Here is a 57671-nt window from a genome sequence, read left to right on the forward strand (position 1 = left end):
TGGCGTTATTTCTATCCGGCTCATCTTGCTATCATTGCAATAATCCGCTGGCTATAGTTTTTGTGATGCAAAGATAGCGTATAAAGGGGAACGTTATGATGACGGGCTAGCCATTTTTGACTCATCTTTATGCAAAAAAGCCACTTATCGCCGTAACGCGATAAAGTGGCTTTTGCTTTATTAATTTCTATTGATATCGTTATCCAACATATCGTTTAATCTGCAACCGTGGTTGTACCATAATTCGGACGAATTGCTGCTGGGAAATAACCGATCTGAACCGCATAGCCCAGCATGGTATGAATGAATCGCTCATCGGTCTTGGCGCAGAAGATTCCTGCTGGTTCGACATAAGCCGTTGTTACCGGCGATGCATACGCATATGCTGAATCCTTCGCTCCGTCACCTTCCAACTGAGCGATCGCAAGTTGCAGAGCTTCTGGCTCTTTGGCAATGGTTGTATCAAACAGCCAGTGGTGATAGTCTTCAAACGGCATCGTTTCGACATCGTAACCTGCACGTTTCACGGCTTCTACTAAGGCATCATACCGGATCGGCTCCGGATTACAGATGTGGAACACACGTCCAGCCGTATCCTGACGTAAGGCCAGATGCACGATTGCTTCGCTGGCATAATTGATCGGGGTAAAGTCCATCAGCCAGTCCGCGGCAGGCGCTTTGCCCAGCAATAACATTGCTTTGATCATGCGGTAGATCGCATTGCTATCGATATTGGTCTGAAAACGACCCGTACGAGAATCACATGTCAGGTTGCCTGCACGGTAGATACTGACTGGCACGCCTTCTTCTGCGGCGGTCATGAGTACTTTCTCCGCTTCGAGCTTACTGTCGGAGTAAACGTTGTCCACATGTAAATCTTCCGGGAAACGGTCATATTGCAATGTCGATTCCCATTGTCCACTGAGGGCCAGATCTTCGGGTATGCCCATCGTTGATATGTGATGGAACGAAGCCCCTTTTTTGTTACGTATCAGGTCTAACAGAGCAACTGTGCCTTCGACATTGGTTTTAGCGAACTGCGCCGCCTCCCCGAAATGACGAACATCAGCCGCGCAGTGAATGATACGGTCAATCCTTGACTCAAGCAACGATTGTTGCTCAGCGTCAAGACCCAGGTTCTTTTCCTCCAAATTCCCCTCAACAATCACAACACGATCTTCAAGCTGGTCAGCAAGTTGTTTGCCGAAATAACCTTGCATCACTTTGCTTAAACGTGCCATTGCTGTCGTGCCATCGCTTGGGCGACGAACAAGCGCGTAGATCCGTGCCGAAGACGTCACAATTAACTGTTGCAGTACATGTGAGCCCAGATAACCGGTCGCACCCGTCAATAGCACATGCTCAGGCTGAAGAATGTTCGGATATCCAAGCTGTGTAGACAGTTCCACCGGATGTTCGGAAAGTTGCGTGATGATGCCATTTGCAGTGGTTGTCCGTTTCGCTGGTTCACGTTGCTCCGTTAAAAGTATGGCTCGGCGAGCAAGAGCACGAATTGTTTTTTCTGCAAAGAAATCAGCGATTTTCAGCTGCGGATAATGTGGTTTCAGAAGAACCAGTACATGGATGACTCGCAGGGAGTCGCCACCAATACTGAAGAAACTGTCTTCGACACCAAACTCTTCGTGTTGTAAAATCTCCTTCCAAGCATGGAAGAGTATAGATTCCGTTTCTGTCTCGGGCATCACGCGGTCTGGCTGATCGGTATGACGTTCAGCATGTGGCATGGACACCATGGCCTTACGGTTGATTTTCCCTGTTGGGGCAATAGGCATCTCATCCAGCTGGCAAATCCATTTGGGTACGAAGTACGATGGAAGTTTCTCTGAAAGTGTTGCTTTGATATCCGTTACGGAAAGGGTGCTTCCATCTTTGGACGTAAAGTAACCCACGAGCATGTTTTGGCCGTCCGCTTCCTTCTTTGCAATAACGGCAACATCCTGGATCTGTTCCAGTCTGGCCAGATGATCTTCGATTTCACCGATTTCGATTCGGTGACCCCGAATTTTCAGCTGAGAGTCACTGCGTCCCACATATTCCAGTAATCCGGTATCCAGCATTTTGGCAATATCCCCGGACTTGTAGATTTTCTCACCAATCGCAAACGGATTATCAATAAAGGATTGCTCTGTGCGCTCCGGCAGGTTCAAGTACCCTTTGGCAAGTGCAGGAGTTGCGATATACACTTCGCCTGGTACGCCTACAGGGCATAGCTGGTGTTCTTCGTTGACAATGTATACTTTGTAATTATGAATAGGTCTGCCAATCGGAATATTAACAACGTGTCCCGGGACCTGTTCACTAATCCGGTGTGTCGTGGTGGCCACGGTGCATTCTGTTGGCCCATATACATTAACGATGTCAATCTGATTGCCAAATTTGCGTTGGAAAGCCCGAACCTGCTCCCCGTAGAGAGCTTCTCCAGCTACGGTGATGATACGCACTTTTTCCAGTTTATGAAAGCCTTCATCTGACAGATAAGAGGCCAGTTGATTAAAGAAAATCGTTGGCAATATCGTAATAATGGTCGTCCCTGTTCTTTGGATTGCACTTGCAAACTCTTCAATAGATACTCGTTCTTCCGCCGACAACAGATAAAGCTCGGCTCCATAGAACAGAGCACCGATCGTATCCCATACGGATGCATCGAAGCTGTATGTGGCAAACTGCGTTAATACATCGCCAGGTTGAATGTCGCAGTCACGCTGTACAACACTGCCCAGATTGGTGACACCCCGGTGAGCGATCAGTGCGCCTTTCGGTCTGCCAGTAGAGCCTGAAGTATAGATGACGTAAGCGAGATCATCAGGTTTGATATCCAAGTTCGGATTGCTGGCAGCAAATCCTGCAAGTCGTCCGTCCACGGAAAGAATGTGACGTACCGTAGAAATGCCGGAAAACAATGCTTTAGCTTGATCGAACGAGGCTTCTGTTGTCAGTACAAACGGAGAAGCCGTATCTTCGACAATGTAACTGTTCCGTTCTTGCGGATGTTCGGGATCAATCGGCACGTAGGCACCGCCTGCTTTAAGAACACCGAGCAACGAGATAATCGTATCCAGGCTGCGATCCATAAAAATACTTACAAATTCACCTTGCTTTAATCCGTTGGATATTAACACGCGAGCAACCTGATTCGCGCGTTCATTTAATTCCCGGTACGTATAACTCGCTGAAAGTGAGGTAATCGCCGGAGAATTCGGGTATGCCGCAGCGACGGCTTCAAACCAGCCATGGATGGTCGGATGCGCTGGCTCAAGTACCGCGGTGTCATTCATTTCCCGATAGAGCAATCGGTCTGAAGCAGTCAGTATGTCTACTGCACCGATTGCTTTGTGATCATCACGCAAGAGAGCGAGAAGTAATGTTTGAAAATACTCCGCATATCGCAATATCGTTGATTCTTGTAACAACGAACGGTCATAAAACAGATCGAGAATCATCTCGTTCTGATCATAACGCACGTTCCAATTCATCACCTGAGGTGCCTGAGGCAACTGGACACTGTTTAGCATAAACAGTGTCTCAGGATATCCTCCGGTTTGTTGTGTATAAGGAATCTGAAGTTGCCGTGTAATCTGTTCGAATAATTCACTGAAAGTTGTCTTGCCCTGAAGCTCTAATGAAAGATAAGAAGCTGCCTGATCCGGAGCAAGTACTCCAATCGCGAGCTCCTCTTCAGCAGACAATCGGAATAACAAGGCTGCATAAGCTGAAAGGAATGCAGGGTACACCATCTGTTCCCCAAACTTCTGATTAAGTTCACGACTCAATGACGCTTTCAATGTAATATGAGTAGACTCATAAGAGAATGTTTGCTGGCGACGTCCATAATCCAACGGAATCTGAAGAACAGGCAAGCCAGATTCCACGGAGTGGGAGAAAGATTGGTTTTCAATCACTTCAGGTATCCTCCTTGGTTGAAACCGAGTGTTAGTTATTTTTTTATTGCTGTTTGCTTACATTGAAATGAGAAATCAATTCCTGTAGTTCTTCAGACATATCGTTGAGTCGAGTAGAGGAGTCTACCAACGTAATCAGAGAAGCCTTTTGCTCGTCTACAGATACAGAGATCTTTTCACTGCTATCAGCTGTCTTGCTTACACTTGCAGACAAGTCATCCGCTGTTGCGGTCATCTCTTCTGTGCCTGCTGAAATTTCCTGGGTTGCACTTGAAACTTCCTGGATTTGGTGGGATACCTTTTTCGCTGCTTCCAGGATTTCATCAAATAATTGACCGGTTTGATCCGCTACGGAGAGACCTGTATCTACTTCAGAAGTACCTTGTTCCATGGCTTGTACAGCTTGTTTAATACCGGCCTGAATCTCTTGAATCAATACGCCAACCTGACTGGTTGCCTGTTCGGACTGTTCGGCGAGCTTACGTACTTCGCCAGCAACTACCGCAAAACCTCTTCCTTCTTCACCTACACGAGCCGCCTCAATGGATGCATTAAGAGCAAGCAAATTAGTTTGGCTTGAGATCCCCGAGATTATGTTCAGAATATCACCGATTTCCTGTGAACGGCTCTCCAGCACTTCGATCGCTGAAGCTGTATTTTTCACAGATTGCGTAATCAGGTTCATTTGCTCGGATACCTGACGAACTACAGTATTACCTTGTTGTGAACGACGCTCCATCTCATAGGCTTCGTCCGCAACACTTGCGGAACTACTCGCAATGGTCTGGATTACGGTAGCCATCTCGGACATTGCGCGTGCACTATCACGGGTAGCCTGTTCTTGTGAACGGATGTTTGTACTAATATGAGTAACGTTATTGTTAATGGAGTCTGCATTTTCACTGTTGCGCTCAGAGACTTCATAGAGTTCCTTCGCAGACTGGTTTACTTCCTGGGAGGTCATTTGCACTTTAACGATCGTGTCGTTGATACGGCGTACCATGACATTGAATTTTTCGTTTACAAGTCCCAGATCGTCTTTTCCTGTCGGGATGTTGACATCCAGATTACCTCTGCTGACTTCATCGATGCCTTTGATCAGATGACGAATCGGAGAGAGGGTATTTTTCACGACAAGATATTGAATAATGAGGAACAGAAGCAAGAACGCTACCAGAATAATAACTCCATTTAATAACAAGGAATTCAGACCTTTTGGAACTGCGCTGGCATCCGCATCCACAGCGAAGTATGCAAAAATTTTGCCGTTGCTGTCTTTGATCGGATAAGCAATGGTCGTCCAGGTTCCGAAGTCATCGGAATAAAAGGTGGTGAACGTTGGACGATCGGTATTTAGCATCTCTTTCAGAGCATTGGCTACAACGACAGGTTGTTCGTACATATCGCCAATATTTACATTGTCGCTCTGAAAAGCCTCTCTCAGGTTTGTTGGCATCGCAACAAGGGAAGTTAACCGTTTGTTGTCGCCGCCAAGCTCCACACCGAAGATATAGGCTTGTGCAATGTTAGGATAATATTTTTGCATTTCGTCGAAATAAGCTCTTAGTTTCGTCTGAGCAGTACCTTCGTAGCTGCGCTCTGTAATTGCAGTTTGTACATCTGCCGCATTGATATCTTGAGCCCACTTTTTCGTAATCTGCGCTACTTGTCCATGCAGTTGATCAACCAGAATCGTTCTTTGGAAGTAATAACTGCTTGCAATCAGAGCCACGCCAATAATGATGATGTTGGTAAATGAGAGCAATAGGTTCTTAGAGAAAAACGACATGTTTTTCCAACTCAATGATTTCACTAAACTCCACTCCTGATCTTCTGTAAATTAAAAATCTGTAAGATGCGCTTTTGGAGCAAAAAGTTACTTCATTCTGTCATCTCCTTCTGAAGGGAAAGTGCGACAATGGTCTTGGTTTTCTTAGTCACTATGCAAGACTTATGTACCTTTTGAAACCAGTGTGTCTAATTATTAAAACACATCTATATCTATTATGTCGTGTAAAATGTCGTTAATTTGAATAGTTTTGTTAAAACTTTTTTAATATTTTACGTATTTATGGACATATCTTTCTTTTTATAGGTAATTAGTACTGTTTATTTTTAAAAATTGCCATTTTTTAGTTTCATTCTGTATTCTATAACATAGCGGGAAAAATTACACCATTTATCATCAGAAAGCCGATCTTAATCTGTTCAGGAAGCTTGGATATACATCGGATGAGGTTTTATCTATAATAACTACATAATGGTTTATACAAATTAATGAGCAGGCGGGGGTTAAATAATGAATCTGAAGCAGATTGCAGCAGAACATGCGGCAGCGTTCGTTGAAGATGGAATGAAAGTTGGTTTGGGCACAGGCTCAACCGCATATTATGCGATATGTCGAATTGGGGAGCGGGTTCGGGAAGGTCTGAACATTCAGGCAGTAGCTACCTCAGAGGCTTCAGACAAGCTGGCACGAGAATGGGGTATTCCGATTATTCCTTTTGACCAGATTGGACGACTAGATCTGACGATTGACGGGGCGGATGAAGTGGATCCGGATTTTAACCTGATCAAAGGCGGTGGCGGAGCTCTATTGCGTGAAAAAATAGTGGCAGCAAATAGCGATAAGCTGATCATTGTTGCTGACGGTAGCAAGGCTGTACAAAAACTGGGGAAATTCCCTTTACCGGTCGAGGTTGTACCCTTTGCATCGGAATGGACTTTTCAGGCGCTTGAGAACATGGGATGTCAGCCGGAGTGGCGGATGGATGGGCAAAAACAATACCTTACGGATAACGGAAATCTGATTGCAGACTGCCATCTGGGGGCCATTGCCGATGCTTCCGAACTTAACGTACAACTGAATATGTTACCAGGTGTCGTGGATAATGGACTATTTGTGAAGATGGCGGACGTTGTGATCATTGCCAAAGAAGACGGCACTATCGACGAACTTCACCGTCCGTAACGAATTTGACGGAAAGTTGGTGTCATGATCTAGAATGAGAGAATTTCCCCTTAGAGATGATGAGCTTGTTCTTCGAATCGTGGAGCAAGATGACCTTACTGAACTTTATGAGCTGATTTATAAGGATGACAATCCCGAATGGAAAAAGTGGGATGCACCTTATTATCCGCTGGAGCATGAGCCATACGAGCGTTTTGTGCAGCATACACTTGCACGGTTGGAAGCAGATCAAAAAGCAGGGCGGCCAGCATCCCTTCGAATCATTGAGGCAGACGGAGAAATCGTTGGAATGATCAGTTATTATATTGAAGATCCGTTATCGATGTGGCTTGAGATGGGAATTATCATCTACAAATCTTCTCGATGGGGGAGGGGGATCGGTACACGTTCACTTTATATGTGGTCAGGTCATTTATTTGAAAATCTGCCCATCGTGAGGGTTGGACTGACTACGTGGTCTGGTAATGAGCGAATGATGCAGGCTGCAACAAAGATCGGACTGCAAATCGAGGGGCGGATGCGGAAGTGCCGGCTCGTTCTTGGAGAGTATTATGATTCAATTCGGATGGGCATGCTCCGCGAGGAGTGGGAGCAGAAGTTATCCGGTGAAACGGACGGAAATGTATATAACTGATGGAGGATTATAGAAATGCTGAAAACGGAGGATAACCGGGAGTTGTCATTGCAATTGTTTGTGGTTCTTATTCGCGCATACAATTCAGTGACATCACGTTCCAATCGGGACATCCAAAGCCATGGACTCAATTCCACAGAATTCGGAGTACTTGACTTGTTATATCATAAAGGACCACAGGCTTTGCAAAAGATCGGTGAAAAAGTATTGATGTCTAGTGGCAATATTACGTATGTTGTTGACAAGTTACAAAACAAGAATTTGCTTTTTCGGCGTCCCTCCAAGGAGGATCGCCGGGTTATATATGCGGAATTGACGGAAGAAGGGAAACAGTTATTCACGCAAATATTTCCACAGCATCATCAAGTCATTATTGACATTCTGGAGGGGCTTGAACCATCCGAAAAAGTTGAGGCGATACGCCTACTTAAGAAACTAGGGCTTGCTGCAGAAGGCAAAACGGACCTGCGTATATAACGTGGATCCGTTTTTTTTGTGTCTTCAACATACCTCGGATACTGGCTATATGGCTTGCGTATAGCTACATAATATAGGAAGATTGTTTTATATCATCGAAATGATATAGAACTCTTCATGTATACTAGATTAGTAGAGTTTCCTAAACGGAATGATATACATGATATAGATTTATGCGGCACAGGATGCAGGGCAAAGGAGGAATGCGTCGATGAGTCATCGGGAGGCCGGAGAACGTTTACTTCAAGATGCAGAAATCTTGGCTGAGAAAATAACCGAAATGCAGTATCGGTTGCAGCCCGACTTAATGGAACGTTTCGGTCCAATTGGAAAAATAAGAACCAAGCAGGACTCACAGTACAGTCTGAGCTATCTGGCAGAAAGTGTGCTTGTGAAAAGTCCCGGTTTGTTCACTCACTATATATCGTGGTTAAAAGTTCTGCTTGCCGGCTATCAGGTATCTGCGGAAGATCTGGAAATGAATCTTCAGTTGATTAAAGAGGCGTTAAATGAAGAAATCGAACAACCTCACCGTGAGTTTCTGTTGGAATATCTGGAGATGGGGATCGATGTAATGAAGCATATGGATACCCAGGCCAGCTTTATTCATGCATCCATGCCCTACGGGCTCGAAGCAAAGACGTATTTGCAACATTTGCTAGATAATAATCGCAAGGAAGCTTTCGAAATTGTAGAGTCAGAACTGAATGATGGTGCAACGATCCGCGATATGTATCGCTACATTTTTCAGCCTGTTCAATACGAGATCGGCCGGTTGTGGCAACGGGGACAGATTAGTGTTGGTCAGGAACACTTTTGCACAGCAGCAACACAATCCTTTATTTCTCGTTTGTACTCCAGATGGCTGATTGGACCGAATAAGGGAAAAAAACTGGTTGCAGCCTGTGTGGGGAGTGAACAGCACGAGATTGGGTTACGCATGCTTACAGATGTATTCGAAATGGAAGGCTGGGATACGTATTATCTTGGAGCCAATGTTCCAAATGGAAGCATTGTGGAAGCGATCAAGCGACATGAGAGTGATGTAATAGCGATTTCGGTGACGATGACTTATCATCTTCATCTGGCTAAAGAGTTGATTGAACGTATTCGTAACCATGCAGAAACGGCTCATGTCAAAGTGATGGTTGGCGGTTATCCGTTTAATATAGACAAAGAATTATGGCGAACAGTCGGTGCTGATGGTTATGCACCTGGAGCAGAAGAGGCTGTTGCTATCGCTGAGCGTCTGCTTAATCATCCGGTGTCGCTTGACAATGTAAGTACGGCAAGTGAATAGGAAAGGGATGAAGGGATGCCGAGTGACAATGAAGAGATACAGAGACTGCGTAAAACGATTGAGCAGTTATCTGACCAACTGATTCGAAGCAAGGAGCAAGAGGAACGCACTCTTTCAGCATTTTCTGATATGAATAATGAGCTTGTGACGCTTCAGCGGCAACTTTCCAAGAACAATGCGGGTCTTGAGTCAGCACGTCAGAAGGCTGTAGCATCTGACGAATCCAAAAGTGCTTTTATGGCGGTCATCAGCCACGACTTTCGGACACCGTTAAACGGAATATTGGGGATGGCTGAGTTGTTAACGTTATCGCCTTTATCGGAGGAGCAGAAGGATTCAGTCATTGTTATCCAGGAGGCAGCCAAGCTTTTGCTTAAATTAATTCAGGATCTTCTGGATTTTTCCAAGCTTGAAGCAGGTCAATTGCGTCTTGAACAAGGAGAGGTAAAGCTCCAAGAGATTATGGATTACATCTTGCGTCTGCTTAAGCCCCAGATTGATAAGAAAAGAAATCGCATGATCATGGATTGTGACCCAGAAGTCGCCGCCGTGCTTGAAGGAGATTCTACCCGAATTACACAAATACTGATTAACCTGATTCAGAACGCAAACAAATTCACTACCGATGGATCTGTTAAGGTGGAAGTTAAGCTTGTAAGGCAGCAGGCACGCACTCAGCTTGTACGCTTCGAGGTGCATGATACGGGAATTGGTATTTCAGAAGAAGATCAAATAAGTTTGTTCGAACCCTATATGCAGACAGAGCAGGGACGTTCGAAAGAGTATGAGGGTACAGGTCTTGGTTTATCGATCTGCAAGTCACTTGTTCAATTAATGAACGGAGAGATCGGAATCAGGAGTAAGGAAGGGGGAGGTTCCACTTTCTGGTTTGAGCTTGAACTTGGGCTGCACATGGTGGAAAGCAAAGAGAGTGCCCAGTTAACGGTAGATGACGAAACTTCGAACCTTACAAATGATGCCAAAAACAATGTTGGTGATGCAACGAAGAACAGCTCTAAGGATGCACCTGAGCAAGATGCTCGCACCTTGCCCATTCTACTGGCTGATGATAATGTTATTAACCGTCAGCTTGTTCAACTGCAACTCAAAAAGCTGGGTTTTACTAAACTCGAATGTGTATCCAGTGGGGAAGAAGCTGTGAATGCGTTTCGCAATAAAACATATAGTCTGATTTTGATGGATAGTATGATGCCCGTTATGGACGGGATTGAAGCAACACGCCAGATTCGTGCAATAGAGCAGGATGAGATGCGTCCATCGACGCCGATTATTGCAATGACAGGCAATGTAATGCAAAGTGAGAAGGACAAGTGTTATGAGGCTGGAATGAATGACTTTATCGGTAAGCCATTTACCTTAGAGGTGCTCGATACGACCATTCGGAAGTGGCACTCGGCATCGAAACCTGTACAGATTCTGAATATGGACGTTGTCCGTGAGATTGCTGAATTAAATACGGATGGGAGCCAAACGTTGCTCAGTATGTTGCTGGATATGTACCGGGCGGAAACGCCAGGTAAAATTGAGGACTTGCGCAGACATGTTGTTTCAGCCGATCATAAGGCGGCGGCCGAGACTGCCCACGACTTGAAATCAGGAAGTCTAAGCCTCGGAATTAGTTATCTCTCAACGTTGTTCAGCCAGATTGAGAAATACGCGAAACAGGAACTAACCCATCAAGCAGAACCACTGCTTGATAAGCTACTTCCCGCGTACCAGGCTGCTTGCGGAGCGCTGCAGCAGGCTAATAAAAGTTGAAGCATGCTAGGTTATGACGGCATTATAATTGATTTAAATATGGAGTCGCTTTAACTCATAGACTGAAATGGAGGATTTTTTACATGATATTTTACGGGCTGGCGGCTCTCATCATCATCATCATCATAGCTCTGCTGTGGGTTGGAGGACTTTATTTCTTCAAGACAGCGATTCGGCGTACGCCGAAAACATTTTTGGCGGATAACCCCAATCTTAAGACGGAAGTGGAAGATGAACTGATCAGTACGGTTGCTGATTTACAATGGCTTGATGCTCAGGATACCAAGACCGTTACCATCCAGTCTCAAGATGGATTGAGACTCTCTGGCATCTGGCTTCCTTCAAAGAACAAGTCTGCAAAGACAGTTATTCTGGCTCATGGCTACTCGGGGAAAGGCAGAGAAATGGCGGGCTTCGCCCGATTTTACGCTGAAACCCTGGGTTATCACGTATTAATGCCGGATGATCGCGGACATGGTCAGAGTGAAGGAGAGGTCATCGGATTTGGCTGGTTAGATCGGAAAGATTATGTTCAGTGGATCGGATGGGTGCTGGGACATGTAGGACTAAATACAGATGTTGTTCTGCATGGCATATCGATGGGAGGTGCGACTGTGCTGATGACAGGCGGGGAAGAGCTGCCTGATCAGGTCAGAGCCATTGTATCGGACTGTGCCTATACATCGGTTGAGGAAGAACTGACATTCCAATTGAAACAGTTGTACAAGCTACCGCCTTTTCCGTTCATTCCGGTGACCAGCTTGATTACAAGATGGAAGGCCGGATACTCATTTAAAGAAGCATCTGCACTGAAGCAACTAGCCAAAGTTAACGTACCGGTGCTCTTCATCCATGGTGAGGCGGACCTGTTTGTACCAACGGAAATGGTGTATCGCTTGTACGAAGTGTGTAAGTCAGAGAAGGAACTGCTGACGATTCCTCGTGCAGGTCACGGAACGGCCTTTCAGGTTGATCGCGAGAAATATAAAGCGGTGCTGGGAGCTTTTTTGCAGAAACATATGCCACTTTGAGACCGGTTCACCGATGGAGGGAGATAGATATGCCACGTTTTTCAAGAGAATGCTCGTATTGTCATCAACCTATGGGAGAAGATGAATTCAAATGTAAGTCGTGCGGCAATATGGTAACGACCAAAACGGCCAAGCCAGATCAGCCATATATGTCGGAGTATGAAGAATCGGCATTGGATCGTTATTCTATGGTGCTGCTCGTGATCATGACGATATTTTTTGCGCCCATTGCGATGACCATTGGTGGAATACTGTTGTTTAATGACTATGCCAGTAAACGGGATGCGGGGAAAATACTTGTCACGGCCAGTTTAATTATGATAGTAATTTATATGATTCTTTTCTTCGCTTTTAGGTGAACGTTACTGTAAAGGTCTAAATCCATTGCAGGAGGTAACTGAATGCGGGAAGAACAATTTGAGGCTGCTCGTCAAGCAGAAGCGGGATATCATTCTAACTTTTATAAAAACAATGAATTGTTTGAAGACGGAACATGGATGTCCAGACCCATGCCTATGGTGATGGAGATGTTGGAACGTTTGCTTGTTCATAAACAGGAATTACGTGTACTTGACCTGGGATGTGGTGTGGGCAGACATACGATTCCGATTGCACAACGTCTTGCAGATACAAACAGCGAGGTTATTGGCGTGGATCTGTTGGATGAAGCGGTAGACGGACTTCGCAAGTATGCGAAACAGTATGAGGTGGATCACATCGTTCAGGCCGAAAAAGCAGATGTTGAGCATTACCGGATTCAACCGAAAGCTTTCGACTTTATTGCGGCTTGTTCCTGTCTCGAACACACATCTAGCAAAGAGGCTTTTCTTGAAACAGTGGAACGATTAAAAGAGGGAACCCGGCTCGGAGGTATCCATTGTATTACGATGAGTACCAGTGTGGAAGAAAAAGAAATCCAGACAGGCCGTCAGATTGAGCCATTGATTGAATTGAACCTGCCGACATCCGAAGTCATTGCTTTACTGGAACAGGCCTACGAGGGCTGGAACATTCTGTTTCAGGAGCATGTAACCCAGACGATCCAAGAAGAGAAGTATGATGAACCGACAGAGTTTCGTTGCGAGTTGCTTCGGTTTGCTGTGCAGAAAGACTAAATACTTAATTGGAGGAATTGTTTTGTTGAAAAATTTGAAGCCACGATTGCAGGAGCCGGAAGTCCAGGAGCTGCTCTCTTACGCTGTATTCCCAGACCCGGATCAGGTTAATGAAACGGTACAGCAATATGTGACACAAAGTAACCTGTTTCTGACGGGGTATGAGGATGAAGAACAGCTGGTTGGTCTAATTGGCTATGAACATACGGGAGCGAGCGAAATTACCATTCGCCATATTGCAGTTCTGCCCGAGAACCGTTTCAAAAATTATGGGCGGGGCATGATTTCACAGCTTCTTGCAGAGTACAATCCGGATACTTTGATCGCAGAGACAGATCAGGAAGCGGTGGAGTTTTACCGAAACACGGGATTTGTCGTCTATAGTCTCGGTGAACTGTATCCAGGCGTGGAGAGATTCCGCTGTGTGCTTGAGAAAGAGGACGATGAGCAGGAAGCTTAGCAAGGGATGTGCTTTAAAACGTTTTGCGTATAATCATATACGATTAAATCAGATAGGATATTTGGCTTGGCAAAAGTGCTGAGCCGGATGTCCTGTTTTTTTGTTTAAGGAGTAGGAAAAAAGTATTGCTTCACAACATAGTTTCATTATAGAATAGTTTTACTAATGAATAGTTCGTTATGTGAACTAGTTTTGAAAGGAGAAAAATATATGAACATCCCAGATGCCAAAAGTTTGGTGAATCGTTATCTGGATGCGTCTTTCCTGGTTAACAAGCGGTTTGATACCCAGATACGGGAAAAGGTAGGGCAAACGGTCACAACGGATCAGTTTTGTGCACTGCGCCTCATACATGAAAAACCTGCCTGCACCCCGTCGGATCTTGCGGAGCTCCTGTGTGTGGGCAAGAGCAGCATTACGGCTCTGGTAACCAAGCTGGCTGACCGGAATCTGGTGCATCGTGCAGGGGATGAACGTGATCGTCGTGTTATCTATCTGACTCTGACCGAGGCCGGTCTTCAGATTTACAAGGAGACTGAGCTGGAGATTCAGAAGGTTCTTGAACCTTACTTGAAACATTTTACACCAGAAGCGGTCCAGAACTTTATTGAATCTTTTGAGAAGCTTGCAGCGTTACTAACACAAGAAGAAGGGCTGGAGAAGTAATGAGAGCAATTTTAAAAGGACGCTGGTGGATCATGGGGCTGTGGATTGTCGCCGCGGCTGTATTGATGTTTACCGCGCCAAACATGAGTGAGTTAATTCGGGAAAAAGGGCAATTTTCGGTTCCTGAGGGGTACTCTTCTACAAAAGCAGCTGCAATTCTGGATGAAGCTGCAGCTCAAAGTGGAGAACAGAAAGGTACCTCGATCGCACTGGTATTTTATAATCCGGATGGTCTTGGTACAACAGGCAAACAAGAGGCGGAAAAGGCAGTTAAGTTACTCGAGGCCGATAAAGAAAAACTCGGCATCTTGTCTGTTCTGGACCCCTTCACACAGCCGGAACTGTCAGATAAGATGATCTCGAAGGATGGTACAACCATTCTGACTTCACTTTCGATTGAAATGGGTGACCGCACCGTAAAGGAAATGCGGAATGATCTGAATGGTGCGCTGAAACCAGTGAATGTTGAGCATTATATTACAGGTAAAGGTTTGATTGATGAAGATACGATTGAGAGTTCCCAAGAAGGACTCAAGAAATCGGAATACATTACGGTTGTCTTTATTTTACTTATTCTTTTTCTCGTATTCCGTTCATTCGTAGCTCCATTTGTACCGCTGTTGACGGTGGGCATCAGTTACATCGTATCCCAGCAGATTGTTGCGTTCCTGGTCGATGGGGTTAACTTCCCGCTCTCCACGTTCACACAGATCTTTATGGTTGCAGTCATGTTCGGAATCGGTACAGACTACTGCATTCTATTGATCAGCCGCTTCAAGGAAGAGCTAGCACACCATGAGAATACATGGGATGCCATTATTGCTACATATCGCACCGCAGGTAAAACGGTGTTTTTCTCAGCTCTAGCAGTGCTGGTTGGATTCGTGGCCATCGGTTTTGCACAGTTTTTGTTGTACCGTTCTGCGGTCGCGGTCGCTGTAGGGATTGCCGTGATGATGCTGGCACTCGTGACGATTGTGCCGTTCTTTATGGCTGTGCTGGGCAGAAAGTTATTCTGGCCATCCAAAGGATCGCTCGAACATGCCGAGAGCAAAATCTACGGTGCAGCAGGCAAATTCTCACTTAAACGTCCGTGGGCAGCTCTGCTGATTGTTGCCGCAGTTACGGTGCCTCTTTTGTTGACATATGACGGGAAATTATCATTCAACAGTCTGGATGAGATTGGTGACAAATACGATTCGGTCAAAGCTTTTAATATTATTTCAGATAGCTTCGGGCCAGGAGAATCCCTGCCGGGTCAGATCGTCATTCAAAATGACGAAACGATGGATAATGCCAAATATATGGCTGTGGCAGAGAAGATCAGCCGCGAAGTAGAAAAAGTTCCCGGTGTTGCTGGTGTTCGTAGTATGACACGTCCAACGGGGGATGAGATCAAAGATTTTGAAGTAACCAAACAGGTAGGTACACTATCGGATGGTCTGGGCGAGGGCAAGACAGGTCTGGATAAAATCAGCGATGGTCTTAGCAAAGCTAGTAATGAATTGAGCAAAAATGAACCACAGCTTAAAGAGGCAGCAAACGGAGCAGGTCAGCTAACCAAGGGAACAAGCCAGCTGCAATCCGGTATTACACAGCTAAGCGATGGACTGAAGCGTATTGAAAAAGGCATTCGGGATGGATCATCTGGTGCAGGGGATCTCAAAGCCGGACTTCAACAAGCCAAAACGAGTGCAGACCAGCTTGCCAAAGCGAATGATCAGTTGTTGCAAGCCTACCGTCAGGCAGGAGCAGGTGTTGCTGCGCTGGGCGATGGAACGAAGGAACTGGAGCAGCAATTGACAGGTGTTTCAACAGCTTTGACGAGTCTTACAGCATCCTTCTCTGCTCTAGAGGAGCGATTCCCTGAATTGCAGCAAGATGCCGACTATCAACGCATCAAAGGCACGATTGGTCAAACCGGTTCAGGCACAGCGCAGCTTGCGCAGGGACTTTCCCAAATTCAGACGAATCTGAGTGCAGCGGCGGCTGGAATCAATCAAGCGAATGAAGGTTTTGCTTCCGCAGCGTCCGGACAGAAGGCTTTGGCCGATGGTCTGGGTCAGATTGTAACAGGTATTGGTCAACTGGAAACAGGATTGAAACAGGCTGCCGATGGTCAAGGTAAGGTGATCAAAGAAATCCCTTCTATCCAGAATGGTCTGGGTCAGCTTCAGGGAGGGCAGGAGAAGATCCAGAAGGGCTTCTCGGATCTCAGTGGTCAATTAACACAATTGACAGATGGCTTGAACCAAAGTGTGGATGGAATCAAGAAAGTATCAGGTGGCTTGGATTCTGCTCAGGATTATTTGACACAACTGCAAAATTCACCGGATTCGGATCTCGCAGGCTGGTACGTACCTGAAGAAGCCTTGAATAATAAGGACTTCAAAAAAGTGTTTGATACGTATCTATCGAAAGATCGCAAGACGATGACGCTGGATGTTATTTTTGCTGAGAATCCGTATGGTACAGAAGCGATTGACCGTGTGCCAGATATCGAAGCGGCAGTACATCGTGCAGTTCAGGGCAGTGCGCTTGAAAAAGCCGATGTTGCCGTAGGCGGTGTAACCAGCACGTTTGCCGATTTGCAGTCGATCTCGAACAAAGACTACACACGTACCGTTATGCTGATGCTCGCAGGAACATTTATCATCTTGGTAATCCTGCTTCGTTCCGTCATCATGCCGATTTATCTCATTATTTCACTTCTGCTTGCGTACTTCACATCGATGGCACTTACGGAAGTGGTCTTTGTGAATATCATGGGTTATGCCGGAATCAGTTGGGTTACGCCATTCTTTGGATTCGTTATGCTGATTGCGCTTGGCGTTGATTACAGCATTTTCCTTATGGATCGATTTAACGAAAACAAAGGAATGAGAGTACAGGATGCGATGTTATACGCGATGAAAAACATGGGAACCGTCATCTTGTCCGCTGCGGTCATTCTAAGCGGGACGTTTGCGGCGATGTATCCGTCCGGGGTACTCTCGATGATGCAAATCGCTACCGTTGTGCTTAGCGGTCTGATTCTGTATTCCCTCTTATTCCTGCCATTCTTCGTACCTGTAATGGTGAAGATGTTCGGGCGGGCGAATTGGTGGCCGTTCCGCAACAAGGAACAGTCGGAATCTTCCGAATCGAATCATACCGTTGGTATGTGATTCTCATTGATGTTGATATTTCATATGGAAGGGAAGCTCTGCCGCATCATGTGGTGGGGCTTTCTTTTTTATAATACTCATCATGGACACAAAGATTGGTGTTTGCCTAAGGACACTATCCCGCGCTTTGTCGAATCGATCTTCATAGGATATAGGGAGTTCATGAATGATCAGGGAGATCAGCAGAGAGAGGAGCGGCGGGATGGTATATCGTTATGTAGCTATAGGGGATTCCTTGACGGTAGGTACAGGAGCTTTGCTCGGAACCGGATTTGTTCCAATCTATCGCCGTATGGCGGAAATGAACCTTCGTACATTTGTATCTATGGACAATTTGGGTGTGAACGGACTAACATCGGCAGAACTTCAGCAGATGATTAACGGACATCCTCGGGTGCGTCAAGCGATACGTGAAGCAGATATGATTACGGTTTCCATTGGTGGTAACGATCTGATCCGTACATTTAAAGCTAGCGGAGGTATTCCAAATGCCGGGAAAATGACACAAGTGCTTGGTGAAACACGTCATCATGTATCTCAGGTTATGCGACAAATTCGGCAGTTAAAAGGGGATCAGAAGTACTTTGTTCGTTCCATTGGATTGTACAACCCGTATCCACAATCAACCGAAGCTGCATACTGGGTGCGACAGTACAATTCTTATCTTAATAGTGCAGGTTCAGGTAACTATGCATGTGCTCAGGTGTACGACAAGTTTGAAGGACGTGAGCGAGAATTGCTGTTCTGGGACAGAGTCCATCCAAACGCAAGAGGGTACCGGATTATCGCGGAGCAGTTGAATCGAACGGGCTATGTTCCTTTTGCTTGAAGCATGAAGAAAACTAGACCCGCCTTACAACTTCCGATATGATGAAAGAGTTCATTCAAATTATCGTAACAGGGGAGTTCAAATCGGTGTCTAACAAACAGCAAAATTCTCTTCTTCCATTGGAAAAACAATTAATCTCTGAAGTGTTAGCCTTATACGGCTTCAGATCGGATTGGCAAGGTAAGCGCAGCAATGGAGGTATGAATAATTCTACTTTTGTACTTCACACCCGTGATGCAGACTATGTTATGAGACAATACGAAACACATAATGATCAAGCGAAAATAGCTTTTGAACATGGCGTGCTTATCGCACTGTCCAATACAGATTTTAAACTTCATTCGCCAACACCAGTCATTTCATTATCTAGTAGTAGCGGCAAGACAGCGGATCAAGAATCGAAGGAAAGTAACCATTCTAATGAGGAGAATAGGCAGACTTACCAGCTTGTACAAGATCATATCACGGGAACTTTTAAAGTCGTGGCTCTGTTTCGTTATTTGGAAGGCGTAAATCCGGTATGGGATTCCCCCGAGCAATTGCTTCCTTTGGGACGGGCAGCGGGAAATCTCTCAACAGCTCTTGCCAAGCTCGAATTGGAACTTAAGCCGGTATATCCGCCATATTACCGGATCGACGAGGCTTATCCGCTGTGTACACCAGAACGTTTACTGGGAATGTGTGCTTCGCCGCCGGAAACGCTGAAGGCTTGTGCCGAGGAGTTAGAGCAGTTGCTGGTTGAACTGCCAGGTTTGTTCAAAGCATTGCGTGGAATGGAGCAACTTCCGCATCAAATCGTGCATGGTGATGTGAACGCATCCAATGTGCTGGTAGACCCAGAAGGCAACATGAGTGCGATTCTTGATTTTGAGTTTGCCACCTGGGATCTGCGGGTCATGGAACTGGCTGTTCCGATGTCTGACATGCTGACCATGGACAAGAGCGAAGAATGGATGTGGCAGGCGCAGGCTAATCTGGTGCAGGGCTTTCGAGAAGAGGTTGAACTCACCGCTGACGAACTGAAAGCAATCCCGCAGCTGATTTTGCTGCGAAGTCTGGATGTGGTTATGCATTTTATCAGCCGGATGCTGGAAGGGACGGATAAACCAGAGGTGGCTACAGAGCAAATTGTGAAACTCAAACAGCGAATGGACTGGATGGGGCGGCATGAGAATCAATTACGTCAATTGTTAACGAACTAACATGCGTGGCAAATAAATAAGTGTGCTGGTTCTGCTACGGACAAAAGAGCAGAACCAGCACACTTATCTTTCTTTTATAGGATGCTTGCTGATATACGAAGGTAGTTCAATCTACAAAGCACGTTTGCGGAACCAACTGCGGACAGCCCAGCGCCGTTCCTGACGTTTTTTATATTTGGGCAAGGAACGATACACATTCAGGGATTGATCATATGCTTGTTTGGCATCTTCATTACGCCCTAGCGAACGGTATACCGAGCCAAGCAGATAAAAGGCTTCACTGGAGGAAGAATGGATTTCCTGAAACTGCTGCACATAATGAAGGGCTTTGTCACGATCCGTATCCTTGAAGGCTGTAGCCAGATTCAGATAAGGCTGTCCGTATTTGACTCTGGGGTTAATCTCAAGTGCATGCAAGATATGACGTTCGCCTTCCGAGATTTTGCCGAGATACAGTTCAGTTGTGCCCAAAGCTTCCCAGTACTCAGCAGACTGTTCGTAAGGGCGTTCCAGTTCAAGCAAAAAGGCATGTGCCTCACTGTAACGTTTGCGTTCAATGAGCAATCGGGCCAGTTCCAGCTTGGAAGATACTTCGTTAGGGTTCAGCGCTAGCTGTTGTTTCAACCTGGAAATGTTACGCAACCGTTTAAGGGGTTTGGTGAAGCTTGGAAATACGCCGACAAAACGACGATCCAGGAAATACAGGATGACGAGCAAAATCAGAATGGCGATGAACGGATTGCCAACGATCTGCCAGAGCAGGCCAAAAATAAGAAATTTAATAATCACAGGTTCAACTCCAGTAACAATATAATCGTGTTGCGCAAACCTTGAATATCATACCATATCCTCTCTTGGAATAATATGTGTGTGCATATCTCCGTTTCACATCCTAGCGATGTTGTACCATCGTTCTGCGATATGCGGCCGGTGTCGTGCCCGTCAGTTTCTTGAACTGTCTGTAAAAATGAGGCAAACTATCAAATCCGCAAGCATCTGCGACAGCAGCCATCGTTTCATCCCCATTCAGAAGATGCTCCTTCGCCATAATAACTCTACGAGCGAGTACATAATCCGTTAGCGTCATTCCGGTGTAACGCTTGAATGCCCGGCTAAGATGAGCAGGAGATACGGCAGCTTGTTGTGCAAGTTCAGGTAAAGTCAATCGATTGCGCAGTTTAAGATCAATGTCAGACAGAATGGAGGACAGCCATGACGGTGTAGGTAGTGATGTTGTAGCATGGGCAGGACCGGTAGCTGAATCCAGACGTTCAAGGAAAATAAGCAAGAGCTGCAATCGGAGCAGTGCGGCGTGAGAACTCAGATGATGATCGGAACGGAACTCGGCATGAATATCATCAATGAAGGCAGACACTTGTGTCTGCTCGGCATGGTTTAGATGCCTTTTGTATATTCGCCGTTTGCGACAGCGTTCAAATGGGTGTAGCAAGGAGGAGGACATGCCTCCGGCGGTTGAAGCCAGTAACCCCGGACTGAAGAACAGTGCAGAAGAGGTAACCGGATTACCTGCATCAGGCAATGCACGGTGCACGGTACTGCCTGGAATAAGAAATAAATCTCCCTCCTGCATATCTTCGAGACCTGCATCGATAAAAATACTTCCCTGTCCCCTATAGACATAGATAATTTCATGCCAGTCGTGCAGATGATCCGGTAATTCATTTTGTGGAGATTTCGTATCACTATAGACAAGGCGGAACGGTATGCCCGATTCGGTCTGAATGGTGGTGCGAACTGGTGAATGTTCCATTGGGACTCCTTTGGGAGACAAATGTCTCAGATAAGATGTCAATTCTGATCAAAAAACAGTATATTTAACGCAATATAAGCAATTTAATTTCCTTTTATTGATGATACAATGAATTTAAAGCGTTTACAATAAAAGGATGCCAGCATATGCTGTTCGCATTCTGAGTTCGCAAATAATCGGTGAGGTGAGTGTCCATGTCTGCAAGCACAAAGCGGCCAAGATTGAAGATGCATCTGCTCGGCAATGATAGTCAGCGCAAATGCAAAGAAATGATTGAACGTCCCGTCAAAGTTTTGCAGATCGGGGAAGGTAATTTTTTACGGGGATTCGCAGACTGGATGCTTCATGAGAGTGCTCGGCAAGGCAAGTTTCACGGCTCTGTAGCCGTGACACAGCCTCGGCCTGGGGGCAAGGCCAAGCTGGAGCAGATTCGTGATCAGGATGGATTATATACAATGATTACGCGTGGTCTCTCTGAAGGGAAGCGTGTGGAACGTACGGAAATGGTCTCTGTCTTCTCCCAATTTATTAATCCATACGAGGAGTGGCAGACGTTTCTGGAACTTGCGGAGCTGCCATCGCTGGAATTTGTAATCTCGAATACGACAGAATCCGGCTTGAAATATATCCAATCAGACTATATCCCAGGAGAGCCCGTTCAATCTTTTCCTGGTAAATTGACGGTTTTCTTGCATCAAAGATATGTACGTTTTGCTGGAGATCCATCGAGAGGACTCATTCACCTGCCATGTGAATTGCTTGAGGGCAATGGTGATGTTCTGCGAGAATGCGTGCTCCGTCATAGTGAAGATTTCGGATTCTCGGACAGCTTCCGCTCTTGGATCGAACATCACAATCAATTCCTGAACAATCTGGTAGATCGTATTGTGACGGGTGCGCCAACCCAGGAAGAGGCAGATACACTTACGGAACGCTGGGGTTATGAGGATCAACTGATTAATACGGCAGAGCCTTATCATTTCTGGGCGATTCAAGGCGAGGAGTCGCTGGACAAGCGCCTTCCATTGAAACAAGCAGGGCTCAATGTGCACTGGGTTAAAGATTTGAAGCCATATCAGCTTCGGAAAGTGCGCATCCTGAACGGCTCACACACCCTGATGTCTTCTCTGGGCTTGCTTCGCGGTAAACAACATGTAAGAGAAACCATGGAAGATCCGCAGTTTAGTTCCTGGATTAGGCAAGCGGTGCTTGAAGAGATTGTGCCTGCTTTGGATATGCCTGAGCTGGGATTGGAGCCATATGCGGAAGAAGTCTTTGAACGTTTCTTAAATCCATATATTGATCACAAGTTGCAGGATATTGCACTGAATACGGCCGGTAAATTCAAAGTACGTGTACTGCCAACCCTGCTCGCCTATGAACAGAGTCAAGGAAGCTGGCCTGAGCGGCTAATACAAGGTTTTGCCGGATTCCTCTATTTATATCGCCCATTGCAGACGCAGGAGGGCTACAGAGCGCAGCTTTTGAGCGGAGAAACGATTCCACTAAGAGATGACCCTGATGTACTGGCAGCTTTGGCTACTCATTGGGAAGGTTACGATCACTTGACCAGTGGAACGGCTGAATTGGAGAAAAGAGTTGCTGCGGTTCTCTCCGATGAAGTGATCTGGGGAGAGAATCTGGATGCAAAAGAAGGATTGCGAGCAGCACTCGTACATGAAATCAGTAAACTGGAAGGTGAAGTGAAATGAGTACAACAAGCACAATCAACGACTGGATTGCGATCCAGCCTCAGGACGATGTCATCATAGCACTTCGCGATTATGTGAAGGGAGAGCGTATCGATCTGCCGGATGGTCACTCGTTCACACTGCAAGATGATGTACCTAAAGGGCACAAAATCGCTGTGCATGATCTTGCACAGGGAGCAGATGTGATGAAATATGGTTTTTCCATCGGCATCGCCCAGGAAGCAATTGCACAGGGGAGCTGGATACACAGCCATAACTTGAAGACAGGTCTGCATGGTTTGCTTGAATATGAATATCAGCCAGGACAACCGATGACGATAGACATGCCTCCTGAACATTTACGAACATTCGATGGGTATTTGCGTCCGAACGGGGAAGCGGGAATTCGCAATGAAATCTGGATCGTCAATACCGTTGGATGCATTAACAAGGTGTGTGAAGCTCTTGCACGGATGGGGCAGTCCCAATTTGGCCGTCGGGTGGACGGTGTGTTTCATTTTCCGCATCCTTTCGGCTGTTCCCAGCTGGGGGACGACCTGAAATATACTCAACAGTTGCTGGCCTCACTGGTCGAGCATCCAAACGCTGGTGGTGTGCTGGTCATTGGTTTAGGTTGTGAGAATAACCAGGTGGATCAGTTCCGTGAGTGCATCGCACCGGAGTATCGGGAGAAGGTACGTTTCCTCAAAGCGCAAGAGACCGAGGACGAGTTGGAAGAAGGATTGCGTTTAATGGAAGAGCTGGTTGAGATTGCTGAGCAAGAGAAACGTCAGCCTCTGCCACTGAGCAAACTGAAAATTGGATTGAAATGCGGAGGCTCGGATGGCTTATCCGGCATTACAGCGAATCCGCTCGTAGGCGCTGTTGCGGATCTGCTCGTTGCTGCGGGTGGAACAGCGATTCTGACTGAGGTTCCGGAGATGTTTGGAGCGGAAACCATTCTGATGAACCGTGCGGCAGATGAGCATGTCTTCAACGATTTGGTAGACCTTGTGAATGGTTTCAAGCAATATTTCGTGAATCATGGTCAAAATATCTACGAAAATCCTTCGCCGGGTAACAAAGCAGGCGGAATTACAACACTTGAAGAAAAATCACTCGGATGTACGCAAAAGGGAGGACGCTCCTCGGTTGTCGATGTGCTCCGTTACGGTAAACGGGTGACCAAAACGGGTCTAAACATTGTAGAGGCACCCGGCAATGACCTCGTTTCCGTGACAGCTTTATCTGCGGCAGGAGCGCATATCGTGCTGTTTACGACGGGACGCGGCACACCGTTTGGCGGTCCGGTACCTACGGTCAAAATTGCAACGCAATCGGACCTGGCGAACCGTAAAAAGCACTGGATTGATTTTAATGCCGGTCAGCTGCTTGAAGGACAGACGATGGAACAAGTCAAAGAACAATTATTCAGTCAGATTATTGATATTGCTTCAGGACGTGCGCAGACTCTTAGCGAACAGCATGGTTTCCGGGAGATCGCGATCTTCAAAGACGGAGTTATTCTCTAACCTCATCTACGTGTTGCAAAATAAAACAAGACAACAATCCGGCGAGTTGTAATAAACTGCCGGATTGTTTTTTATTTTCTTTTCGAAGTCTTATGCACGCGTAGCGGTGCAACAATATAGATTATACCGCTACGTTGTGCGTTCTAAAATGTGCACTCCGCGGGCTTCAATGCTAATCTCTCCAGTGTATTCCTTGCCTGTTAACAACTCACGGACCCTTGAATCACCGAGATCATATGACTGCGGGGAAGCATTGTGGTTCATGACAAAAAGATAAGTTAACCCATCTTTCGTACGTGCGCTTACCTCTACACCTTGCGGGGTTTCGAGCAAAGGTTTAATATTTTTTTCGGCCGCAAGCTCTGCGAGTAAACCTTCGAGGAAAATGTTTTCCGGATCAGTGGCGACGTACCAGGCTTGCCCTTGACCAAAGGTATTACATGTAAGTGCAGGCATGCTTTGATAGAAGTCTTCACCGTACTCGGCAATCACTTCTGCACCTTCACTGTGAAGGAGATCGCACAGCATACCGCATTCGTATACGCCTTCAAGTGCGCCCCATGTTTCCTTCAGAACGATGCTATTCTTCTGTTCGGGTAGGAGAGCATCAATCTCTTCGACCCAGATGCCAAGCAGGTTTCGAAGCTCACCGGGGTAACCGCCAGTGGTCACGAGATCATGCTCGTTAACAATTCCGCTAAAGAAGGTGGTCAGGAAGGTACCGCCGGCCGCAACGAACTGCTCCAATTTTGCAGCAAAGCCTGGTTTGACCATATAAAGCACAGGCGCAAGAAGCAGATCGTATGAGCTGATATCGCTGTCTACGCTTATAATGTCCACTTGAATGTTGCGGTGGAAAAATGCCGCGTAGTATTTGTGAATTTGCTCGACATATTTCAGAGCCACCGTTGGCCCGCTTGATTTTTCAATTGCCCACCAGTTATCCCAATCGAATACAATCGCTACCTTGGACTGAACTCTGGCATCAAGCGTGGTGTCGCCGAGGATCTGCAGTTCCTTGCCGAGCTGTGCGACCTCTCTGAACACCCTTGTGTTTTCGTGTCCTGCATGTTCAATGACGGCACCATGGTACTTCTCGCATGCACCGATGGAACGGCGAAGCTGGAAGAACATCACGGTATCCGCGCCGTGTGCGACTGACTGATAACTCCATAGACGCATGACACCAGGGCGTTTCAGTGAGTTATACGGTTGCCAGTTCTGCTGACTGGGTGTCTGTTCCATTAGCATAAATGGCTGACCGTCTTTGAGACCGCGCATGAGATCATGAGCCATGGCGGTATAGCTGATTGGTGTCGCAAGACCGGGATAACTGTCCCAGGACACGATATCCATATATTTAGCCCATTTAAAATAGTCGATCTGTTTGAAAAAGCCCATCAAATTCGTTGTGACGGCAGAATCGGGAATATGCTTTTTAATGGCATTGTACTCCAGCAGATAACATTCGAGCATGCTGTCCGAGTTAAAACGGGAGTAGTCCAGTGAGATGCCTTGGAATGATGAACTGTTGTGACCCCAATGTTCACTCAGATTGCTTGGAAGCACAATCTCGTCCCAATCATAGAACGTATGGCCCCAGAAGTTGGTGTTCCATGCTTTATTGACCTGTTCTATGGTTTTATAACGTTTCTTGAGATATACACGGAATGCTTTTTCGCAGTTTTCACAATAACAATCCCCGCCATATTCATTGGAAATATGCCAGACAAGGACTGCGGGATGATCTTTGTATCGCTCGGCCAGTTTGTCTGCGATGATTTCGGAGTACTTCCGGTAGGTCGGACTGTTCGGGCAGGAGTTATGCCGTCCGCCAAATTTCCGTTTGCGTCCGTCCGCGTCTACCCGCAGGACATCGGGGTAATTTTTGGCCATCCATGCCGGGTGCGCGGCGGTACTTGTGGCAAGGCAGATATAAACCCCATTTTCGTACAAACGATCAATCAATTGATCCAGATATTCAAAATTATACGTCACCTCGTCAGGCTGAATTAGTGCCCAGGAAAAAACGTTAATCGTGGCCATATCAATGCCCGCCAGTTTAAACATGCGGAGGTCTTCCAGGTGGGTCTCATGATCCCATTGTTCAGGATTGTAATCGCCTCCATAAAACATTTTGGGTAATTTGCTGCTGATCAATGTGCTCACCTCTTGTATAAGAATAATTCTATACTATATGATACATATGACTTTTAAAATATAATAAAAGTGATGATGCATATAAGAATATGGAACTGGATTCTATTGTATTTAAGGAGGTTATCATGCTCATCTCACCGGGGCATCAGCGTTTTTTTATGACACCGCGGGATCAGCCGCTCCCACTATATATCGAGAGTATAGGATATAACGGAAATCAGGAAAAAGTCTCCAGAACTGCGGGTTATCCGTATTACCACTGGCTGCAAACGGTCAAGGGAGCAGGAGAGTTCAAGCTGTCAGGGACTTCAGCAATTGTTGGCGAAACCTCGGGTATTTTGCTTCCCCCAAACCTGCCTCATGAATATGCTCGTGTTCAAAACGAGTGGGAGACCATTTATATTACATTTGGTGGTTCGCAGTGTGCCGCCATCGTAGATTCACTTGGGTTGGGTGAGGCCGATATTCGCCAGTGGGAAACAGATAGTCCACTAAACGATTATGGTCAGCATGTGCTGAGTTCGATCGGGAGTGATCAGGATTTATCCGGATTGGAAGCCTCGGCGGACATGTATCGTTTCTTGATTTTGCTGAAAAAACACGGAATGACTGGCAATCGCTCTTCCATCTCCCAAGCTGTAGCAAGGCTTGCTCCGCTGCTTGCCTTTATGGAGGAACATTACGGCGACCCGGACATCGGGTTAGAACAAATGGCATGCATTATCGGAATCTCATCCAGGCATATGAATACGCTGTTTAAACAATCCTTCGGCATAACGGCCTACAGTTACTTCATTTTGCTTCGCATACGTAAAGCCAAAGAAATGCTGACGGGCAGTATGGAACTTACGATCAAGGAGACTGCGGCACGGGCCGGGTTCCGGGATGCCAGTCATTTTGTTGCCACATTTCGCCGGATTGAAGGGGCCACACCTGAACAGTTTCGCAACTTGTACTAATTACGCCAAGGTTGAACAAAAAGATCAGAAGGGTATTGATGCTTCTTCCTGTTGCCGTTATGATGGTATCGAATCCTAGAATCGAAAACGATTAAACGAATCTATTCCATATACATGAGAGAGGATGAGTCCGATCATGAGTTCAATTATTCCTTTGTGGGAGCAGGCGGCCCCATACGCGGCTACAGGCCATGAAGACGAAATGCCACATCTGATTCCTTTTATTCAACCGGGTTCCGAGAGCGCTGTCATTGTATGTCCAGGGGGCGGTTATGGCCATCTCGCTGACCATGAGGGTGCGCCCGTTGCTGAGTTGCTCAATCGAGCTGGCATTAGTGCTTTTGTGCTCAAATATCGAGTAGCACCGCACAGTCATCCGGCGCCTCTGGCGGATGGGCAACGTGCAATCCGTTATGTAAGAGCTCACGCGGAACACTACGGGATCAACCCGTCCAAAATTGCAGTACTTGGCTTTTCGGCAGGTGGCCATCTCACAGCAACATTGGGTACGCAGTACGATGATGGACAACCGGGCCATGAGGATCCGATTGAACAGGTAAGCTCTAGGCCGGACCGTGTCATTCTCTGTTATCCGGTTATCACAATGGAGTCTTATGGACATGAAGGCTCGCGTATCAACTTGCTAGGCGAGGATGCAACCGAAGAACAGGTTCAAGCGTTCAGTGCAGAGCGACAGGTTAGAGCAGATGCTCCTGAAGCATTTATTTGGCATACGAGTGATGACCAGGCTGTACCCGTGGAGAACAGTTTACGGTATGCTTTGGCTTTGGGTGCACATGGGATTCCATATGATCTTCACATCTTTGAAAAAGGTCCACATGGTTTAGGACTGGCGGAGCATGATGCTACGGTTCGAGTGTGGTCTGATCTATGTCTCACTTGGCTTAAAAATCAAGGTTGGTGACGTCGGCAACGGCACAAACTCTATTTTGCCAGTGAACTAACCGATCAATATCCAGCAAAGGAGAACAACGCCATGAAATTGCAAAAGAATGACAGACTTCTTTTTATCGGGGATTCCATTACCGATTGCGGACGAGCACATCCTGTAGGTGAAGGAAGTTCAGGGCTGGGACATGGGTATGTGGCACAGGTGTATGCTTTATTGCGGTCCATTTATCCCGAACTGATGCTGAGATTGCAGAATGTGGGTAATAGTGGGAATACCGTTCGTGACTTGAAGCAACGCTGGCAACAGGATGTACTTGATCTGAAACCGGACTGGCTCACAATTATGATCGGTATTAACGATGTGTGGCGGCAGTTCGATCACCCACTGGCTGACTCACAGGTGTTTCTGGAGGAATACGAGGCAACATTGCGTGAACTGGTCGCATCCGTGCGCCCGAATCTGAAAGGGCTTGTGCTTATGACCCCGTATTATCTGGAAGCGAACCCGGAAGATCCGATGCGGGCGACGATGGACATCTACGGAGAAGCGGTTCGCAGAGTAGCATCGGAATATGACGCGTTGTTTGTAGATACGCAGGCAGCATTTGCGCCACTGTGGGATCATTTTTATACATCGGTTCTCACACATGATCGAGTACACCCGGATGCTACGGGTCACATGGTACTTAGCAAAGCTTTTCTAGATGCGATTGGATTTGAATGGACGAGAAATACGAAATCCTAAGAAGGAGCGATAATATGAGTCATGTAACTGTAGTTGTGGATACACCAGCACAATTGGGAGAAGGACCAAGCTGGGATGCGGAAAATAGTCGTTTGTTATGGGTAGATATTGAAGGGTTTAAAGTACATGCATACCATCCCGAGACAGGTGAGGATCAGGCTTATGATGTGGGTGAACATGTCGGAGCGGTGGTGCCCTATCGTGGGGATGAAGTGATCGTTGCACTCCGAAGCGGCTTCTATACATATCATCTGCTCACGGGTGAGAAGCAAGCGATCGCGGACCCTGAGCAAGACAAATCTACCAATCGGTTCAATGATGGAAAATGTGATGCATACGGACGTTTTTGGGCCGGTACGATGAGCCTGAACAACGAACAAAAGGCTGGATCATTATATTGTCTGGAGGAAGGGAAGCCTGTACGCAATATGGTGCAGCAAGTATCCACCTCCAACGGTCTGGGTTGGAGCCCGAATCGTGAGTTCATGTATTACATCGATACGCCGACACGTTCCGTGGATCGTTTTGATTTTGATCTGGCTTCGGGTACGATCTCCAATCGGACGAGTATCATCTCAGTGCCGGAAGACATGGGATTCCCGGATGGCATGACTGTGGATGCGGAAGGTATGCTGTGGGTTGCCCATTGGGGTGGAGGAAGAGTCACCCGCTGGAACCCGGAGACAGGGGAACTGTTACAGCAGATCGAAGTGCATGCAGATCAGGTGACTTCCTGTTGTTTTGGCGGCCCGGATCTCGAAGATTTATATATTACTACTGCACGTATAGGAATTAAGGAAGAGCGCTTGCAGGAAACGCCGCAAGCAGGTGCATTATTTGTCGTTAAGCCGGGTGTTAAAGGGCAGGAAACACATGTCTACGGACGAAAAGCGTAAGCAAAGTGAGCAGGAAAAATCATAGTGGGTTTAAAGGTGCTGTGTGAACAGCATCTTTTTTTATTTTACCAGAGGATTACAAATTTTTTTTGAAAAGTGGATATTTACACAGAGGGGAAAAACGTTTTCTATCGAATGTTATTATTGAAAGTATTATCCATTTTGTGGTGGCGTTCGAAAAATTTTGTAAGCGCTTAACCGCAAATTGAAGGGAGGTGGATCTCCTCTAAGGGAGAAGGTATGGATTCGTCTGATACGCCATCATCAGCAGGTGAGACAGCGGGGATAGAGCGAATTGCCAAAATGTACAAACGCGAAAAGGAGGAGTAGTTGAGATGAAAAGGTGGATGAGCAAGTTACGAATCCTGAGTTTAAGTGTGGCTATTGTTACGGCTTCACTGGGTGGTCTGGGGATGGCAGGAACTTCAGAGGCTGCGCCGAGTGAGGCCTACGAATGGAAAAGCGTCGTTACTGGCGGAGGCGGAGGTTTTATACCCGGCATTATCTTTAATGAATCTGAAAAGGACTTGATCTATGCGCGCACTGATATAGGTGGAGCTTATCGCTGGAATCCGGTGGATAGTAGCTGGACTCCGCTTACTGACTTTGTAGGCTGGGACGACTGGAACAATAACGGGGTAGATGCGCTCGCCTCCGACCCTGTTGATCCAGATCGGGTGTACATGGCTGTAGGGACGTATACGAACTCATGGGTGAAGGACAACGGATATATCTTCCGTTCCACTGATCGCGGAGATACGTGGGAGAAAACCGAGCTACCCTTCAAGGTAGGGGGAAACATGCCCGGACGTTCCATGGGTGAGCGTCTGGTTGTGGACCCGAATGATAACAGCATATTGTATTTCGGAGCCCGCAGTGGCAACGGATTATGGAAAAGTACAGATTCTGGAGTAACCTGGAGTGAAGTGACCAGTTTTCCGAATCCGGGTAACTATGTTGAGAACCCTGCTAATGAATACACAAGTGACATTATAGGTCTCGCCTGGATTACTTTTGATGAAACAAGCGGCTCTGCGGGACAGGCTTCACAAACCATTTATGTCGGCGTAGCTGATAAAAGTGAAAGCATCTATCGCAGTACCGACGGCGGCTTGACCTGGACTGCTGTTCCCGGACAACCTACGGGTTATCTGCCTCATCATGGGAAAATGGACGTAGATGGAAGTTTGTATATTACCTACAGTAATGGTGCGGGACCCTACGACGGAACGAAAGGGGATGTCTGGAAGCTAAACACAGCAACCGGAGTATGGAAGAACATCAGCCCAGTTCCGAGCAGCAGTTCGGATAACTATTATGGTTATGGCGGGTTGGCTATTGATGCACAGGAGCCTGGAACGATAATGGTCGCAACGCTGAATTCCTGGTGGCCTGATGCTATTCTGTTCCGTAGTAAAGATGGTGGAGATACCTGGACACGAATATGGGACTTTGAAGGGTATCCTGACCGAAAATTCAGATATACGCAGGATATTTCCGCGGCGCCTTGGTTAACCTTCGGTGTGAATCCTGCACCGCCGGAAATTTCGCCTAAGCTGGGCTGGATGATTGCTGCTCTGGAGATTGATCCGTTTGATTCCGACCGATTGATGTATGGAACGGGGGCAACCATATACGGAACCAACAATCTGACGGATTGGGACGAGGATAAGAAAATTAACATTTCCGTTATGGCCAAAGGCATTGAAGAAACCAATGTCATGGATTTGATTAGCCCGCCAAGCGGAGCGAATCTGCTTAGTGCACTCGGTGATGTTGCCGGGTTCCGTCATGATGATCTCACCAAAGCTCCAGCAACGATGTTTACGAATCCGAATTATCCTTCAACAGAGAGTATTGATTTTGCCGAATTGAGCCCAAACACCATGGTACGGGTGGGGAAAGCAGATTACACGGTTGATCCCAATGCGAGATCCATTGGATTATCCAGCGACGGAGGAAAAACGTGGTACAAAGCAAGTGCAGAGCCGTCAGGTACTGCCGGAGGCGGAACTGTTGCCATCTCGGCGACAGGCAACCGTCTGGTCTGGAGCACATCGGATCGCGGGGTATTCCACTCTGTAGGCGGTAATTCCTGGACGGCAAGTACAGGCATACCAGCAGGTGCCAAAGTCATTTCCGACAGAGTTAACCCGAGCAAGTTTTATGGCTTCGCTGCAGGGAAAATTTACGTCAGTGTTAATGGTGGAGCATCGTTCACTGTATCTCCAGCTACTGGGCTTCCTGCCTCAGGTAATTCAGACCTCGACGCTGTGCCAGGTGTGGAAGGAGAACTGTGGTTTGCTGGGGGCAATGAAGAAGAAGGGCCCTACGGCTTGTGGCACTCAACAGATTCTGGAGCGACCTTTACGAAGCTCGCCAATGTAGAAGAAGCGGACAGCATCGGTTTTGGTAAAGCAGCTCCTGGGCAAAGTGTTGTCGCTTTGTATGCCGTTGCACAGATTGATGGGACTCGCGGATTTTTCCGTTCTGATGATGGTGGCACGAACTGGGTGCGAATTAACGATGATCAGCATCAGTACGCCCGTGTGACCACAATTACAGGTGACCCACGTATTTATGGCAGAGTATATCTAGGTACCAACGGACGCGGAATACTCTATGCGGACCCGGTTAATGGCAATGGGGGCACACCTACAGTACCTAATTCGACCATCACCCCGGTAACGGCTCAATTTGATCTGAATGTGGATCATCAGGCCAATATTCCTGTCACGTTAACACTTAATGGCAATACACTGACCTCTATTCGGAACGGAAACGCGATACTTGTAGCCGGAACCGACTATACCGTTGCGGGTAATCAGGTTGTGCTGTCCAAAAATTATTTAGCCACATTGTCTAAAGGTGCAGCTGTGTTAACTTTTCAGTTCAGTGCAGGCAACCCTGCGGTGCTGAACCTGACCGTTAAGGATACAACTGTGGTCATCCCAGGTGGAACAATTCGTATCGAGATGTACAATGGAACAACGGCAGCTACGGGCAGTTCCATCACTCCCAAATTCAGATTGACCAATACCGGTACAACTCCACTCCATCTGTCCGATGTGAAAATTCGATATTACTATACGATTGACGGTAGTCAGCCTCAAAATTTCTTCTGCGATTGGGCTGCTGTGGGAAGTGCCAATGTTACCGGTACGTTCAGTTCCATTAATCCTGCGTTGCCAGGAGCGGATCATGTGTTAGAGGTTGGATTCAAGGCAACTGCGGGAATGTTAAACGCAGGACAGAGCACGGAAATCCAGACTCGCTTTTCCAAAGACAATTGGACCAATTACACTCAAACGGATGATTACTCCTTTGAAGGAACGCATACCTCTTATGCTGACTGGTCCAAAGTAACTGGATATGTTGCGGGTCAACTTGAATGGGGAATAGAGCCGTAACATTCGGTTCATGATTGAATTGAGAAAATAATAATGAACAAGAGGTCTCAAAATGCCTGAGTAGGTCGTGGCGTTTTTGGGACTTCTTGTTTTGTCGAAATATAGTGTAAACTATAAGTAGTTACTATTGCTTAAACATAGGATTTAAGATATAACAATATGTACGATTATTATAATGTTCATGTAACCGCTAACAACAACAACTTCAATAACCAACATATAGAGGGTTAAACGGTATAGATATAGAGTGATAGAAGAGACAGGGGGGTCGCGATCATGAACCGGTTGTGCAAGGTGCTGATTGTTGACGATGAATTTCTGGTTAGACAGGGTATTAAGCACCACATGAACTGGGAAGCAGAAGGATTTAATATTGTAGGGGAAGCATCCAATGGCGAAGAAGGTCTGCAACAGGTGGAGTTGTTAAAACCGGATATCGTCATTACCGACATCGTGATGCCTGTTATGGACGGTGAAACTTTTGTTCGTACACTCAAAGCGGGTTACCCGCATATTGAGGTCATTGTGCTGAGCAGTTTCAGTGAATTCGAATATGTTCGATCTACATTGCAGCATGGAGCGGCAGATTACATATTGAAGCCCAAGCTGGATACGAATGAACTTCTGGAAGTGTTAAGACGTACGGCCGGCAAAATACCGGAGCTTCAATACGAGCCATCCCATGATGGCTGGCGGCTTGGTCAATTAATGGAGAAAATGTTATCCGGATTCACGCTGGACGAAGACAACGAAATGCCTGTTATTCGGGAAAACTTCCCGTTAGGCGCTTTTCGCTTGCTCGCATTTCAGATTACTGAAAGTAGTTTGAAAAATCAGGATCAGATTGAAACTGAGGTTCGAAAACGCTTGCCTGGGATTGAATGTGCTATTTTACCAGCAGAAAGCCGGTTGTCTGTTATGTTGCTGAACATGAAACCTGAGCAAGATGAAGCTACGGTTGAGCAGATCAGGGAATGGGCTAAGGAAGCAGGGGCAGGGCAGAATGCTCCGGTGTGGGTGCTTAGTGAGAGATTTCTTTCTTTTGAAAAGATGGGAGACATCTATCGCGAGCGTTTGCTTAAATTAATGGAGTTTTGCTTCTATTATACGAATCGTGCGATTCTGATTGATGGCGAGCTTCCGCCAATGCATCCTGCAGGGTATCAATTCAACGTCAATATGTTTTTGCAACATGTAAAACGCAATCGGGTGGAGACAGCCAAAGAATATTTGCATGAACATGCCGCGACACTTGGGAGAGACTATATTGCTGATGTATTCGAGATCAAATCATTTCTGGGTAACTTGATCTTCAATGTCACGATTACCCTGGCAGATATGGATGTGCAGTCAGCGGGGCTTGAAGAGAGTAAATATACGTATTTTAAAAATGTGGATGGAGCCTCGACGCTTACCGAAGTGATGCTGGTTCTGGATCAATTCATGACGGAGGTTCAGGAATGTGTTTCCGGTTCAGGAGGCAAACGAAGTGATCCGAATATGACCATGTTGCTGGATTACATGCATGCGCACTATGACCAGCCCTTGGGGCTGTCCGAAGTGGCCAAACATTTTCATTTTAACCCGTCGTATCTATCCAGTTACTTCTCGTCACATAAAAAAGAAGGATTTAATGAATATCTGAACAAGATTCGCATTGAGAAAGCGGAGGAATTGCTACGATCGGATGATGTCACGATATCTGAAATTAGCAGTATGGTGGGGTATTCAGATCACAGTTACTTCTGTAAAGTGTTCAAAAAATTCACAGGACTATCTCCAAGTCGCTATCGGCGTAAATTTTGGGCTTAATATAGAAATGGATGAGATTACTTCATGAAAAAGTGGAAAAATGGCTTGTCGCGTCTCGGATTATTCCCCAAGCTAATTCTGGTTATGGTTGTCAGTATAGTCCTGGTGTCAGTGCTTATATTGTGGACAACAATTCATATGTCAACCAATCTGTTTACTGAAACGTTCAGCATCACGAATTCGAAGGTGCTGAGCCAGATCAAAACGAATTTTGATGCGTTTAACGACTCCATCGCTGCGGTGACGAACAATGTGGCCCAAAGTGGGGCTATTCGAGGGTTTCTATCGGATGGGGATGGGGATTCGGTTACCATGTCCAAATCGTACTACAGTATGCGGGAAACGATGAAGCGGGTTCAGTCCATCATTGAGTTTTATGAAGTGGGTATTACGATTGCGGGGGTAAATGGACGAAGTTTTTCGACCAATCCCTCATACATCCAGAAAACAGCCGACGAATTAAAACAGGATCAGATCACAAAGGCAGCGACCGAGTCACCGAGTCGTCTGATCTTCGATGACTACCAGGCCCAGACCAAAGAGGGCACATTGCGAATGATCTCTGCAACAAAAGCGCTGACGGATCGAACGCGAAGCAAAATCTATGGTACGGTTTATATCACGATGAGGGAAGAGTCATTCCGTCAGTTCTACGCCAATTTTACAAGCCGGGGCAATGATGTCGTCATTATGAATGAAAAAGGGGAGATCGTATCCTCTAACCGGGAAGACTGGATTGGCACGACTCAATCTGAACTGTTATCATATGCCGAAACCATAAATGAAACGGCACCCAAAAACATCAATGCACGAGTCATGGGGCAGGATAGCATCATATTATCTGAATATTTACCATTTTACCGTTTGTATATGGTAAACATCGTGGATAAGGAATCTGCGATGGGACAGCTCATTGATATGAAGACGGTCGCATTGATCTGTGCTGCGATTGTGTTTGCGGCTCTGTTGCTGGTATTCCTGATTACGAGTCAGATGACGAAGTCGCTACGCAGACTGGTCAAACAGATGTCTAACATTACGAAGAGTGATCTGGATAACTATATCCCGATCAGCGGCAGTTATGAGAGCAGGCAGTTAGGTCATGCGTACAATTACATGCTAGATGAATTGCATGATTACGTGGATCAGCTTGTACAGACGCAACGGGAACAACGTAATGCTGAGCTTGCGGCGCTTCAGAGCCAGATTAATCCTCATTTTCTGTATAACACCCTGGCTTCTGTCAAAGTTCTGGTACAGCAGGGCAATAAAGATCGGGCTGCGGAAACGATTAATGCGCTAATTGGTTTGTTGCAAAATACGATTAGCGATGTCAGAGAGACGGTAACAGTAGAGCAAGAGGTCGAGAACCTGAAAAATTATGTCTTCATCAACCATGTGCGTTATGGCGGACGGATCAAAGCGGCCTTTTACGTAGCTCCGGATTGCACACACTATCAGGTTCCCAAGCTGGTGATTCAACCCTTTATCGAAAATGCCTTCTTTCATGGGTTTATTAAAAAAGAAACGGGCACGATTCATGTGATGGTTTCCCGCGCGGGAGAATCATTAGTGTGCGAGATCATGGATAATGGTGATGGTATTGCAGGACTTAATGTAGAAGGAGCACTACCCAATCCGAAAAATAATCGTCAACTGTTCAGTGGCATAGGTATCCGAAACGTGCATGATCGAATTGAGTTGTTGTACGGCTCACCTTATGGTGTGACGATTATGAGCAACGTTGGCGAGGGGACAAGAGTCACTGTAACGTTGCCGTTGATTACGAGTTGAAAAAGATAATAAAAAGTCTCAAAATACAACAACCCTTCATTTCTGATTCCCAGAGATGAGGGGTTTTTCGTATGCAAATTCACGGACTCACTGCATATTTGTAAAATTTTCAGCTCAAAATAGTACAAAATCAAAAGAAAGTACAAAAAACCAAATTAAGTGCAACCGTTTTCTGTAAAGGTTTTCATTGTGGCAATAAGAAGACAAATCTGCACAAAATTTTTACTAACGAATGGAGAAATGGGAATGATAAGATGAATACATCGGAAGCAACCGCTTTCAGAAAACGCAAACAAATTTACAAACAAAGAGGTCGAAGGGGAGTTGAATGTTTTGAAAAAAATGTGGGTATTGATGCTCGTAACCGTATTGCTGTTGTCCGCATGTTCATCCGGCGGTGGAGGTAAAGAAGCTGCTAGCGGTGGTGGCGGCGAGAAAGCAAAAGAAATTACGATCTGGGCTTGGGATAAAGCATTTAACGTTGCTGCTCTGGAGCAAGCTAAAGCCATTTATCAAAAAGAAAACCCGGATCTGAAAATCAACATCATTGAGAATGCTCAAGATGCGATCATTCAAAAGCTGAACACTGGATTGAACTCCGGAACAAGCAGCGGTCTGCCAAACGTAGTTCTGATTGAAGACTATCGTGCACAAAGCTTCTTGAGCGCTTATCCAGATGCGTTCAAAGATTTGTCTTCCACAATCAAAGCATCCGATTTTGCAGAGTATAAAATTGGACCAACTTCTTATGAAGGTAAACAATACGGTATTCCGTTTGACTCCGGCGTAGCTGGTTTGTACTACAGAACAGACTTGCTTGAGGAAGCAGGCTACAAAGCTGCTGACCTGCAAGATATCACGTGGGATGATTACATCAAAATCGGTGAAGCTGTAAAAGCAAAAACAGGTAAAGAGCTTCTGTCTCTTGACCCGAACGACCTGGGTATCATCCGGATGATGATCCAAACTGCAGGTAAATGGTACACAGCTGAAGATGGTAAAACACCTGATCTGAACAACAACCCTGCATTGAAAGAAGCGTTCGAAACATACAAAAAAATGATGGATGCTAACATTGTTAAATTGCATTCCGACTGGAGCCAATTCGTTGCCAATGCCAATAACGGTGCTGTAGCAACAATTCCTACAGGTAACTGGTTCTCACCATCCGTTCGTCAAGAAGCTTCCCAATCCGGTAAATGGGCTGTAGCTCCAATGCCGAAAATGGCTGGTCAAGCAAACTCTGTACATGCATCCAACTTGGGTGGTAGCTCTTGGTACATCATGAATGATGTTCCTGGTGCAGATCAAGCGGCTGACTTTATGGCTAAAACTTTTGGTTCCGACAAAGAGTTGTATCAAGAATTGTTGACTAAAATCGGTGCAATCGGTACGTACACGCCGGCTGTTGATGGTGAAGCATACAACAAACCAGACGAGTTCTTCAGCGGTCAAAAAATCTTCGCTGATTTCGCTAACTGGACTAAAGAAATTCCAAAAGTAAACTATGGTAGCAACACTTATGCAATCGAAGATATCTTGGTTGTTGAAATGCAAGCATACCTGAACGGTAAATCAATCGATGACGTTCTGAATGATGCACAAAAACAAGCTGAGGCACAATTAAACTAATATCCCAAGGTAACTTATAGAACCTAGGAAACAACGGAGCCGTCTCCCTTGTCTGGCGCAAGTCGAGCTGGACATGGCGAGAGGCTCTGTAGGTTCTGACCATGTTGCATGGAGAGAGAGGAGCCATACTGTGAAAGCCATAAATACAGGAGACAGTCTCCAAAAGAAAAATAATTTGACTGGATGGGCTTTTGTTTTGCTGGCTGTTGTCGGAATTGTAGCATTCTACTTCTATCCGATGATTCAAGCGCTGCTCTTATCATTCAAGTCAGGCAAAGGTGCCAACCTTGAGTTTTCGGGCCTAGCGAACTACAAAAGATTGCTCGTTGATACCACGTTCCGTACGGCATTATCAAACACGTTCATTTACTTAATCATTCAAGTACCTTTAATGATCATTCTCGGTTTGTTCATTTCCGTATTGCTGAATGACAGCACACTGCGTTTCCGGAGCTTTTTCCGTACTGCAATTTTCTTGCCTTGTGTAACTTCACTTGTTGCTTACTCGGTTGTATTCAAGTATTTGTTTGCACCGGATGGTATGGTGAACCAAGCTTTGCTGGGTTTACACATTATCGGCACACCAATTCAATGGATTACCGACCCGTTCTGGGCTAAAATTACGATCATAATCGCCGTTACTTGGCGTTGGACCGGATATAACATGATTTTCTATCTGTCATCCTTGCAAAACATCGATCAATCGATCTATGAAGCAGCGAAGATTGACGGAGCCAATGCTTTCACTCAATTTTTCAAGATTACTGTACCATTGCTCAAACCGATCATTCTCTTTACGTCCATTACATCAACGATTGGTACATTGCAAATCTTTGATGAAATTATGAATATTACCAAAGGTGGTCCAGGTAACGCGACCATGTCGATCTCACAATACATCTACAACCTTTCGTTCAAATATTCACCGGACTTCGGTTATGCAGCAACCGTTTCGTATTCCATCGTAATTCTGATCATTATTTTGTCCATCATCCAGTTCAAAGTGGCAGGTGATAATAAAAATGGCTAATTCAAAAGCAAAACGCATTTTCACATATGTTTTCCTGTCCCTCGTCGCTTTTATTTCCATCTTCCCATTTTTCTGGATGATCGTCAGCGCTACAAACAAATCAGTAGACGTAACTAGAGGCACGTTGCTGCCGGGCTCCGCTTTAATTGAAAACATCAACAAATTGCTCGACACTACGAATCTGATTCAGGCACTGAGCAACTCAGCGATTATCTCCATCGTGTCAACCATTCTTGCTCTCTTGATTGGTTCCATGGCGGGTTACGGGTTTGAAGTATTTCGGACAAAATCCCGCGATATCGTGTTTAACATCCTGCTCATGTCGATGATGATCCCGTTTGCAGCGATTATGATTCCGCTCTATCGGATGTTTGCAACCATTTCGAGTGCAGCACCGGCAATCGGTATTAATACAATGGCTTCGGTTATTATCCCGACCATCACAACAGCGTTCCTGATCTTCTTCTTCCGTCAGAACACCAAAATGTTCCCGAAAGATTTGTTGGAAGCAGGTCGGATTGACGGTCTGAGCGAGCTGGGTATTTTCTTGAAAATCTACATGCCTACGATGAAAACAACATACGCAGCAGCAGCGATCATTACATTCATGAGCAGCTGGAACAACTATCTATGGCCACTCATCGTATTGCAAACGCCAGATCAGCAAACCATTCCGCTCCTGATCTCCAACCTGGGCGCAGGTTATGCTCCAGATTACGGCGTTATTATGACAGCAGTTGTTATTGCAACACTTCCAACTGCACTGGTGTTCTTCATCATGCAAAAACACTTTGTTGCAGGTATGGTTGGTTCCGTAAAATAAGCATAAGTGCATATCACGTCCAACTGGACGAATGCAGGAAAGAAGGGAGGACGCCTGTACAGGCGTACCTCTATCTTTTTTGTATAGATGCAAACTCATCACGAAATTCGTACTACAGAGGGAGAGAGAGCCGATGAAAGCAACAAAGGCAGATATCAACTGGTTAGGTGACGTAAGTGTATTTGAGGTAAACCGTCTTCATGCTTATTCCGATCACCGCTATTATCAAACGATGGAAGAAGCTGTGGCTTCCGCTGAGATGGCACTTCGTTACGATCTGAATGGAACTTGGAAATTCAACTACTCAATCCGTCCGGATTGCCGTCCTGAACTATTTTATACATCCGAGTACTCCAGCGAAGGCTGGGATGATATTGAAGTACCGGGACATATCCAGCTTCAAGGTTACGGACAGATTCAATATGTGAACACGCAATATCCATGGGATGGATTGAATGAACTCCGTCCGCCAGCTCTGCCGCAGGATAAAAACGCGGTGGGTAGTTACATTCGCACATTCCATCTGCCAGCAGGCTGGGAAGCGAATCCGGTATACATTTCGTTCCAAGGTGTGGAATCCGCATTTTATGTATGGTTGAACGGACAATTCGTAGGGTACGGAGAAGATAGTTTCACACCATCTGACTTTGACCTGACACCGTTCCTTCAAGATGGAGAGAACAAACTGGCGGTTGAAGTATACCAACGCAGCACAGGTAGCTGGTTAGAGGATCAGGACTTCTGGCGTTTCTCCGGTATCTTCAGAGATGTATATCTGTACACAGTTCCGGCTGCACATATCCGTGATGTTCATGTTCGTACCGATTTGGATGCTTCATATACAAACGGTACATTGGAACTCGATCTGAAACTGGAAGGAAAAGCGGCAACAGGTGCACGGATCGAAGCCGAGCTTCTGGACAAGAACGGAAATACAGTCAAAAGTTTTGGCGGTAATGTAGTCGATAATGGGCTGGTACAACTGCGTGAAGAAATTGGCCAAGTTAACCTCTGGAGTGCAGAGATTCCGTATCTGTATCGTCTGTACATCCGTGTATATGATGCAGCAGGCAACCTTGTGGAAGTTGTTCCTCAAGCCGTCGGTTTCCGTAAATTCGAAATGATCGACAAAGTGATGCACATTAATGGCAAGCGTATTGTGTTCAAAGGCGTAAACCGTCACGAGTTCAACCCGCGCCGTGGTCGTGCTGTAACGAAGGAAGACATGCTGTGGGACGTGCGTACGATCAAACAAAACAATATGAATGCTGTTCGTACATCACATTATCCGAACCAAAGTTTGTGGTATGAGCTCTGCGATGAGTACGGACTCTATGTGATTGATGAGATGAACCTGGAAACACACGGTTCCTGGCAAAAGCTTGGGGCTGTTGAGCCTTCATGGGTAATCCCTGGCGATAAGCCGGAATGGCATGATATTGTTATGGATCGTGCAATTTCGATGGTAGAGCGTGACAAAAACCATCCGTCCATTCTGATCTGGTCTTGTGGTAACGAGTCCCATGGTGGTGAAGTGATCTACAAAGTATCACAATACTTCAAATCGGCAGATCCAACACGTATGGTTCATTACGAAGGTGTGTTCCACGACCGCCGTTTCAATGACACAAGTGACATGGAATCCCGGATGTATGCAAAACCGGCTGACATCGAGGAATTCCTGAACGATAACCCGACCAAACCATATATCAGCTGTGAGTATATGCATGCGATGGGTAACTCCATTGGCGGTATGCATAAATACACAGAACTTGAAGATAAGTACCCGATGTATCAAGGTGGATTCATCTGGGATTACATCGATCAATCGATCTACAAAAAAGACCGTTACGGTAAAGAGTATCTGGCTTACGGCGGGGACTTCGGGGATCGTCCATCAGACTATTCGTTCTGTGGCAACGGGATTGTGCACGCAGATCGTAAAGTGACAGCTAAAATGCAGGAGGTTAAATTCCTGTATCAAAACATTAAATTGTTCCCAAGCCGTGACGGCGTTAAAATCGTAAACCAGAACCTGTTCACAGATACTTCCGCGTATGAACTGGTGTACAGCCTGGAGCGTGAAGGAAATGAAGTATTGCGCGGTACACTGGATGTAAATGTTGCTGCGGAAAGTGAAACTGTGATAGAACTTCCTTTGAATGCAAAGGCTCTTGAAGGTGGCGAATATGCTGTTAACGTGGCGTTTGTACTGAAAGAAGCAACGCTGTGGGGTGACAAAGGTGAGGAAGTCGCGTTTGGCCAGTTTATTTTCACACAAGAAGGTAGCGAAGCGGCTGTTGTAACGGATAAAAACGTTGTGAGCGATATTCAGGTGGTTGAAGGTGACGTAAACATTGGTGTTCGCGTTGGTCAAACGCATGTGTTGTTCTCCAAGCAGTTTGGAACACTCGTTTCCCTGAAATTCTCCGGTCGTGAAACGATTGCGATCCCACCTGCACCACTGTTCTGGCGTGCAACGACAGACAATGATAAGGGTACAGCAATGGGCTTTGAGCTTGGTGCATGGTATGCTGCCAGCCTGTTGCCACGTTCTGTAGAATGGAAACATGAACAAAAATCGGATCAGTACCGGATTGAGTTCACCTATAAATTGAACATCTCGGCCGATGTAGAGGTAAAAGTGACCTATACGGTGCTGGCTGATGGAAGTGTACATGTGCATAACACGTACAAAGGTACCGAAGGATTGCCAAACCTGCCTATCCACGCATTGTCGTTCAGAACATCTCCGGATTATGAGAATGTGGAATGGCTGGCAATGGGACCAGAGGAAAACTATTCGGATCGCGCATTTGGCGCTCGTCTGGGGATCCATGGCAGTAAGGTTGCAGATACGATGGCTCCATATCTTGTACCGCAAGAGTCGGGTAACCGTACAGGGGTACGCTGGGCTAAGTTGACGGACAATGCAGGACGCGGTTTCAAAATCGAAGCTTCCGGTGCACCGGTTGAATTGAATGTGTCACCATATACAGCGTTTGAACTGGAGAATGCGCAGCATGTGTATGAGTTGCCACCAGTGCATTACACTGTCGTTACGGTAGCCGGTAAACAAATGGGTGTTGGCGGTGACGATAGCTGGGGCGCTCCGGTACATCCGGAATATCAAATTCCTTCCAATGGTGAACTGAGCTTTGAATTCGTTATTCGTTCACTGTAAAAGGGAAGTATACGGTAAGAACAACAAGTGATGTTGGCACCTTGTCAATGTAGTGGTAACTTGAATTAAAACGTGATTATATCAGAGGCAGAGGTTCCCTTGGATGGGGGCCTCTGTTTTTTTGCTTTCCCTTATTGAAACCGTTCTCGCTTCATTCTCGTAGAGTACTGCACAAAGATACTGAGGAGGGGACAGGATGAGCAGAAAAGCAAAAACAGGGGTGTGGGTGACAGTGATCGCCGTTCTGGGCATCATTGTTGGATCATTTATATGGTATTTCAATACGGCTTCAGGTGAACGTGCACTCAAAACGATGAGATCAAATAATGCTGGCGGCTTGGAACGTGTAGTTAAGGTATATAGTAATTCGGGTGAGCTGATTCAGACTTACGAAGGCAAGATTGACGTACAGGATACGGAGTATGGCAATAAAGTACTGTTTGACCTGAACGGGAAACGGGTTGTGATCTACAATGCTACGATTGTGACGGAAGAGAAGTGAAGAGAAGTGAAGTGACAGGTACTCTGGTGATCCATAGTACGTAGATAGATCAGGAGACATAATTCTACTTCTGTAGTAAAATTAAGGAAAAGTATGAGAGTTGAGTGATTCAGAATGATGATGTTAATCGTTGCTCTTTCCTTGCTGGGTATGGTTGCTTTCTATAGTTTAATTGCTTACCTCCTGATTCGCATCATTTCAAAAAAAGCTTTTAAAGTGACGTTAACGAAGTTGGAGATCATAGAAATCATAACTTGGCTTTCACTGATTTTTTTTGCTTTCTATGCGATCAGATCAGGAGCATCTTCTATGTTCTTGCCGTCTGTCCTACTTTTTATAACGTTAATGAATATGCGAATCTCGAATCGAAAACAAAGAGAACGTGTTAAACAAGAATGTACTTGAGTTGTCGAGACAAGGAGGTTGCGCTTTGATTCTGGACAAAACAACCGATACGTCAGGGCTGACACAAGTTGTTGACCTATCTGATGAATTGCAGCCTGTTTTCGACAAAGCCGCTGAAAAATATGCTTCGTGTGATATTGAACTGTACTTTGTCTTCCGCTGCCTTCCCGATGAATATGGGTGCAAATCAAACGTCAGACATGTGAAGGCAGAAAAGGTAATCTATTTCGATATGACGGTTAGTGAAGACCGTTATAAGACCTGGAGCAAAAGTAAACAGCGATATGCATTAGGCCATGCGTTTTATACGTTTGTGAGCGACAAGATGAAGAAGTATAAGATAGATCATCTGGATAGGGATGCATTTATTGCAGATATGGGTGCGTGGCTTAAAGAAATTGGATGGTTGCAGACGGAAGAGGAAGCAGAGTTGAATGAGATGCAGGAGAAGTATGAGTAGAAACGGGTGAGTTCAATCATTCTTAGAGTAACCTATAAGAAATAAGTTAAGTGTCAAAATAGCAGTATCTGGCCGACTGATTAGTCGGTTCTTTTAATAATAGACAAATCAGAGCATTTCTGAGCAAGAAGATTCCAGAGGGTTCTTTTACACTGTAAAAGAAAGGAGATGAGAGATCCTGGAAATATTTAAACTGCTTCACCAATCGATTGATTATGTGGAACGACATCTTCATTTGCCAATTGAGATTGAAGATATTGCTAGGGCAGGCATGAGTTCGAAGTATCACTTTCAGCGAATGTTTCATGCAGTAACCGGCGTAACGGTTACCCAGTACGTAAGAAACAGACGTCTCACACTTGCGGCTCAGGAGTTAGCAGGAACAAACTGTAAAGTTATTGATGTTGCACTTAAGTATGGTTATGAAAGTCCAGCAGCTTTTACAAAAGCGTTCCAAAGGATGCATGGGGTAACACCTCTTGAGGCGAAGAAAATGAATGTGAAACTTAAAGCATTTCCTCGAATCTCCTTTCAAATTCAGGTTAGAGGTGAATCAGAGATGAATTATCGATTTGTCGAGGAAAAAGGCTCTATTGTATTTGGGAAAAGCGTTATCATCCATGAAGATGCGTATAAAGAGATACCCGTATTTGTGGAGGGCATTTGGAAAGATGGGACCCATGGTCAGATACTCAAGTTGTTAGAGAAACCGGATGGATCATTGTTATATGGGTATCATTATGATTTTGCTGAGAATGGTTCGAGGCGGTATTTGATGGGAGCAGAAGTGCCAGAGGGCATTCAGGTACCGGATGAATTTACTGTCCTTCCTATACCTGATCAAACTTATGCTGTTTTTGACAGCCGAGGGACGATGCCAGATGATGTCGAAATTGATGTAAGCATTCAGGATATTTGGAAACGGATCTACACCGAGTGGTTCCCGTCAACGAATTTTGAACAAGTGGAAGGACCCTGTATAGAAAAATATTACTGGGTGGATGAACGGGAGAAGGATTTCATCACTGAAGTATGGATTCCGATTCGTAAAATTGAAGAGGACATTAAATCATTGTAAGGAATGATTACCGTATAAAGAAGAAAGATGGAAAATGGCCAGCAATTTATCCAAAATGGATTATTATCTAGTTCTTTTGAGAAAGAAGGTTGGAAATCTTGGTGATGAATGCACTATTAAGAGGTGGAATACCCTTCGTGATTATGAACGGTATCGCTCTGATCCTTTATTCTCAAGGAAAATATGCTGACGCTAAAGGCACATTTGTTGCAAGTCTGATTGCTCTTTTTGTCGGTGCTGCAACTGTTATTTATAACATAGAACATTGGACTTTGGCGAAAAAAAGCGGTATCCATTTTACTGTAATGCTTGTGACCATTTATCCGATCCTGCTGTTAAGTGGCTGGTTTACGATTCATTCTGTTTTCGATGCTTTTAAAGTTTTCCTGTTTTTTATCTTTGTTGGGATCATTTTATGGTCTGTACTTTTCACATTAACCCAATTTTTCTCTCGATAAATTGCTCAACAAAAAGAAGCCCTCTTTCGAGAGCTTCTTTTTCATGGGAGAGGAGAAACCGGACGAAGAGCTTATGGGGAAACGTAAGTCTTCTCCGCGGTTGTCTACGACACTTGTGATGTCGATAATTATAGAATGGCCCAAGGGTTTCCTTTTTATACATATTGCTCAACAGTATTTTTCAAACGGAACCTGATTGTGGTACGATAGCTTTATCAATAAACTTACATAGAGAGAAAAGGTGACACATTCGTGAGAGTGGTATCTGGAAGTGCGAAGGGCAGGCCGCTGAAGGCAGTTCCCGGCACAGGTACGCGTCCAACCACTGATAAGGTGAAGGAAGCGTTGTTTAGTATGATTGGTCCTTATTTTGAGGGCGGGGCAGCATTGGATCTGTTTGCAGGCAGTGGAGGTCTTGGTATCGAGGCGCTGAGCCGCGGCATGGACAAGGCTGTTTTTGTTGATCTGGAATCGAAAAGTATTGAAGTGATCCGCGAAAATCTGAAGGCAACGAGGCTGGAGGATCAGGCGGCTGTATATCGGAATGACGCAGGTCGTGCGCTCAAAGCGCTGGCTAAACGTAACGCAACATTTGATCTGGTGTTTCTCGATCCGCCCTATCGCATGAAGAACGGGCACGAGTTAATGTTAACGATGCACGAACTGGAGCTGCTTACCCAAGGTGCAACCATCGTGCTTGAGTATGAATCCAAACATGAATACCCGGAGCAATTTGGCCCGTTTGAGCAAACGCGTAAAGCGGTGTACGGTGAGACAGCTGTATCCATTTACGATTACGTACCCGGTGCGGCAGAGGATGAAGAAAACAGCATCACAGAAGAGGAGGCTCCTCATGACTGAAATGATTCATCGGCAGGAACGTATTGCCGTATACCCAGGAAGCTTTGATCCCGTAACGATGGGACATCTCGACATAATTGCGAGAGCGTCTAAACAGTTTGACCGTGTCATCGTCGCTGTATTGAACAATATGAGTAAAAATCCGCTGTTCACGGTAGAGGAACGCAAAGAGTTAATTCTTACTGTAACCAGCCACCTGCCGAATGTGGAAGTGGATAGCTTCCGTGATCTGACCGCTAATTATGTACGGCAAAAGGAAGCGCAGGTTATCGTTCGCGGCATCCGCTCCGTAACCGATTTTGAATATGAGTTGCAACTCGCGTCGACCAACAGCAAGTTGAACCCGGATGCAGAAACGATTTTTATGATGACCAACCCGAAATACTCCTACCTCAGTTCTAGTATCGTTAAAGAAATCGCCCACTATCATGGGGATGTAACGGATCTGGTATCGCCTGAAGTTGAAGCTGCGCTTCGTCAGAAGATCAGCGAGAAAAAAGGCGGTTAATCCATAAGGTAAGGCCCGAGAGACTAATCATTACCCCAAGAAGTAAAGCGAGACTTAGGGCTGCTACAGGGAAGCTGTTCCAGATGAGTTGCCATGTACTTGTGGTGTCTGGAAATTGCAGAAACGGCCAATAGAATAAAGAGTTTGAGCGCTCTACCGCAGTGGTCTGCCATGTGGTCGATACTTCTGTGCTGTAACGGCTGAATGGTTCCCACAACCAGAGGGTAAGACTAAAGGCGGTTAACCCATGTCCTAATCGAACGATAATGAAAAAGAGCATGGAATGCAGTCCGGGGATGGCTGTTCTTAGCATCGACGAGACTTGTAGGTGCGAGCATACGCCTCCCCAGCCAAGCGCACCTGCCAGGAATGCCATCAGTAGGGCGGGTGCTATTGCTGTTTTGCTAATGTGGTATGTCCCCAGGTGAAGCTCCAGCACAGAAGGCCAAACTGCAGCTGAAATACCGGGAGTCAGATAGAGTGAGAGTAACCGGATAAATACAGCAAAAACGATGATGTATCCTCCAGTTAATAATAGAATTTGTACGGCCTGAGATACGGTGTCCCCCAGTAATTTGCCAAACCCTCGTGCGTCCCGGCTATGTGCTTCTCTAGCGGCTCGCAACATGCGCGAACCGATGCGGAGTTTCTGAGAATCTGGAGCTAAGGGAGGCAACTGCTTCTTTTCTGTCTCTGTGTGATCTTGGGCTGGAGAGAGAGAATGGACATCATTATTAGGTGACATGGAGTCTGGTACAAGATTTTTTTTGCGGGATGCAGGAATGAGACGAATGGCAACGGCTGCTGCAATCCAGCCACTGATCCAGTGTATAATGAGGAGAAAATATCCAGCGGCAGGATTATGAAGAAAAGCACCTCCAATAACCAGCAGAATCATCATAGGGTTGGCAAAATGAGCTGCTGCCGTAATAATAACCGCCTGTCTGGCGGTCATTTGTTGATCCTTGAGTAATCGAGATACGGCATCTACGGCGGTTGGAAAACCTCCACACATGCCCACAGCGAGAACGAACCCGGTATGGCCGGGTAGCTTGAACAAACGCCTCATCAGGGGCTCTAGCAGAACCCCCAGGGCGTGGGTAAAGCCAAACGCGGTCAGCATCTGGGATAACATCAGGAACGGCAGCAGGGCAGGAAAGACAATTTTCCACCAGATGTCGAGTCCTTGAATGGATGCGTCGAACGCTTCTTTCGGAGATGCAACTATTGCAACAACCAGCATGAATGCACTGGTGCTCAGGAATACGGTTCGTACCAAACCCGGACTTCGAACCTCACTGGATACGGTCATCGTTTCACCTCATATCAATTAACGCCCCTCGGGCATTGGGATTATAGTGGACGGCCGAATCACGTTCGTAAACGGTTCGGCCTTGACCGGATAGACGGCGAATCATCCTGCGGCCTATCCGGCCTGTACCATTGTATGCAGGAACAACAAGGTGTTAGACTTGGATTATAATCATATGGAATAAGATGAGCTAAATGAATTACACAAAGCAACTCTTGTGGAGTGGGTTCAGCTTGTATAGAGATAAGAACGGAGGCTCATGAGATGAATCGGTTCCGGAAAACAGGTGGTTTCAGAGCTTCGATCTACGTGATCGCGGTGGCTCTTATTGTTTATCTTACGGTGTACATGCCAACGCCGTATATTATTTATAAACCCGGCAGTGCGGATGAAGTTAAACCCATGGTTACCGTGAAGGACGGTGACAAAGATGAAAAAGGCGTATTCATGATGACCACCGTGTCGGCAACGTATGCCAATTTATTTTTGTTAGGCACTTCGTATTTTGATAAAAATGCACAAGTGGATAAAAAGGAAGATCGTCTGCGTGGTAAAAGCGAGGCGGAATACTCCGCTGAACAAGTCTGGTTCATGAGTGATTCGCAATCCTCTGCCATGGAAGCGGCCTATGAGAAAGCGGGCATTGCATACTCCATTGTGCCTGAAAACATCTTTGTGTTTGGTCTTTCGGAAAATCCCAAACCGGATGGAGATATTGAACCCGGAGATATTATTCTGGGTGTGAACGGTACAGCTACACCGGATAATACGGTGCTTGCCAAACAGCTGGAAGGAAAAAAAGCCGGGGATACGGTGGAGATGCAATTGGAGCGCGGCGGTGAAACGATTAGCCGGGATATCACGCTGGTTGAGGTGAAAGACAGCAAGACAGGCAAGATGCGTACTGGACTTGGGGTGATGATTGGTGCCGTGCAGAAGGTGAAGCCGGAAGACCCGAACAAACAAATCACATTTTCAAGCACGCAGGTGGGAGGTCCATCTGCCGGGTTAATGTTCACGTTGGAGATTTATAATCAGTTGACTCCTGGTGATCTGACCAAGGGACATCGGATTGCTGGTACAGGTACGATTACGAAAGATGGTGTTGTAGGAGCCATTGGCGGTGTGCAACATAAAATTGTCGCTGCCGACCGTAAAAAGGCAGAAATTTTCTTTGTACCTAAAGACAACTACAAAGAAGCTGAGGCCAAAGCAAAAGAAATCAACACTCCAATGAAGCTTGTGCCCGTAAGCACACTCGATGATGCGTTAGCCTTCTTGAAAACTCTGTCTGTGAAGTCTTAAGTGAAATAAGAGTATCTTACTAGAAGATTGGACTTAGAAGAGCTTGGGCAGTGACCTCTTTTAAAATAAGAAGGTACGCTCGGAAAAACAGTTATAGGAGATTCATAAAAAAGAGCGAGAAAGCAATGAGAAAAAGGGATGTAAATTAAGTGTCCAGGTCAGGTTGAATAATACGATAAGTGTTGTGCATTGGTAGGATACATGTGTAAGACGTTGCTTTTAAAAAATCGAAATGACAAAATCCCCTGTGATGACAGCCAAAGGCTCGGCACAGGGGATTTTTTGCTGGTTCTATAGTTTGTAGGGCGAGATGAGTCAGATTCTCACGGGTGATTCGTAGTAGTCGCTATACATTATGCGTGATATGTTGCGCGAATCCTGTTGGTCATGGGCAAGAGCATAGGCGGCTTGCGCCTGGATATCCAACTCCAGTTGAGCATGTTCAAACGTTGAGGGTTTCATTACAACAGACAGGGTGGCTGTTTTTTTCATCTGTTTGAGCAGACTCTGGCCTGTTGAAGTGAAACCGAGGACACGCAGATATCCGGGTCCGGTGGCTAATCGCTCTGGTGAACACTCTTCTTTTGTGTGGTTCAGGAGCAGGTGGGCGAGCATGCGCTGCAGTTTGGTGCGCGTGTAACGCCGGGTTTTGAGCGCATTCAGGAGAGCCTCGACTGAAGGCTCGGGGAGCTGGGCGAGTGCACGTATGAGCCGATGCTCCAGTCCTTCCGTGACTTCGGCAATACGTTCCAGCTCGGAGGCACGGCGGGTGGCCGCGATGTGCAGCAGCGGCTGGGCGAAGCGCTCCCAGTGCATGGGAGCGCGTCCTTCTTGCCATTCGCGATGCAGAATGGCAAGGGTTGCCGCCGGCACATATGGTGCGGCGGCTTTGGGCCCGTCCGCCAGCAGCAGGCGGCGGACAGCTGTGGCACTGGCGATCGCCCCCGGGCCGGGCGTCGCCTGATGATAGGCGGCACCGGTACGTGCCGCCGTCAAGGGCTGGATCGCGCTGCCAAGCCGTTGCAGCGCGATGAGGTAGTGTAGCCCAAGCGAATTGTTGGGCTGCTCCAGCAGTGCCGCGGCGTCGTGAGCATCGACGCCGCCGGGCGCCAGCGCTGCCGCCGCGCCTGCGTACGCGGCGGGGTAGCTGGCGCCCTCCCGTAGGCGGCGCGCGATATCCTCGCGCAGCCCTGCGGGCTCCACAGCCAGCACGCGCGCAATGCGCTGCAGGCTGTCGATGTCGCCGGACTCGCTGCCAAAGCAGAGCGAGTCCACAACCCCGGTGCGGTGCAGCAATGATACCGCACCGAAGGCAAACCACTCCGCCGGTTGAACCGCATAGGCAACCGGCAGTTCAATCACCAGATCGGCGCCAGCATGGAGCGCCATCTCGGTGCGTGCCCTTTTACCAACGATGGCGGGTTCGCCACGCTGGAGAAAAGGGCCGCTCATCACGGCAACAACGGCGTCTGCTTCGCTAAGCCGCCGCGATTCATTCAGATGATGCACATGTCCGTTGTGCAACGGGTTATATTCCACAATAACGCCTACAGCTTTCATGAGCGTTACTCCTTCCTGTCGCGTTGAAATCTCCCATGGGGTCGTTAATCACGCGGGTCATGACATTTTTACAATATAGGATAGCATACATTTGTTTGTTCACCGTCAAAGCTCATTTTACCTCTTTCATCATAGAATAGAGCTGGCATTAGAGCAAATGATGAAAAAAGGCACAGAACCTGCATCCGCAGATGCAGCCTGTACCTGAAATATAGTTGTTATTATCTTTCTTTCCGACTGTATTTTATGCTCACACATTCTCCGTAGCAGGAGCAAGACTGGCTTTTGGCCCGAAAAATTCATAATGGATACGATCTTCTGCAACACCAATGGACTGAAGTTCTGCATATACCGAACGCATAAACGTGACAGAGCCGCACAGATAATAGTTCGCATCCGGTTCTTGAATGACTTGACGAAGCCATGCCGCATCCATGTATCCCTGTTTGTAAACCAGCTCATTTTCCAGATCGGAATCGGCAGGAGAAGTGTAACAATAGTGTGCGTTGAGATTAACATGCTCCTGAGCCAGTTGACTTACGTGATCGCGGAACGCGTGCGATAATCCGTTCGGGCTAGCATGTAAAAAGGTAATGGAACGCTGATCATCCGACTCCAACATTGTATTCAGCATGCTGACCATAGGGGTTATCCCTGCACCTCCGCTTAACAGCACAACAGGACGCGGATCTTCCATATCCAATGTGAAATCACCCGCAGGAGCGGAAAGTTCGACCAGGCTCCCCTCTGTAATATGATTGTGAAGATAATTGGAAATTACACCGTCAGGGCGATCCGATCCGCCCGACTCACGTTTCACGGATATACGATAATAGGGTTTGCCAGGTGCGTCGGAAAGGGTATACTGACGAATCTGAGTGAATTCCTGTCCGGCAGGCTGGATTTTAATGCTGATATATTGTCCTGCCTTGTATGAAGAGATAGACTTGCCATCCTCCGGTATCAAATAAAACGAAGTGATGAGTTCGCTTTCTTGTACTTTTTTGGCAACTTTGAAGGTTCTGAAACCGTCCCATCCACCCGTTTGATTTGCGGCTTCGCTGTACATATCCTGCTCAATGCCTATAAAGGCATCTGCAATCCCTTGATAAGCATCGCCCCAAGCGGCTAAAATTTCATCAGTTGCGGCATCACCGAGTACATCTTTGATGGCTTGAAGCAGATAAGTGCCAACGATAGCGTATTGTTCAGGTACAATGCCGAGGCTACGGTGTTTGTGAGCAACCTGACGAACGGCTGGCAAAATAGCTGCGAGGTTATCGATGTGCATTGCCGCGGTGTAAACCATGTTGGCGAGTGCGGCTTGCTGACGGCCTTGTTTTTGATTTGCGTGATTGAAAATGTTTAATAGCTCCGGGTGAGCCGTAAACATCGTTTGATAGAAATGGCGTGTAATGGCTTCTCCATGAACTTCAAGTACGGGTACTGTAGATTTGATTACGTCAATCGTTTGTTGGCTTAACATGTAATTTCCCTCCCGATTTTCTTTGAAATATCAATAATGGATGGTTATAAAAATGGTTGTGAAAGTTACTTTGTGATTGAATCTACGACAAGTATAGGCATCAGGTCTAGCGACCTGTGTGACATAGATCACACCATTCGTTAACGATTGGTGACCGATGTAAGGAGTGGAGAGCATCAGATATAAGTAAGGGATAGAATCGTAAGTATAGATCCTATAGATGACTTGTAGTTATGATGGAGTAGGTCTATAATAGATCAGATGTGACGGCTGAATCGGAGTGATTGTTTTCCAGAAAGGGTGTAAAGTTAAAAGTGTTGACAAACCTCTTGGAAAATCGGTATAATGATTTTTGTTTGTTAAGTCAGTTTCATAAATCTTTTGTGAGTGACAGACAGCATACATACAGTCAGGAATGAACGCACATATTAGGATCGTCTTGTACTGTATACTGCCGCCATTCGTTAGACAACTATTTATGAAATTGGTTTCGTTTGGAGTGATAGAACATGATAATGCCATTTCGCAAAGTGGCAACCAGTGATCGCCCCCTGCGCTTTAACGAACAGTGGGATATCAAACATCTGGTTTCTAACCGACAAGATATCACAGCCGTTACTCCGCTGACTGCAGATTTGTCTGCAGAGATCAGAGAGGAGAACGTTGTGGATGTTCATGGCAAACTGACAGTAGGGGTGGACATGTTGTGCTCCCGTTGTCTCAAGCCACTAAGTGAACATTTTCATATTGATTTTCATGAGCAATTCAAGCAGGGAAAACAACCGGAGGAATTATCTGAAGATGACGATACTCTCTATGTGGATGAGGATAGCGTTGATCTGAAAGGTTATGCCGAGGAAGCTTTTCTGCTGGATCTTCCGTTTGTACCGCTCTGTAGCGAGACATGCAAAGGACTTTGTCCTAAGTGTGGCCATGAGCTGAACGAAGGTGACTGCGGTTGCGATAACCAGGTTATTGATCCGCGGCTTGCAGGACTCAAGGATTTTTTTAAATGAGCATGATTGAAAATCGAACGTAACTACTACCTGCAAAGGTTGATTTTGATAAGGAGGTGGGAATAATGGCAGTACCTCAACGGAGAACGTCCAAGACGCGTCGCGACAAACGTCGCACTCACTTTAAATTGGCTGTACCGGGCATGGTGAAATGTGAACAATGCGGCGAATTGAAGCTTGCTCACCACGTGTGCAAAGTGTGCGGAACGTACAAAGCAAGAGAGATCATCTCTCAATAATAGCTACACATCAAGCAACACTTCATTTCGATGAGGTGTTGCTTTTTTGTGTAAAGAAAAGTGAACGCATAAGCTTGTTCAAGCGGGTATGTATGCTTGTTACACATGTTCATCAGCACTTTGATGAAGTGATGTGAATTTGTTATACTAGCCTTTCTTTTTGACACAGGATGAGATATACTATAGTTTAGTACCAGGTTCTAAGATTTGACGTTACATACAGATCATCATACACTTTTATTTAGAAGCTCCCTGAATAAGCAGGGCTACAGCATATAAAGAAGTAAGGTTTGAAAGAACGAACCTAAAGGTAGGTTCTGGAAACGATACAGCGGGGGGTGTCAGGCATCGAGCGTTTACCGAAGAGACAGAGGCAACAGCAGTTAACCAAAATGATAGACGAGAATCCGTTTGTGACCGATCAGGAGCTTACACGTCAATTGAAGGTAAGTATCCAGACGATCCGTCTTGACAGGCTGGAACTTGGCATACCGGAGCTTCGGGAACGGATGAAACTGATGGCGGAGCGCTCGTATGATCAGGTGCGATCACTGCCCCTGCATGAGATTATCGGTGACATTGTGGATTTACAGCTGGACAAGAGCGGGATATCCTTATTTGAGATCAAAGAGGAACATGTTTTTTCAAGAACAGGTATTGCCCGCGGGCACTATGTCTTTGCACAAGCGAATTCACTTGCTGTCGCTGTCATTAATGATGAGATTGCGTTAACTGCTTCGGCAGATATACGTTTTGTTCGCTCTGTTCGTTTGGGAGAAAAGTGTATTGCCAAAGCTTATGTGAAATCAATTCCCGGTCAGAAGGGGAAAGCCAAAGTTGAAGTGTTCACCTATGTTGGTGAAGAAATGGTGTTCCAAGGTAATTTTGTGATCTATCATTCAGGTGGAGAAGACAGCAAAGAAGGAGGTCATATGGAATGAGAATCGTCATTGATGCCATGGGAGGAGATCATGCTCCTGCGTCAACCGTAGAAGGGGCTATTGCCGCAGCTACGGAATGGGCGGATACACAGATCGTCCTGGTTGGCGATGAAACCAAGATTGAACCTCTTTTAAGTCAGTCAGGAGCAAGACCAGCCAATTTGAGCGTTCGGCACGCTTCCGAAGTGATTGGTTCAGATGATGAGCCGGTAAAGGCAGTAAGGCGCAAAAAGGATTCTTCCATGGTTGTAGCCGGACGTATGGTCAAAGAGAAGGAAGCCGACGCCATGATCTCGGCAGGGAATACAGGGGCGTTAATGACGGCTGGTTTGCTTGTTGTAGGCCGGATGGACGGGATTGAACGTCCTGCACTTGCCCCCATGATTCCCACGATGGATGATGTAGGTGTGCTTGCGTTAGACCTCGGTGCGAATATGGATGCTAAACCGGAACACTTGGCACAATACGCGCTGATGGGCAGTTTGTACCGGCAAAAAGTACAAGGCATTGCCTCCCCGAGAGTGGGGTTGCTCAACGTGGGCACAGAGCCGGGCAAAGGCAATGAGCTGACCAAACATGCCTATCCGCTCTTAGAACAGCTTCCGATTCGTTTTGTGGGGAATGTAGAGGCACGTGATGTACTGACTGGTGCCTGTGATGTGCTGGTGTGTGACGGGTTTGCAGGCAACATCCTGCTGAAATCACTGGAAGGCGCGGCAGGAGCGATATTCGGTCTGCTCAAAGAAAAATTTACTTCATCCTTCAGAAATAAATTGGCTGCGGCGGTACTCATGCCAGAATTGCGTGGGTTAAAGAGCAAACTTGATTATACGGAGCACGGTGGTGCCCCATTGTTAGGTTTGAGTGGACTGGTCGTCAAAAGCCATGGTTCCGCTGACGGCAATGCGATCAAAAATGCCGTGCGTCAGGCACGGATTGCAGTACAAAACCAGTTGGTGGAGAGCATATCTAAGGAAATTAGTGGGAAGTGAGTGACGATATGAATAATTTGCGCCCAGTAGGGATTATTGGTACAGGTAAATATGTGCCGGAGAAAATTTTGACAAACAGTGATTTGGAAAAAATGGTCGATACGAATGACGAGTGGATTGTCAGTCGTACAGGTATTAAGGAGCGGCATATCGCTGCACCGGATCAAGCTACTTCTGATCTAGCCTATGAGGCAGCAATAAAAGCGCTTGAATCTGCTGGCATGACAGGCAGTGATCTGGATCTGATTATCGTTGCTACGATTACACCGGACTCCTCTTTCCCGTCGACAGCTTGCATTCTGCAAGATAAACTGGGTGCCAAGGGCGCTGCTGCATTTGATTTGTCTGCTGCTTGTTCCGGGTTTGTATACGGTCTTGCAACGGCAACCAGTTTCATTCAAAGCGGCATGTACAACAACGCGCTTGTTATTGGTGCAGATTGTTTGTCACGTATTACAGACTACACAGACCGCAACACTTGTGTTCTTTTCGGTGATGGAGCAGGAGCTGTCGTTGTTGGTGAAGTTCCGGAAGGCCGTGGTTTCAAAGCATTTGATCTCGGTGCAGAAGGGGCAGGAGGCAGTCTTCTTAACATTGAAGGCGGTGGTTCACGTCTGCCAGCAAGTGCGGAAACGATCGAGAACAA

The 57671-nt window shown here is 46.3% G+C and carries 47 protein-coding genes (2 of these 47 only partly in view); 39 read left to right on the top strand and 8 right to left on the bottom strand.

The window, feature by feature from the left end; translation table 11 throughout:
• Nucleotides 1-57 carry the 3' portion of a TraX family protein gene (locus ACT89M_RS10780; protein ID WP_253495521.1) on the top strand. Its footprint begins 564 nt before the window's first position, so 57 of the gene's 621 nt are visible here — the last part of the coding sequence; its start codon lies beyond the left edge, outside the window; its stop codon occupies nucleotides 55-57.
• Nucleotides 58-215: 158 nt separating this feature from the next.
• Here ACT89M_RS10780 and ACT89M_RS10785 read toward each other — a convergent pair whose 3' ends face one another.
• On the bottom strand, nucleotides 216-3920 hold the full coding sequence (locus ACT89M_RS10785; RefSeq protein WP_308722051.1) for a non-ribosomal peptide synthetase family protein: 3705 nt from the start codon (nucleotides 3918-3920) through the stop codon (nucleotides 216-218).
• A gap of 43 nt (nucleotides 3921-3963) precedes the next feature.
• Nucleotides 3964-5709, bottom strand: coding sequence for a methyl-accepting chemotaxis protein (locus tag ACT89M_RS10790; RefSeq protein WP_090923961.1), 1746 nt, complete (start codon nucleotides 5707-5709; stop codon nucleotides 3964-3966).
• Between the two features lie 510 nt (nucleotides 5710-6219).
• Here ACT89M_RS10790 and rpiA point away from each other — a divergent pair.
• The 13 genes from rpiA (at nucleotide 6220) to ACT89M_RS10855 (ending at nucleotide 19551) form a co-directional block, all read left to right on the top strand.
• Nucleotides 6220-6891, top strand: a complete 672-nt coding sequence (rpiA, locus tag ACT89M_RS10795) for a ribose-5-phosphate isomerase RpiA (RefSeq protein ID WP_154886442.1) — start codon at nucleotides 6220-6222, stop codon at nucleotides 6889-6891.
• 34 nt (nucleotides 6892-6925) lie between these two features.
• Nucleotides 6926-7525, top strand: coding sequence for a GNAT family N-acetyltransferase (locus tag ACT89M_RS10800; RefSeq protein WP_154886440.1), 600 nt, complete (start codon nucleotides 6926-6928; stop codon nucleotides 7523-7525).
• Between the two features lie 15 nt (nucleotides 7526-7540).
• Nucleotides 7541-8002, top strand: coding sequence for a MarR family winged helix-turn-helix transcriptional regulator (locus tag ACT89M_RS10805; RefSeq protein ID WP_123064387.1), 462 nt, complete (start codon nucleotides 7541-7543; stop codon nucleotides 8000-8002).
• Between the two features lie 211 nt (nucleotides 8003-8213).
• The gene (locus ACT89M_RS10810; protein ID WP_154886438.1) at nucleotides 8214-9302 is read left to right on the top strand and encodes a cobalamin B12-binding domain-containing protein; all 1089 of its coding nucleotides are present in this window, start codon (nucleotides 8214-8216) and stop codon (nucleotides 9300-9302) included.
• Between the two features lie 15 nt (nucleotides 9303-9317).
• A complete protein-coding gene (locus tag ACT89M_RS10815) occupies nucleotides 9318-11081 on the top strand; it encodes an ATP-binding protein (protein WP_308722050.1) in 1764 nt (587 codons plus the stop codon).
• An 83-nt stretch (nucleotides 11082-11164) separates the two neighbouring features.
• Nucleotides 11165-12112, top strand: a complete 948-nt coding sequence (locus ACT89M_RS10820; RefSeq protein ID WP_308722049.1) for an alpha/beta hydrolase — start codon at nucleotides 11165-11167, stop codon at nucleotides 12110-12112.
• A gap of 29 nt (nucleotides 12113-12141) precedes the next feature.
• On the top strand, nucleotides 12142-12471 hold the full coding sequence (locus ACT89M_RS10825) for a hypothetical protein (RefSeq protein WP_154886432.1): 330 nt from the start codon (nucleotides 12142-12144) through the stop codon (nucleotides 12469-12471).
• A gap of 42 nt (nucleotides 12472-12513) precedes the next feature.
• The gene (locus tag ACT89M_RS10830; RefSeq protein WP_154886430.1) at nucleotides 12514-13227 is read left to right on the top strand and encodes a class I SAM-dependent methyltransferase; all 714 of its coding nucleotides are present in this window, start codon (nucleotides 12514-12516) and stop codon (nucleotides 13225-13227) included.
• A gap of 22 nt (nucleotides 13228-13249) precedes the next feature.
• Complete coding sequence (locus ACT89M_RS10835) at nucleotides 13250-13687, top strand: GNAT family N-acetyltransferase (protein ID WP_154886428.1); 438 nt, start codon at nucleotides 13250-13252, stop codon at nucleotides 13685-13687.
• 210 nt (nucleotides 13688-13897) lie between these two features.
• Nucleotides 13898-14353 carry a MarR family winged helix-turn-helix transcriptional regulator gene (locus tag ACT89M_RS10840; RefSeq protein ID WP_154886426.1) on the top strand — a complete coding sequence of 152 codons (456 nt, stop codon included), beginning with the start codon at nucleotides 13898-13900 and terminating at the stop codon, nucleotides 14351-14353.
• Nucleotides 14353-17520: an MMPL family transporter gene (locus tag ACT89M_RS10845; RefSeq protein ID WP_341181877.1), complete on the top strand. Its 3168-nt coding sequence runs from the start codon at nucleotides 14353-14355 to the stop codon at nucleotides 17518-17520. The genes ACT89M_RS10840 and ACT89M_RS10845 overlap by 1 nt, the downstream gene beginning before the upstream one ends.
• A 166-nt stretch (nucleotides 17521-17686) precedes the next feature.
• Nucleotides 17687-18349: a GDSL-type esterase/lipase family protein gene (locus ACT89M_RS10850; RefSeq protein ID WP_253495494.1), complete on the top strand. Its 663-nt coding sequence runs from the start codon at nucleotides 17687-17689 to the stop codon at nucleotides 18347-18349.
• Nucleotides 18350-18387: 38 nt separating this feature from the next.
• Nucleotides 18388-19551, top strand: a complete 1164-nt coding sequence (locus ACT89M_RS10855) for a phosphotransferase enzyme family protein (RefSeq protein WP_154886424.1) — start codon at nucleotides 18388-18390, stop codon at nucleotides 19549-19551.
• A gap of 111 nt (nucleotides 19552-19662) precedes the next feature.
• Here ACT89M_RS10855 and ACT89M_RS10860 read toward each other — a convergent pair whose 3' ends face one another.
• Together ACT89M_RS10860 and ACT89M_RS10865 are read right to left on the bottom strand one after the other, a co-directional pair.
• Nucleotides 19663-20340 carry a tetratricopeptide repeat protein gene (locus ACT89M_RS10860; RefSeq protein WP_186809553.1) on the bottom strand — a complete coding sequence of 226 codons (678 nt, stop codon included), beginning with the start codon at nucleotides 20338-20340 and terminating at the stop codon, nucleotides 19663-19665.
• 103 nt (nucleotides 20341-20443) lie between these two features.
• Nucleotides 20444-21322 carry a helix-turn-helix domain-containing protein gene (locus ACT89M_RS10865; protein WP_154886423.1) on the bottom strand — a complete coding sequence of 293 codons (879 nt, stop codon included), beginning with the start codon at nucleotides 21320-21322 and terminating at the stop codon, nucleotides 20444-20446.
• A gap of 194 nt (nucleotides 21323-21516) precedes the next feature.
• Between ACT89M_RS10865 and ACT89M_RS10870 the strand changes: the two genes are divergently transcribed.
• Nucleotides 21517-23034: a tagaturonate reductase gene (locus ACT89M_RS10870; protein WP_308722046.1), complete on the top strand. Its 1518-nt coding sequence runs from the start codon at nucleotides 21517-21519 to the stop codon at nucleotides 23032-23034.
• Nucleotides 23031-24545 (top strand): UxaA family hydrolase, encoded by a 1515-nt coding sequence (locus tag ACT89M_RS10875; protein ID WP_186809552.1) that lies wholly within the window; start codon nucleotides 23031-23033, stop codon nucleotides 24543-24545. The genes ACT89M_RS10870 and ACT89M_RS10875 overlap by 4 nt, the downstream gene beginning before the upstream one ends.
• 129 nt (nucleotides 24546-24674) lie before the next feature.
• Here ACT89M_RS10875 and ACT89M_RS10880 read toward each other — a convergent pair whose 3' ends face one another.
• On the bottom strand, nucleotides 24675-26705 hold the full coding sequence (locus ACT89M_RS10880) for a beta-galactosidase (protein WP_154886421.1): 2031 nt from the start codon (nucleotides 26703-26705) through the stop codon (nucleotides 24675-24677).
• A gap of 125 nt (nucleotides 26706-26830) precedes the next feature.
• Here ACT89M_RS10880 and ACT89M_RS10885 point away from each other — a divergent pair, with 125 nt between their 5' ends.
• From ACT89M_RS10885 to coaD, 17 genes are all read left to right on the top strand, one after another.
• On the top strand, nucleotides 26831-27664 hold the full coding sequence (locus ACT89M_RS10885; protein WP_154886420.1) for a helix-turn-helix domain-containing protein: 834 nt from the start codon (nucleotides 26831-26833) through the stop codon (nucleotides 27662-27664).
• 136 nt (nucleotides 27665-27800) lie between these two features.
• The gene (locus ACT89M_RS10890; protein WP_154886419.1) at nucleotides 27801-28589 is read left to right on the top strand and encodes an alpha/beta hydrolase; all 789 of its coding nucleotides are present in this window, start codon (nucleotides 27801-27803) and stop codon (nucleotides 28587-28589) included.
• A gap of 72 nt (nucleotides 28590-28661) precedes the next feature.
• Nucleotides 28662-29321, top strand: coding sequence for an SGNH/GDSL hydrolase family protein (locus ACT89M_RS10895; protein ID WP_090923924.1), 660 nt, complete (start codon nucleotides 28662-28664; stop codon nucleotides 29319-29321).
• A gap of 14 nt (nucleotides 29322-29335) precedes the next feature.
• Nucleotides 29336-30217 carry an SMP-30/gluconolactonase/LRE family protein gene (locus ACT89M_RS10900; protein WP_154886418.1) on the top strand — a complete coding sequence of 294 codons (882 nt, stop codon included), beginning with the start codon at nucleotides 29336-29338 and terminating at the stop codon, nucleotides 30215-30217.
• 335 nt (nucleotides 30218-30552) lie between these two features.
• Nucleotides 30553-33627, top strand: coding sequence for a cellulose binding domain-containing protein (locus ACT89M_RS10905; protein ID WP_308722045.1), 3075 nt, complete (start codon nucleotides 30553-30555; stop codon nucleotides 33625-33627).
• 276 nt (nucleotides 33628-33903) lie between these two features.
• Entirely contained in the window at nucleotides 33904-35439 is a 1536-nt protein-coding gene (locus ACT89M_RS10910; RefSeq protein WP_308722044.1) for a response regulator transcription factor, read from the top strand.
• Nucleotides 35440-35463: 24 nt separating this feature from the next.
• Nucleotides 35464-37233: a cache domain-containing sensor histidine kinase gene (locus ACT89M_RS10915; protein WP_090923920.1), complete on the top strand. Its 1770-nt coding sequence runs from the start codon at nucleotides 35464-35466 to the stop codon at nucleotides 37231-37233.
• 333 nt (nucleotides 37234-37566) lie between these two features.
• Entirely contained in the window at nucleotides 37567-38865 is a 1299-nt protein-coding gene (locus tag ACT89M_RS10920) for an extracellular solute-binding protein (RefSeq protein WP_167375818.1), read from the top strand.
• 130 nt (nucleotides 38866-38995) lie between these two features.
• Nucleotides 38996-39895, top strand: a complete 900-nt coding sequence (locus ACT89M_RS10925) for a carbohydrate ABC transporter permease (protein WP_090923919.1) — start codon at nucleotides 38996-38998, stop codon at nucleotides 39893-39895.
• Nucleotides 39888-40718 carry a carbohydrate ABC transporter permease gene (locus ACT89M_RS10930; protein WP_090923918.1) on the top strand — a complete coding sequence of 277 codons (831 nt, stop codon included), beginning with the start codon at nucleotides 39888-39890 and terminating at the stop codon, nucleotides 40716-40718. The genes ACT89M_RS10925 and ACT89M_RS10930 overlap by 8 nt, the downstream gene beginning before the upstream one ends.
• A gap of 133 nt (nucleotides 40719-40851) precedes the next feature.
• A complete protein-coding gene (gene lacZ, locus ACT89M_RS10935) occupies nucleotides 40852-43902 on the top strand; it encodes a beta-galactosidase, LacZ type (protein ID WP_154886415.1) in 3051 nt (1016 codons plus the stop codon).
• A gap of 196 nt (nucleotides 43903-44098) precedes the next feature.
• Nucleotides 44099-44404 (top strand): hypothetical protein, encoded by a 306-nt coding sequence (locus ACT89M_RS10940; RefSeq protein WP_090923916.1) that lies wholly within the window; start codon nucleotides 44099-44101, stop codon nucleotides 44402-44404.
• 430 nt (nucleotides 44405-44834) lie between these two features.
• Complete coding sequence (locus ACT89M_RS10945; RefSeq protein WP_154886414.1) at nucleotides 44835-45269, top strand: Imm44 family immunity protein; 435 nt, start codon at nucleotides 44835-44837, stop codon at nucleotides 45267-45269.
• A gap of 217 nt (nucleotides 45270-45486) precedes the next feature.
• Nucleotides 45487-46347 (top strand): AraC family transcriptional regulator, encoded by an 861-nt coding sequence (locus ACT89M_RS10950; RefSeq protein ID WP_261769165.1) that lies wholly within the window; start codon nucleotides 45487-45489, stop codon nucleotides 46345-46347.
• A gap of 104 nt (nucleotides 46348-46451) precedes the next feature.
• Entirely contained in the window at nucleotides 46452-46805 is a 354-nt protein-coding gene (locus ACT89M_RS10955; protein WP_338060891.1) for a DUF3021 family protein, read from the top strand.
• Nucleotides 46806-47057: 252 nt separating this feature from the next.
• Entirely contained in the window at nucleotides 47058-47666 is a 609-nt protein-coding gene (rsmD, locus tag ACT89M_RS10960; RefSeq protein WP_154886412.1) for a 16S rRNA (guanine(966)-N(2))-methyltransferase RsmD, read from the top strand.
• A gap of 1 nt (nucleotide 47667) precedes the next feature.
• Complete coding sequence (gene coaD / locus ACT89M_RS10965) at nucleotides 47668-48174, top strand: pantetheine-phosphate adenylyltransferase (protein WP_154887388.1); 507 nt, start codon at nucleotides 47668-47670, stop codon at nucleotides 48172-48174.
• Here the strand turns inward: coaD and ACT89M_RS10970 are convergent.
• Nucleotides 48152-49486 (bottom strand): nucleoside recognition domain-containing protein, encoded by a 1335-nt coding sequence (locus ACT89M_RS10970; protein WP_253495462.1) that lies wholly within the window; start codon nucleotides 49484-49486, stop codon nucleotides 48152-48154. The two genes, coaD and ACT89M_RS10970, sit on opposite strands and share 23 nt — an antisense overlap.
• A 264-nt stretch (nucleotides 49487-49750) precedes the next feature.
• On the opposite strand from ACT89M_RS10970, the gene ACT89M_RS10975 reads away from it, so the two are divergent.
• Nucleotides 49751-50791 (top strand): SepM family pheromone-processing serine protease, encoded by a 1041-nt coding sequence (locus ACT89M_RS10975; protein ID WP_090923910.1) that lies wholly within the window; start codon nucleotides 49751-49753, stop codon nucleotides 50789-50791.
• 315 nt (nucleotides 50792-51106) lie between these two features.
• Here the strand turns inward: ACT89M_RS10975 and ACT89M_RS10980 are convergent, their stop codons facing one another.
• On the bottom strand, nucleotides 51107-52351 hold the full coding sequence (locus ACT89M_RS10980) for a nucleotidyltransferase (protein WP_154886408.1): 1245 nt from the start codon (nucleotides 52349-52351) through the stop codon (nucleotides 51107-51109).
• Between the two features lie 250 nt (nucleotides 52352-52601).
• On the bottom strand, nucleotides 52602-53837 hold the full coding sequence (hmpA, locus tag ACT89M_RS10985) for an NO-inducible flavohemoprotein (protein WP_154886406.1): 1236 nt from the start codon (nucleotides 53835-53837) through the stop codon (nucleotides 52602-52604).
• A 509-nt stretch (nucleotides 53838-54346) separates the two neighbouring features.
• Between hmpA and ACT89M_RS10990 the strand changes: the two genes are divergently transcribed.
• The 5 genes from ACT89M_RS10990 to ACT89M_RS11010 form a co-directional block, all read left to right on the top strand.
• Nucleotides 54347-54853: a YceD family protein gene (locus tag ACT89M_RS10990; protein ID WP_090923907.1), complete on the top strand. Its 507-nt coding sequence runs from the start codon at nucleotides 54347-54349 to the stop codon at nucleotides 54851-54853.
• A gap of 65 nt (nucleotides 54854-54918) precedes the next feature.
• Nucleotides 54919-55092 (top strand): 50S ribosomal protein L32, encoded by a 174-nt coding sequence (gene rpmF, locus ACT89M_RS10995; protein ID WP_090923906.1) that lies wholly within the window; start codon nucleotides 54919-54921, stop codon nucleotides 55090-55092.
• Nucleotides 55093-55484: 392 nt separating this feature from the next.
• Complete coding sequence (gene fapR / locus ACT89M_RS11000; RefSeq protein WP_244159423.1) at nucleotides 55485-56033, top strand: transcription factor FapR; 549 nt, start codon at nucleotides 55485-55487, stop codon at nucleotides 56031-56033.
• Nucleotides 56030-57025: a phosphate acyltransferase PlsX gene (gene plsX, locus ACT89M_RS11005; RefSeq protein ID WP_154886404.1), complete on the top strand. Its 996-nt coding sequence runs from the start codon at nucleotides 56030-56032 to the stop codon at nucleotides 57023-57025. Before fapR ends, plsX begins: the two co-directional genes overlap by 4 nt.
• An 8-nt stretch (nucleotides 57026-57033) precedes the next feature.
• A protein-coding gene (locus ACT89M_RS11010; protein ID WP_090923953.1) for a beta-ketoacyl-ACP synthase III crosses the window boundary here: on the top strand, nucleotides 57034-57671 show its 5' portion. The gene runs 352 nt beyond the window's last position; only the first 638 of its 990 coding nucleotides appear in the window; the start codon lies at nucleotides 57034-57036; its stop codon lies beyond the right edge, outside the window.

This window comes from Paenibacillus sp. NN59 (genome assembly GCF_057597225.1).

What these genes read in the sequence shown, in the direction of transcription:
- ACT89M_RS10790 (WP_090923961.1), bottom strand. Translation starts at nt 5,709, where the DNA reads ATGTCGTTTTTCTCTAAGAACCTATTGCTCTCATTTACCAACATCATC.
- rpiA (WP_154886442.1), top strand. Translation starts at nt 6,220, where the DNA reads ATGAATCTGAAGCAGATTGCAGCAGAACATGCGGCAGCGTTCGTTGAA.
- ACT89M_RS10800 (WP_154886440.1), top strand. Translation starts at nt 6,926, where the DNA reads ATGAGAGAATTTCCCCTTAGAGATGATGAGCTTGTTCTTCGAATCGTG.
- ACT89M_RS10805 (WP_123064387.1), top strand. Translation starts at nt 7,541, where the DNA reads ATGCTGAAAACGGAGGATAACCGGGAGTTGTCATTGCAATTGTTTGTG.
- ACT89M_RS10810 (WP_154886438.1), top strand. Translation starts at nt 8,214, where the DNA reads ATGAGTCATCGGGAGGCCGGAGAACGTTTACTTCAAGATGCAGAAATC.
- ACT89M_RS10815 (WP_308722050.1), top strand. Translation starts at nt 9,318, where the DNA reads ATGCCGAGTGACAATGAAGAGATACAGAGACTGCGTAAAACGATTGAG.
- ACT89M_RS10820 (WP_308722049.1), top strand. Translation starts at nt 11,165, where the DNA reads ATGATATTTTACGGGCTGGCGGCTCTCATCATCATCATCATCATAGCT.
- ACT89M_RS10825 (WP_154886432.1), top strand. Translation starts at nt 12,142, where the DNA reads ATGCCACGTTTTTCAAGAGAATGCTCGTATTGTCATCAACCTATGGGA.
- ACT89M_RS10830 (WP_154886430.1), top strand. Translation starts at nt 12,514, where the DNA reads ATGCGGGAAGAACAATTTGAGGCTGCTCGTCAAGCAGAAGCGGGATAT.
- ACT89M_RS10840 (WP_154886426.1), top strand. Translation starts at nt 13,898, where the DNA reads ATGAACATCCCAGATGCCAAAAGTTTGGTGAATCGTTATCTGGATGCG.
- ACT89M_RS10845 (WP_341181877.1), top strand. Translation starts at nt 14,353, where the DNA reads ATGAGAGCAATTTTAAAAGGACGCTGGTGGATCATGGGGCTGTGGATT.
- ACT89M_RS10850 (WP_253495494.1), top strand. Translation starts at nt 17,687, where the DNA reads ATGATCAGGGAGATCAGCAGAGAGAGGAGCGGCGGGATGGTATATCGT.
- ACT89M_RS10855 (WP_154886424.1), top strand. Translation starts at nt 18,388, where the DNA reads ATGATGAAAGAGTTCATTCAAATTATCGTAACAGGGGAGTTCAAATCG.
- ACT89M_RS10865 (WP_154886423.1), bottom strand. Translation starts at nt 21,322, where the DNA reads ATGGAACATTCACCAGTTCGCACCACCATTCAGACCGAATCGGGCATA.
- ACT89M_RS10870 (WP_308722046.1), top strand. Translation starts at nt 21,517, where the DNA reads ATGTCTGCAAGCACAAAGCGGCCAAGATTGAAGATGCATCTGCTCGGC.
- ACT89M_RS10875 (WP_186809552.1), top strand. Translation starts at nt 23,031, where the DNA reads ATGAGTACAACAAGCACAATCAACGACTGGATTGCGATCCAGCCTCAG.
- ACT89M_RS10885 (WP_154886420.1), top strand. Translation starts at nt 26,831, where the DNA reads ATGCTCATCTCACCGGGGCATCAGCGTTTTTTTATGACACCGCGGGAT.
- ACT89M_RS10890 (WP_154886419.1), top strand. Translation starts at nt 27,801, where the DNA reads ATGAGTTCAATTATTCCTTTGTGGGAGCAGGCGGCCCCATACGCGGCT.
- ACT89M_RS10895 (WP_090923924.1), top strand. Translation starts at nt 28,662, where the DNA reads ATGAAATTGCAAAAGAATGACAGACTTCTTTTTATCGGGGATTCCATT.
- ACT89M_RS10900 (WP_154886418.1), top strand. Translation starts at nt 29,336, where the DNA reads ATGAGTCATGTAACTGTAGTTGTGGATACACCAGCACAATTGGGAGAA.
- ACT89M_RS10905 (WP_308722045.1), top strand. Translation starts at nt 30,553, where the DNA reads ATGAAAAGGTGGATGAGCAAGTTACGAATCCTGAGTTTAAGTGTGGCT.
- ACT89M_RS10910 (WP_308722044.1), top strand. Translation starts at nt 33,904, where the DNA reads ATGAACCGGTTGTGCAAGGTGCTGATTGTTGACGATGAATTTCTGGTT.
- ACT89M_RS10915 (WP_090923920.1), top strand. Translation starts at nt 35,464, where the DNA reads ATGAAAAAGTGGAAAAATGGCTTGTCGCGTCTCGGATTATTCCCCAAG.
- ACT89M_RS10930 (WP_090923918.1), top strand. Translation starts at nt 39,888, where the DNA reads ATGGCTAATTCAAAAGCAAAACGCATTTTCACATATGTTTTCCTGTCC.
- lacZ (WP_154886415.1), top strand. Translation starts at nt 40,852, where the DNA reads ATGAAAGCAACAAAGGCAGATATCAACTGGTTAGGTGACGTAAGTGTA.
- ACT89M_RS10940 (WP_090923916.1), top strand. Translation starts at nt 44,099, where the DNA reads ATGAGCAGAAAAGCAAAAACAGGGGTGTGGGTGACAGTGATCGCCGTT.
- ACT89M_RS10955 (WP_338060891.1), top strand. Translation starts at nt 46,452, where the DNA reads ATGAATGCACTATTAAGAGGTGGAATACCCTTCGTGATTATGAACGGT.
- coaD (WP_154887388.1), top strand. Translation starts at nt 47,668, where the DNA reads ATGATTCATCGGCAGGAACGTATTGCCGTATACCCAGGAAGCTTTGAT.
- ACT89M_RS10970 (WP_253495462.1), bottom strand. Translation starts at nt 49,486, where the DNA reads ATGACCGTATCCAGTGAGGTTCGAAGTCCGGGTTTGGTACGAACCGTA.
- ACT89M_RS10975 (WP_090923910.1), top strand. Translation starts at nt 49,751, where the DNA reads ATGAATCGGTTCCGGAAAACAGGTGGTTTCAGAGCTTCGATCTACGTG.
- ACT89M_RS10980 (WP_154886408.1), bottom strand. Translation starts at nt 52,351, where the DNA reads ATGAAAGCTGTAGGCGTTATTGTGGAATATAACCCGTTGCACAACGGA.
- hmpA (WP_154886406.1), bottom strand. Translation starts at nt 53,837, where the DNA reads ATGTTAAGCCAACAAACGATTGACGTAATCAAATCTACAGTACCCGTA.
- ACT89M_RS10990 (WP_090923907.1), top strand. Translation starts at nt 54,347, where the DNA reads ATGATAATGCCATTTCGCAAAGTGGCAACCAGTGATCGCCCCCTGCGC.
- rpmF (WP_090923906.1), top strand. Translation starts at nt 54,919, where the DNA reads ATGGCAGTACCTCAACGGAGAACGTCCAAGACGCGTCGCGACAAACGT.
- fapR (WP_244159423.1), top strand. Translation starts at nt 55,485, where the DNA reads ATGATAGACGAGAATCCGTTTGTGACCGATCAGGAGCTTACACGTCAA.
- plsX (WP_154886404.1), top strand. Translation starts at nt 56,030, where the DNA reads ATGAGAATCGTCATTGATGCCATGGGAGGAGATCATGCTCCTGCGTCA.